Raw genomic sequence first — 57028 nt, 5'->3', positions numbered from 1 at the left:
CTCGCCGGTGAGCGGTACGCAGATGTAACCGGAGGTGTAGCGGATCATGAAGGCCACCAGTTCGGGGGTTGCCTTCTCCGCCGCGAAGATGAGGTCGCCCTCGTTCTCCCGGCCCTCGTCGTCGACGACGACAACGGCCTTACCGGCGGCGATGTCGGCGACTGCGCGCTCGATGGTGTCGAACCTGGTCACGTCTGTTGTGCTCCATCTCGATTAGGTGCCGTACCTACAGTAGGGCAGTGTCCAATTTGCGCCGCCTTCGGCGTCGCGAACTGGCGGTTCAGCCCCTTTGCACGAGTCTCTCCACGTATTTGGCGATGATGTCGACCTCCAGGTTCACCGTCGCTCCGACGGGCGCGGTGCCCAGCGTGGTCAGGGCCAGCGTGGTGGGGATGAGCGAGACCTCGAACCAGTCCTTGCTGCCGTCGGGGGCGGCCTCCTCGGCCAGGCCCAGCCCGGACACGGTGAGCGAGATGCCGTCGACGGTGATGGAGCCCTTCTCCACGACGTAGCGGGCGATGCTGTCCGGCAGCGAGATTCGCACGACCTCCCAGTTCTCCGAGGGGGTGCGCGCGAGGACCGTGCCGGTGCCGTCGACGTGGCCCTGCACGATGTGACCGCCCAGGCGGCTGTTCACCGCGGCAGCGCGCTCGAGATTGACGCGCGAGCCGACCCCGAGGCCGCCGATGCTGGAGCGGTTCAGCGTCTCGGCCATGACGTCGACGGTGAAGACGTCGGATTCGACGGTCTCGTCCACCACGGTCAGGCATACGCCGTTCACCGCGATCGAATCGCCGTGCCCGGCATCGGCGGTGACGAGGGGGCCGCGAATGGTGAGCCGGGCCGCGTCGGCCAGTTGCTCGGAGGCGACGATCTCGCCCAGCTCCTCGACGATGCCTGTGAACATGCCCTGCCTCTCCCTTACGCCTGCGGCCGCGGTGCCGGGCCCGCCGCTCGGGGTAACCGCCCGAGCCGCGGGCGGTATTCCCGGCGCGCCGTTGCCGCCCGGTTCTCCCCCTCAGCCTAACGACGCCGGGTCGTAGGCGACATGCGGCCTAGTTCACTGGAGCGTTCGAGACTTCGAGGCACGGCGAAGCCGACGAACCGGACCAGAGGTGGGCTAATCGAACCGATTGCCGACGTATCCCAATTGAAATTCGGGCATTTCCAGATTTAGCGAATTAGCTAATTCGGGCTAATCGGGCGGGCGTACCCAATTCGCGACTCGCTTACACCAAATTCTTGCGCCACAGCGAAAATGGACGCAAGATTGTTATGCAGCTGATTTCACGGTTCAACTGCCCGGCAGTTCGACATCACCCGCGGTCCGCTCCGCAGCCGACTACCCCGCAGCTCAGCTACTCAGCTGTACAACTTCTCCGCAGTTCTCCGGCGAGACAGCAGTTCAACGAAGAACGGTCTACCCACCCGTGGCCAGTCCCGGTCCGGGTGCTCCTCGCAGCAGTCAAACTCAGGAAGGTTGGGCCCTCGCGGGCCGGATCCAGGTGGAAGACAACACTTTTAGGGGTGCGGTGTGACAACGATGCTTCTCGATTCGACACTCGAGGTTCGTTGCGTTCAGTATCGGCGCGAATTTCATCTGCCGGCATCGATCGATCCGACGTCACGGCACATCCTGCTGGAGATAGGCAGCCGGTACGGCGCCATCACCATGCCCGCCGAACTCGGCGAACGCGTCCAACAGCGGCTCGCCGCAGCCGATCTGGCCGGTCCGGTGGTGCACCACCCCCGGGCCCGGCGCTGGACGTTCATCACCGGCCCGACCCGGCCCGACGGGCTCGGCGCCGCGGTCTCGGCCACGCTGTTCCGCATGTACGCCACGGTCGCCTGCGCGGGCGCGCAGGTGGTGCTCCCGTCCGCCGATGACGAGCGGACGGGTTATCGCACCTGGATTCAGGCTCCCGAGAGCGCCACCGCGGTGCCGCCCCTGGAGTCGGTCGTCTCGGCGCTGCTCGAGCGCTGAGACCGGACCCGCGCGACTAGGAGGCCGACGCGGCCTCGACCGCGATCACCTTCTGCCGCAAGGCTTCCACCGTGGCTGCCGGGTCGGCGGTGCCGTACACCGCCGATCCCGCCACGAAGCAGTCGATGCCCGCCTCGGCGGCCTGTTCGATGGTGTCCATATTGATGCCGCCGTCGATCTCGACCACCAGGCGCAGGTCACCCGCGTCGACCAGCCGGCGCACCTTACGGGCCTTCTCCAGCACCTCGGCGATGAAGGACTGCCCACCGAAACCGGGCTCCACGCTCATCACCAGCAGGGTGTCGAAATCCTTCAGGATCTCCAGGTACGGCTCGATCGGGGTGCCGGGCTTGACCGACAGACCGGCCTTGGCCCCCGCGGCGCGAATATCGCGGGCCACGGCGATCGGGTTGTCGGTGGCCTCGGCGTGGAAGGTCACGTTGTACGCGCCCGCCTCGGCATAGCCGGGCGCCCAGCGCTCGGGATCCTCGATCATGAGGTGGCAGTCCAGCGGAATGTCGGTGGCCTTCAACAGACTCTGCACCACCGGCAGGCCCAGGGTGAGATTCGGCACGAAGTGGTTGTCCATGACATCCACGTGCACCCAGTCGGCGCCCTCGATCGCCTTCACCTCGTCACCGAGACGCGCGAAGTCAGCGGACAGGATGGACGGGGCGATCATCGGCGCGGGCCGCTGAAAGGGCGAGGTAGGAGTGCACACAGGCGGCAGTCTAACGGGCAGGCCGCACCCCGGACCCCGGCACCGTTGCGAGGGCGTCCGGAATCCGCGATCGCTGCCATTGCGCTGATTGCCGGCGGCTGGAATGGGTAGCCTAGTGCAGGTGATCAACATTTCGGCGGAACAAGGGCTGCGTGCCACCCCGGTCGAGATCGGTGTCGCCGCATCCGTCTCCCAGTTGCCCATCGTGCGCGGACTCGCCGAAACACTGGTGCTGCTCAGCGATTTCACCCTCGACGAGGTCGCCGACATTCGCCTGGCCGTCGACGAGGCCGCTTCCACCGTGATCGGGCTGGCCGCGCCCGGCACCACCCTGCAGTGCGTCTTCACCGTCGGTGAGAACGACCTGGTGGTGCGCGTCAGCGGCGTGGCGGCCACCGAGGGGCTGCCCGACCAGCGCAGCTTCGGCTGGCATGTCCTGCGCACCCTGTCCGACGAGATCGACGCCAGCCAGGGCGCCTTCGACGCGACGGTCTCCGGTTACCCGACGACAGTGGAATTCCGGCGGGTCCGGGGGAAGGCGTAGTGCACGACGAGGACATCATGTTCGAAGCTTCCGACTCGCCCCACCCCGAGAAACCCGAAGAACACGACGGCGCCGCCGCGCCCGAGAACGGCTCGGACCCGACGGCCGCCGAACCCGCCGCGACCGCCGAGGCCGACGCGGAGGAACCGGTCGACGCCGAAGAGGCCGAGGAGGTGGTGCGCAGCGTCTCCGGCTACGACGACGTGGCGGGGTTGTTCGAACAGCTCGCCGCCGCCGATCCGGCGTCCGCGCACCGAGCCGTCCTGCGCGCGCAGCTCATTCGGCGCTGCATACCGCTGGCCGACCACATCGCCCGCAAGTTCAGCGGTCGCGGGGAGCCCTTCGACGACCTCACCCAGGTGGCGCGGGTCGGGCTGGTGCACGCGGTGGATCGCTTCGACATCTCGCGCGGCTCCAACTTCCTGTCCTTCGCGGTGCCGACGATCATGGGCGAGGTGCGGCGGTACTTCCGCGACAACACCTGGGCCATGCGAGTTCCGCGGCGGGTCAAGGAAACCCACCTGCGCATCGGCTCGGCCATCGACACGCTGTCGCAGCAGCTGGGCCGCTCGCCGACCGCCAAGGAGATCGCCGCCCAGCTCGGCATCGATCCGGACGAGGTGACCCAGGCGGTCATCGCCGGGAACGCGTACCAGCCCAGTTCCATCGACGCGGTGTCGGTGGGGCGCGATACCGAGGCGTCGCTGCTCGACACGCTCGGCGAGGAGGAATCGCAGTTCGATCGGGTCGAGGAGTACGTGGCGATCCGGCCGCTGCTCGCGGGTCTGCCCGAGCGCGAGCGCCGCATCCTCACCATGCGTTTCTTCGAATCCATGACGCAGACCCAGATCGCGCAGCAGATGGGCATCTCCCAGATGCACGTGTCCCGCATTCTGGCGAAAACCCTTGCGCGACTTAGGGAGCAATCGGCCCGGGAGTGAACGCTCCGAAGCGAGCGAGACCCGCCGTAGAGGGCTTGCCTCGCCCGGTTCGCGGTGCGACGATCGATCTCGTCGGCACGTACCGCATCCTCGGGCGGGACCATGAGGCAACACCGCGATCAACGCATTGTGAACCAGATCGACCAGCTCGTGAACGAGCAGCTGGCCGGCGGGGAACCGTGTACCGGCTACGACTACGGGGATCCGGATTTTCCGCGTTGCCCGCATCCCTGGTGCGACGAGGAGTGGCACGGGCTGCCGATCACCACGCGGATGGCCGAAATGCGCTGGCGGGGCCGGGTCGATCCCGGTTATCGGTATCCCGACGACAGCTCGCCGGTGCTGTGCCCGGGCTCGGACGACGCAGGCACCTATTCCACCGCCGATCAGAGTCGAGCGCTGGCCGAACTGCTGCGGTCCATGGCCGCCCAGCCGGTACGGCGCCGCACGCACGCGCGGCCGCAATGGTGGTGCTGCTTCCACGCGGGTGATCTGGACATCGTGCCCGCGGGCTTCGGCGAGCCGGGGACCCTCCGGCGATTCATCCAGGTCAACGGCGAGACAATCGAACTGGAGCCCGACGAGGACGGCGCGTGCGTCCTCGGCCGCAGCGATCCCGGCGCCGATCGCGACGAGTGGCAGCCGCAGTGGATGGCCATCCACTGCCGCGAGGCCCCGCGCGCGGGGGTGTGGGTCGCGTGGCGGCCCACACCCCCGGGCGAGGACTACTGCGACTGAAGCGGTTTGCGCAGCGCGGCCACGAACATGGCGTCGGTGCCGTGCCGGTGCGGCCACAGCTGCGCGCCCGGGCCCTCGCCCAGATCCGGCACGCCGGGGACGAGTTCGCGGGTGTCGAGCTGTTCGGCGCCGGTGCGGCGGACCATGTCCGAGACCACCGAGACCGTCTCGGGCAGATGCGGCGAGCAGGTCGAGTAGACGACCACGCCGCCGGGGCGCACCAGATCCCATGCGGCGGTGAGCAGTTCACGCTGCAGTGTCACCAGGTCACGCACGTCGGACGGCTGCCGCCGCCAGCGCGCTTCCGGACGGCGGCGCAGCGCGCCCAGACCGGTGCAGGGCGCGTCGACCAGTACGCGGTCGTAGCCGGGGGTGAGCCCGCTGTCGCGGCCGTCGGTGACGTGGATGTCGACCGGCAGGCCGCGCGTGGCCTGGCGGACCAGCTCGGCGCGATGCTCGGCCGGTTCGACGGCGTCGATGTGGAAGCCGTCGATATCGGCGATCGCGCCCAGCAGCGCGGTCTTGCCGCCGGGACCCGCGCACAGGTCGAGCCAGCGGCCGCCATCCGGACCTTCCAGCGGAGCCTTGGTCACCGCGAGCGCGACGAGCTGACTGCCCTCGTCCTGCACCGCGGCCAGGCCCTCGCGCACCGGTTCGAGCTTGCCCGGATCGCCGCCGTCGAGGTACACCGCGTACGGCGACCAGCGACCTTCCTCGCCGCCGGTCACCAGGGCCAGTTCCTCGGCGCTCATTTCGCCGGGGCGGGCCACCAGGTGCACCAGCGGGCGGGCGTCATCGGCTTCGAGGACGTCGCGCAGTTCCCCCGCGTGCGCGCCCAGCGCGTCCGCGAACGCCTGGGCGATCCACACCGGATGCGCGAACTCGAAGGCCATGTGCCCCAGCGGATCCCGCGGCGCGAGCTGTTCGACCCATTCCTCGGCGGACTTCTCCGCCACCCGGCGCAGCACCGCGTTCACGAAACCGGCGCGCCCGATGCCGAATTCGGCGCGCACCAGGGCCACCGAGGTGTCGACCGCCGCGTGCGCCCCGATCCGCGTCCGCAGCAACTGGTAGGTACCCAGCCGCAGCGCGTCCAGCAGCGGGCCGTCGATCTCCTCGATCGTCCGCCCGGCCCCCGCCTCGATCACCGCGTCGAGCAGTCCGAGCGACCGCGCGGTGCCGTAGGTCAGCTCCGTGGCCAGCGCGGCGTCCCGCCCACTGATCCCGCGCTCGCGCAACAGCCCCGGCAACACGAGGTTCGCGTACGCGTCCCGCTCCCGCACGGCCCGCAACACGTCCCGCGCCACGACCCGCACCGGGTCCAGCCCGGCAGTATCGGCAGATCCCCGCTCCCCCACCGGCTTCCGCTTGGCGCCCGCCCCGTCGCCGCCCTTACCGCTCGCCCCGTCGGCACGCTTGCTCCGCGCCGGCGCGGCGCCCTTGCCCGCACCGACGGACTTCTTGTCCCCGCTCGCACGCTTCGGTACGCCACCGTCGCGCGCGGTCGATCGTGTCACGGCGCCGGCGCCCTTCGGCGCACTCCCACCGGTGCTTTCATCACGTGCGTTCGACCGAGCCGCGCCGCTCGCAGGCTTCGATGCGCTCCCTCGCGCGGGTCGAGCGTCATCACCCGCACGAGGGGATGTGCCGCTGCCGTATCCGTCGCGCTCGGACGCACCGGTGCTCGCGGATCGCTTCGGCGCTCCGGCCGATCCTTCCGATCCGTCGGCACCGCGCGCGCCGCCCTGGGCACGCCGCGAATCACCCTGAGCGGCAGCCGATCCGCGCCCGTCCTCGCTGTTCCGCCGGCGATCCTGCCCAGTCGAGCGTGCGCCGCCCGCGGTGAATCCGGCGTCGTCGCGGCGGCCTGGGCCGCCCGCGCGGGAGCCGGTCGATCCGGAGCGCTGCTCCCCCGCCGCCGAGCGCGTGCTACCGGCCGAACGCGAGCCGCCGTCGCTGTAGCGCGCGCCGCCATCGGCCGAGCGCGGGCGGGTCTCATCACCGCGAGCACCGGCCGGCGCGCCGCCGCGAGCGCGGTCACCGACCGGGCTGTAGTCCCATTTGCCGCGCGCGTCCGCACCGCGGCCGCCGCGCAGGGGCGCGCCGGGCGCACTGCTCACGCCGCGCTGATCGCCCTGGGATCGGGTGCGCTTGCCGCCCGCGGTGTTCGGCTTGGCGGGGCGGTCGGCGGAGTTGCCGCCCGCGCGGGAGCCGCGCGGGGCGGACACGCCACGGTCGGTGTCGCCGCTCGGGCGGTCGCGGCCGTCGCCGGCCCCGGTTGTGTTGCGGGACTTGTTGTTCTGCGCGCCGGGCCGCCAGTCACGCTTGGGGGGTTTGGCGCCGCGGCGCGGCTCGCCGGGGGTTTCTCCGCGATCGGAGCGGGTCATTCGACCACCGCGCCGGGCTGGAGGCGGGCGCCGCGCGCCCAGTCGAGGGCAGGCATCATGCGCTTTCCTTGGGGTTGTACCTCGGTGAGGCGGACGGCGGTGGTGGCGGTGCCGATGAAGACGCCCGACTTGCGGACCTCGACAGCGCCCACGGGGAGGGTTTCCTCCACCAGTTCGACGGGGCCGAGTTTGACGCGCTTGCCGTCGACCTCGGTCCAGGCCCCCGGGCTCGGGGTGACCGCCCGGATGCGGCGGGAGACGGCCAGGGCCGGTTCGTCCCAGCGCACGTGGCCGGCTTCGGGCTCCACCTTGGGGGCGTAGGAGACGCCGTCGGTGGGTTGCGGAACCGCTTGCAGAGCACCGGCTTTCACCCCATCGAGGGTGGATTCCAGCAGCTGCGCACCACTTTCGGCCAGGCGCGCCAGCAGCTCACCCGAGGTGTCGGTGACGCGGACCTTTTCGGTGACGGTGCCGAAGACCGGGCCGGTGTCCAGCCCCTTCTCGATGAGGAACGTCGACGCGCCGGTGATCTCGTCACCGGCGAGTACCGCCGACTGCACCGGCGCTGCCCCGCGCCAGGCCGGCAGCAGCGAGAAATGCAGATTGATCCAGCCGTGGCGCGGAATCGCCAGCACCGACTCCGGCAGCAGCGCCCCGTAGGCCACGACCGGGCAGCAATCGGGGGCCAGCTCGGTGAGCCGGTCGATGAATTCGGGCTCGGACGGCTTGCGCGGGGTCAGCACCGGAATGCCGTGCTCGTCGGCGAGCAGTCCGATCGGCGACCGGGTGACCTTGCGCCCGCGCCCGGCCACCGCGTCCGGCCTGGTCACCACCGCGACCACCTCGTGGTTCGCGGATTCGATGAGCCGCCGCAGCGACGGCACCGCCGGCTCGGGGGTTCCGGCAAAGACCAAACGCATCAACGACTCCGTTCCCGGGTGCGACGGCCGCCACCGATTTCCGAGGCCGCCAGCACCGTGATTCCCTGTGTGAACCAAGACGATTCACGCAGTGTGCGCATCGCCTCCTTGCGCGTGGCCGGATCCAGTCGCTGCAGGAACAGCACGCCGTCGAGGTGATCGGTCTCGTGCTGCACCGCGCGCGCCAGCAGCCCTTCGGCCCGGAACTCCACCGGCGCGCCGTCCATGTCGACCCCGCGCGCAATGAGTGTCTGCGCGCGGGTGACGTCCTCGCGCACGCCCGGAATCGACAGGCAGCCCTCGGGGCCGACCTGGGTCTCGTCGCCGATCACCTCGAAAACGGGGTTGATCAGATGCCCCTTGGCCTCGCCGGTGTCGTAGACGAAGACCCGCAGGCCCACGCCGATCTGCGGGGCGGCCATGCCGACCCCGCCGCTCTCGTACATGGTGTCGAGCAGGTCCGCGACCAGCTGCCGCACCTGGGGATCGAACGTGGAGACCTCCGCCGCGCGGGCGCGCAGGATCGGATCGCCGAACAGGCGGACAGGCTGGATGGTCACGTGCAACTCCCGGTCGCGAGCGAATGCGGTCGCCCTATTTTACGGATACGACCGACCCGCCACGCCGCGCACCGTGCGGCAACGGTCACGAATGCGCTGCCAGGACCACTTCCTTGATGCCGGTGCCGAGCGCCACGGGCACGCACACCGGCGTCGCGGCGTGCGCCGGATCGAGCAGGGCGAGCACCAGTTGCTGGACGAACGGGTCGTACACCATATGGAAATGCCCGGTCAGGTCATCGGCGCACATCTGCTGCAGCACGAGATTGGTCGCGCCCGCACCCTGCAGTGCGATATTGGCGTTCGGCTGGATCATTTCATCCACCGTGCTGCCGATGGTGGTGTAGCGCACACCCGGCACGGTGTCGCCGCCCGCGTTGAGCGCGGTGATGAACGGGGATCCGGCCGCCTGCTGAATGGCGGCCTCCGAACTCGCGAGCTCGGCCAGATCGAACAGCACCGGCGCGTTCTGCGCGACCGGCACCAGTCCGTACATGATGCCGCCGTAGCTCGGCGAGGCGAGCCCGATCCACTGACCGACCTTCGGCGCTCCACCGAGCTTGTTGACGTAGTAGCGGGTGACGCTCGCACCCTGGGAGAACCCGACCAGGTCCACCTGCGCGGCCCCGGTCGCGGCGAGCACCTGATCGACGAATTCGCCTATCTGCGCCGAACTTTCGAACACGTCCTCGGTGCCGTAGCTCTCCGCGTCCGGCTTGCCGCCGTAGTTGAGCGCGAAGACGCACAGTCCGGCGCCCGCGAGCTGCGGTGCGATGGCGGACCAGTCGGAGTAGGCCGAGGAATCGGTTCCGTGCGCGAGCACAACCGGCCGCGGATGGTCGGCGGTCGGCTTGCACGCGAAGTCATTGGCCCCCGCGGGAGCGGCATTCGGATGCGCGGCCAGATATCGGGCCGCGCCCAGATGATCGCTCTGCACCGGCCCGGCACCCACCGGGACCAGCGCCGGACGTGTGGCGGGCGCGGCCGAGGCCGTACCCGATTGCAGCGGCGCCCCCGCGCCCGCCAGCACGCCCAGTAGTACTACCCCGACCGGCGCGACGCTGTGCAGCGCTCTGCGCGTCCGGCTCCTCCACATTCCCATATCGAAATGATGACTTGTGAAGTGTCACAACGCGGTGTCGAACGGGGTGTTTCTTACGCACTACTTTTCGGGGGTGTCGTCTTCGGCGAGGATTCGGTACAGCGACCGCCGCGCCTCGGTGAGAACCTCTGCGGCCTTTGCCGCTTGGGCCGGCGTACCGACCGCGGCGACCTGTGCGACCGCACCCATCAGCTGGCCGATGAGCCCGCGCAGATCCAGTGCCTGATCGCCGACGCCGTCCTTGACCTCCTGCCAGGGATCGCCCAGTTCGGCGCGATTGGCCTCGAGGTACTCGGTGCCGGATTCGGTGAGCTTGGCCGTCTTTCGACCCGCCACCTTCTCGATGAGGACCAGACCCTCGTCCTCGAGCTGCGCCAGCGCGGGGTAGATCGATCCCGGGCTCGGGCGCCAAACGTCTTCGCTGCGTTCGCGAATCTGCTGGATCAGCTCGTAGCCGTGCATGGGCCGGTCCTGCAGCAGCAGGAGAATGGCCGCGCGCACATCGCCGCGCCGGCCGCGTCCACCGCGGCCGCGACCGCGACCGAAGTGCGGGCCGCCGCCGGGACCGAAACCACCGGGACCGAAGTCCGGGCCGAAACCACCGCGGCCGTGACCGCCGTGCCGATGCGGGCCGTGCTCACGCGGACCCTGTCCACGCGGGCCGCCGCGACGCATCCGCGGATGTTCGGGGCCCTGCTGCTCTTCCGCGCGCAGTCGCCGCCAGGGGCCGCGGCCCCGTTCTGTGTTGTCCATGTGTTCCATGGTGTGCCTCCTAAGGCTTCAACGTTGTTCTTGACGCTATCGACGATATATCGACAATCTATCCAAGGCAAGTGTGTCGCGGGACACGAACCTGCCGGTTCGGACTTTTCAGGCGGGACGGTCGATCAGGTCGTGTTTGGCGAGCACCTCACGCAGCGCGGTCGGGCGATCCCAGGTCGGCAGCGGCTCCACCAGCTCGAACTCGCAGCCGAGCGCTGTCGCGCCGCCGTCGGCCTCGACGCTGTCGCCGACCATGAGCGCGTTCTCCGGGGCGACGCCGAGGCGCTCCAGCGCGGCGTCGAAGATGCGGCGATCGGGTTTGATGGCGCCCAGCTCGAAGGACAGCGCGAAGTAGCCGATATATCGGTCCCAGCCCCGGCTCGCCAGCGCCGGACGCAGATCGAAGGCGATATTGCTGACCACGGCGACGCGGATGCCGCGCTCGTGCAGCGCCCGCAGCACCTCGCCGGTGTCGGGATACGGCGTCCAGGCCAGCGGATCGAGAATGAGTTCGTAGAGTTGCCGCGCCGGGAACGAGGGCACACCCGAACGCTCGAGCACCTGCAGATAGGCGGCCCGATGCAGGGCGGGATCCAAATCCCGGTTCTCCCAAGCGTGTTGACCCTCCGCGTCGAGCTCGACGAATTGCTCGACCGGCGCGGTCATGGCCCGCACGATGTCGGCGACCTCGTGTGCGCTCAGATCGCGTCCGTCGGCGTGGGTCAGTTCCGCCTCGCGAAAGCGCTCGTCCTCCAATCGGAAGATCGTGCCGGAGAAGTCGAATAACACTGCTTCGATCGCCATCTCGCCACGATACACAGCACACTTTCAGCTAACTTTTTGGCAACGGGCAGTCCTCTACTTGTCTGAGGAGTTTGCTACGGTGGTCCCATGTCCGACTTCCCCATGCTCCGGGTCGACGCCGTCGATTTCGTCCGCGATGGAAACGCGCTTCTGCAGGGTGTTTCACTCACCGTGCGCAGCAGTGAACACTGGGCGCTGCTGGGACCCAACGGGGCCGGGAAGACCACCCTGCTGCGCATGCTCGGCGCCTTCGAACACCCCACCCGGGGCACGGTCGAGGTACTCGGCAACCGGCTCGGCCGCGTCGACATGCGCGAGCTGCGCACCGCGATCGGGCACGTCGACCCGCGCCACACCCCGCGCAGCCCGCTGACCGTGCACGAGGTGGTACTCACCGGGGCGACGAATACCGCCGAGCCGGTGCCGCGTTGGCGGCCCAGCGCCGAACAGCGCGCTCGCGCCGCAGAACTCGTCGATCTGCTCGGCCTGGCACACCGCCGGGACGCGCCCTGGCCCATCCTGTCCCAGGGTGAGCGCGGGCGCGCACTCATCGCGCGGGCGCTCATGCCCAGCCCGCGCCTGCTACTGCTGGACGAACCCGCCACCGGCTTGGATCTCGCGGGCCGCGAACAGTTGCTCGAACGCGTCGACGCCCTGCAGCGCGCACATCCGGATCTGGCGTCCGTGCTGGTGACGCATCACCTGGAGGAGCTGCCGCCGGGGACCACGCACGCGGTCCTGTTGCGCGCGGGGCGGATTCACACGGCCGGGCCGGTGGATGAGGTGATCACCACCGAGCACATCGGCGCGGCGTTCGACCATCCGGTGCGGATCGTGCGCGAGGACGGGCGCTGGAGCGTGCGCGCGGCGCAGGCCGCCCACCGCTGAGTTCGCGCCGCGCACAACCGAGTTCCCGGTTCGGATCCGACCGCGGGCGGAATTCCATGCCCTACCGGGTGTGCGCGGTCGTCAGCCGCACAGGGATGGGATGGCCGACGGCCGCGCCCGGCCGGCACGGTCCAGCGCGCTCGGTCGGCCGATCATCGCTTCTCACACCAGGGAATCGATCCAGCGCTGGAGCCGCTCGCCTTCGGCCGCCATCATGTCCGGGTCGCGAAAGGTATTGGTGAGCAGGGAGATTCCCTGGTAGGAGGAGAACAGGGCGACGGCCAGCTCGCGGGCGTCGGCGCGTCCCATCGCGGTGAACTGTGACTCGATCCAGGTGAGCAGTTCCCGCATCACCGCGGCGAGTTCGCGTTCCAAGCCGTCGGAGCGTTTGTCCAGCTCCGTCGCGAGAGTTCCCGAGGGGCAACCGAATTGGGCCGCCATGTCCCGCTGGTCGACCCAGCCGCGGACCAGGGCCTTGAGGCGTTCCGCGGGCGCGTCGAGCTGCTCGAGCGCCGCGATGACGTCTTTCAGCGTGCGCTCGTGCGCGCCGATCGCGGCCTGGATCAGCTGGTCCTTGGTCTTGAAGTAGTAGTACACGTTGCCCACCGGCACGTCCGCGACCCGGGCGATGTCGGCGATCGTGGTCTTCTCCACGCCGCGCTCGTAGAACACCTGGGCCGCGGCGTCGGCGAGCCGCTCGCGCTTCCCCGCTCGCGGCGCCGGCTTCGCTGTCGCGCCATCCGAGACTGAGTTAGTCATGCGACTGACTATAGACAACGACCGGTCGGACGGTCTATCTTCTGTTTAGTCAGCCAACTAACTCAGGAGTTCGAAGCAATGATCGTGGTAACCGGAGCAACCGGAAACGTCGGCGGCATCGTGGTGAACCTGCTCGCGCAGGGCGGGGAGAAGGTCGTGGCGGTCTCGCGCGGCGAACTGCCGGTGAACCTGCCCGAGGGCGTGGAGCATCGGCGTGGCGACGTGGGCGATACGGCGAGCCTGGCCGCGGCGGTCGCGGGGGCGGACACGCTGTTCCTGCTGATCGCGGGTGAGCAGTTGGTGAGCGGGCCCGATCCCCGTGAAGTGCTCGAAGTCGTTGCCGCACAGGGTGTGCGGCGGGTGGTGCTGCTGTCGTCGCAGGGCGCGGTGACACGGCCGGACAGCCCGGGGTACGCCCGCCTGCTCGCCTTCGAAAAGGCACTCGCCGCATCGGATCTGGAGTGGACGGTAGTGCGCCCCGGCGGTTTCGCCAGCAACTCCTTCGCCTGGATCGAGCCGGTGCGCACGCGGCGCACGGTGCCCGCGCCGTTCGGCGATGTCGGGCTGCCGGTGGTGGCGCCGTTCGACATCGCGGCGGTCGCGGTCGAGGCGTTGCGGGCGGACGGTCATCACGGCCGGGCGTACACGGTGACTGGACCGGCGGTCGTCACGCCGCGCGAGCAGGCCGAGGCGCTGTCCGCCGCACTCGGCGAGCCGGTCCGGTTCGTCGAGCTCACCCCCGAGCAGGCACGGACCGAACTGCTGAAGTTCATGCCCGAATCGGTCGCCGATCACACCCTGTCGATCCTCGGCTCCCCGACCGAGGCCGAACAGCAGGTCAGCCCCGACGTCGAACGGGTCCTGGGCCGCCCGGCCACCGGCTACGCCGACTGGGCGAAATACGTGGCCGACGCGTTCCGCTGAGAGCCCTCATCCGGGCGGATGTCAGATGCCGGCCATCTACCGAGAGGTCGGCAGGCACTGTCTCCGGCACCGGTGCCGGGCGAGTGTTGTTGCCCAGAAACTGATCATCGGGCACGACCGCTGCGACGGCCGACGGCGCAGCGGTGATAGACGCCGGGGCCGGCCCCCGGCGACTTGCTGGGCTGCCGTGAGGTCGCGGTCTGCGGTGCCGCGCCAACGCCGGACGATGTGACGGCCGTGGCGGGCACGGGCCCGTCAGCCGATGTCGATCGGGTCGATCTGAACGCGCAGGGGGTCGTCTGATTTGTGGGTGCTGCGGACCGCCTGGGCGGCGGTGAGGGCGCGGGACAGGGCCGCGGCGCCCGCGCGGTCCACACGCAGGATCATGCGCTCGACCTCGGCCGGGGAATCGCCGGAGGAGAACGGTTTGCGGGCGCCGGGCGGGAGCGGAACCGGGCCCAGTACCTCGACCTGGTCGGGAAGCTTTGCCTGGGTGAGCAATTCGGCGATGGAATCGGCGGTGCCGTCGATGGCGGCCAGGCGCACCGCCGGCGGGAACCGCACCTCGGTGCGCTCGTCGAGTTCGAATCGGGCGTGCCCCACCGGATCCCAGCGCACCAGCGCCGCGACGGTGGGCAACCCCGCGTCCGCCATGACGAACGCCTGCCCGCCCGGCCGCACCAGCGCGGCGGCGGACATCCACCGCCGCAACGCATCCTCGGCGGCTCGCAGGTCGGCTCGCCCCAGCAGCGCCCACCCGTCCAGCAGCATGGCCACCCCGTAGCCTCCGGGCACCGTGGGCTCGGCCCCGATGGTGGACACCACGACCTGCGCCCCCGCGGGCACCGTGTTCAGCACCGAAGCGCCGCCGGACCCCCGCACCGGCACCCCGGGAAAGGCCCGCCCCAGCTCCTCGGCGGTGCGGGCGGCGCCGATCACCACGGCCCGCAGCGCCCGCGAACCGCAAGCGCCACACCGGAACGCGGCCTCGGTGATGCCGCACCACCGGCAAGCCGGACTGTGCGCCCCCGCCACCCCGTCCCGCGACGAGGTCAACCCGGACCCGCGCTCGTACGCCGGGTCGGAGAGGTGTGCGGGCTGTCGCGCGGCGGAGCGTGAACCCGGTCGGCCTTCGGACTGGGCGGCGGCGCGGCGGACCGCGCGATTCGGCTGTGACGCTGGGGAATTGTCGGGCAGGGCCAGGGGGCCGTTGCAGTGGCGGCAGCGGGCGGGGGTGCGGCATTTCGAGCAGGAGAGGGCGGGGATGTAGCCGCGGCGGGGCACCTGGACGAGCACCGCTTCACCGGCGGCGAGGGCCTTGCGGGCGGCGAGGAAGGCCGCGCCGGGAATGCGGATCGCCTTGGCCATGGGATCGCGTTCCAGGGCGGCATCGCTGTCACCGGGAGCGATGATGCGCGGCATGACGTGGCGCAGGAGTGCGCGCTCCGCCAACAGGTCGTGCGCCCAGCCGGATTCGACGATCGCCTGCACCTCGGCCGTACGCGCGAAGCCGCCGGCCACGAACGCGGCCCCGGTCTCGTGCGCCCGCAGCATGGCAACCTCCCGCGCGTGCGGGTACGGCGACCGCGGCTCGGCATAGGTGTCGTCCCCGTCGTCCCACAGCGCGATCAGCCCGAGATCTTTGACCGGCGCGAACACCGAACTCCGGGTCCCCACCACCACCCGCGCGGTCCCCCGCAACGCCGCCAGCCACCGCCGGTACCGCGCCGAAGGCCCCAGCCCGGCCGCCAGCCCCACCGCCGACTCCCCCACCAGCGCAACACATTCCGCCAGCACCCGCTCCAGATCCCGCTGGTCCGGCACCATCAGGATCGCGCTGCGCCCACTCCCCACCGTCGTGGCCGCCAACTCCGCCAGCCGCGTGGCCCACTCCTCCCCCGGCAACGCCTGCCACCCCGCCCGCGGCCCCCGCCCCGCCGCCAACGCCCCGAGGAACGAATGCCCGTGCACGTACCGCCCCCACCCCGGATACAGCGCGGCGACATCCACCCCCGGTTCCCCCACCGCCACACTCTCTCCCCCGCCGGCGCTGTCCTCCCCGACCACCTCACCATCGGCCGCGGCGGCTTCCGCTCGCACCCGCTGATCACCGGATGTCTCGACACTCACACGCGCCGACTCACCCTTGGACGCACCAGCATCTACACGCGCCGACTCACTACCCAACGCACCGGCATCCAGACGTGCCGACTCACCACCGGACGCACCAGCATCCGTACGGACCGACTCACCACCGGGTGCGTCGACTTCCACATCGGATACCGCACCATCGGCTGGCTCGTCTACGACGGTCGGGGACGCGCCGCCTCGCACTCCCTCCGACGGGACCGAATCCTCCGCGTCTGAAAATTGTTCTGTCTCAGCCGCTTCCACAGATTGCGCCAGGCCCTCACCAGCCCCCACCCGCGAGGAGTCCACACCCGCGGCGCTCCCACCGACCGCACGCGACGGCGTCGAGCCAACATGCGACATAGCTTCAGGATTCTCCCCGCCGCTGCCCGCGGGCCCATCCGCAGCGGACGGAGCACCGCCGACGGCTTCGGCGATGCCCGCTCCGGACGCGCCGCCGGCCAGCACTCGCCCAGACCGTGCCGATCGTCCGCCGACGTCTGAAAATTGTTCCGTCTCAGCCAATTCGGGCTTCTGCCCCAAGTCCCGAGCGGCATCCGCCAGAGAAACATCGCTGCCCGCCGCGTCGCCGCCGGCATCGATCGCATCCACGCCCGGCGTCGACGAGCCGACACCCGCCACGACGTCCGGATTCGCGGCGCCGTCGTGTCCGGGCTCGTGCGCGGCGGAGGGAGGGCCAACGACAGCCTGCCCACCGGGTCGAGCGACGCCGGGATCGGCCGATCCGTGGCCCGCCGATCGTTCGATGTCCGACACGGCATCCGCCCGCCGGTCGGTCTCAGCCGAAACCGGTTTCAGACCTGCGTCTTCGGATCGCCGCTGGGAGCCTTCGCCGGCAACCGTCCGCGAACCCGCATCCTCGTCCACGCCAGCGTTCGCGGCCTCGGCTCCGCTCATGCCCGGCCCCCGCGAAGCATGCGCGGATCCCGGCTCTCGATGCCCGCGCGGCGGCACAACGCCGGATGCGGTGGCGCCGGACCCGACCGACGCCGCATTCGAGACCGGTTGCGCCGCTACGTTTCCGAGCGCGGAACCGCTCGCGCCGGTGGGGGCCGAGGCGGGCGCGAGGGGAGAGTCCGCGCCCCCGGATGGGATGGAGGCCGGCGGACCTTCCGTGCCGGCGGAGGCCGGCGAACCTTCTGCGGCGGCGGCAGCGGGCGGGTGAGCACCGCTCTGCGCAGCGGATGTGCCTTGTGCCGTTGGTGTTTCGTCGCCGGGGGTCTCGAACTCCTCGTCCAGCAGGACCGGTTCGGGGTCGCCCTGGAAGTGCGCGCGGGCCGACGGCGCGCGTTTCGCGGCGGACTTGCGGGCCTTGGTGACCTTCGTCGAGCCTTCGGGCCCTTCGGATTCCACCTTCGCGTGGCGGGGCGGGATGGCCAGGCGCAGGACGTCCGCCCGGGTTCCGGCGTAGCGGGCGGCTACCGCGGTGACCAGGGTCAGGATCTCGGGGGTGAGGACGCGTTCGCTCGAGACCACGCGGTCCAGGCGGACCAGACGGCCGGTGTGATCGGTCTTTTCGAGGCGTTCGAGGATGTAGCCGTCGATGACGCGGCCGGAGAATCGGACTCGAACGCGAACGCCTGGTTGGGCGATCTCATCCATCTCCGCGGGGACCAGGTAGTCGAAGTCCCGATCGAGATGGGCCGGTTCCAGCAGCGGGAGCACCCGCGCGATGGGGCGTCCCGCCGCCGGTCCGGTGTCGGTCAATTACAGACCGGCGGCAGCGCGCAACTTCTCCGCGCGGTCGGTGCGCTCCCACGGCAGATCCACGTCGGTGCGGCCGAAGTGGCCGTACGCGGCGGTCGGCGCGTAGATCGGGCGCAGCAGGTCCAGATCGCGAATGATCGCACCCGGGCGCAGGTCGAAGACCTCGGCGATGGCCGCGGAGATCTTGGACGGATCGACCCGCTCGGTGCCGAAGGTCTCCACGAACAGACCCACGGGCGCGGCCTTGCCGATGGCGTAGGCGACCTGCACCTCGACACGCTCGGCCAGCTCGGCCGCGACGACGTTCTTGGCGACCCAGCGCATGGCGTAGGCGGCCGAGCGGTCGACCTTCGACGGATCCTTGCCGGAGAACGCGCCGCCACCGTGACGGGCCATGCCGCCGTAGGTGTCGACGATGATCTTGCGACCGGTCAGGCCGGCGTCACCCATCGGGCCGCCCAGCACGAACTTGCCGGTCGGGTTGACCAGCAGGCGCACGTTGGACACGTCCAGCGGGTTCGGCAGCTGCAGCTCGGACAGCACCGAGTCGACGACCTTCTCCCGGATGTCCGGGGTCAGCAGGTTGTCGAGGTCGATGTCGGCCGCGTGCTGGGTGGAGATGACCACGGTGTCCAGGCGCTTGGGGATGTCGCCCTCGTACTCGATGGTGACCTGGGTCTTGCCGTCGGGACGCAGGTACGGCAGCACGCCGGACTTGCGAACCTCGGTCAGGCGACGCGAAAGCTTGTGCGCCAGCGAGATCGGCAGCGGCATCAGCTCGGGGGTCTCGATGGTGGCGTAGCCGAACATCAGGCCCTGATCGCCCGCGCCCTGACGCGCGATGGCGTCGTCCTCGCCGCCGACGCGGGCCTCGTGCGAGGTGTCCACGCCCTGCGCGATATCGGGCGACTGCGCGCCGATGGCGACGTTCACGCCGCAGGAGGCGCCGTCGAAACCCTTTGCGGAGGAGTCGTATCCGATCTCCAGGACCTTCTCGCGAACGATGGTCGGGATGTCGGCGTATGCCGAGGTGGTGACCTCACCGGCCACGTGCACCTGGCCGGTGGTCACCAGGGTCTCCACCGCGACCCGGCTGCGCGGATCGGCCGCGAGCAAGGCGTCGAGGATGGAATCGCTGATGGCATCACAGATCTTGTCCGGATGACCCTCGGTCACGGACTCACTCGTGAATAGGCGGCTGCCAGTCGTGCGCACAGTTATTCCCTCTCCCTCAACGGGTTTCTCGTATCGGCCTGTGACGGTGACGGCTTCGCGTCACCGCACAACCCCTTGTTTCAGACTATTACCAAACCATCGGTCACAGGGCGAGCACGCCCAGATGCCCCAAGGATTGTGGCTCAGACAGTAGACCGTCGGCGTCGACGGCCTGCCCGTTCGGTGTGTCGCGGTCTCCGTCTCAGCGCAGCAGCGGGCCGAGCGCGTCGAGCACCCGGCTCGCCAGCAGCGCCTTGGAGCCGTGATCGAGCGCGATCTCGGTGCCGTCGGCGCCGAGCAGCCAGCCGTCGTTGTGGTCGACCTCGAAGGCTTTGCCCTCGCCGACCGCGTTGACCACCAGCAGGTCACACCCCTTGCGCGCCAGTTTGGCCCGCGCGTGAGTGAGCACGTCGGCGTGCTCGTCACCGGTCTCGGCCGCGAAGCCGACGATGGCGGTGCCCGCCAGCTGCCCCTCGCGCCGGGACTGCACGAGCCCCGCGAGGATGTCCGGCGTCTTGGCCAGCTCGATCGAATTGGGCTCGTTCGCGCCCTTTTTGATCTTCGCCGCGGCCACGTTCACCGGCCGGAAGTCGGCCACCGCCGCGGCCATGATGACCGCGTCGGCGCCGATCGAATGCTTGTCGACCGCGACCTTCAACTGCTCGGCGGTGGTCACGTTCACGACCTCGACGGCAGCGGGCACGGCCAGCCCCGCGGTGTTGCCGGCGATGAGCGTGACCTGCGCGCCGCGTTGAGCGGCGAGCCGCGCGATGGCGTAGCCCTGTTTGCCGGAACTGCGGTTGCCGAGGAATCGCACCGGATCCAGCGGTTCGCGGGTGCCGCCCGCCGAGACGACGACGCGTTTGCCCACGAGATCACGCGGGATGGCGTCGGTGCGCTCGAGCAGCAGGGTCGCGAAACCGAAGATCTCCTCCGGCTCGGGCAGGCGCCCGGCGCCGGTGTCGGCGCCGGTGAGCCGCCCGTGCGCGGGCTCGAGCACGATGGCCCCGTGCGCGCGCAAGGTCGCCACGTTCGCCTGCGTCGCGGGATGCTCCCACATTTCGGTGTGCATCGCGGGCGCGAACAGGATCGGACATCGGGCGGTCAGAAGTGTGGCGGTGAGCAGATCGTCCGCGCGGCCGGATGCGGCGCGCGCCATGAGATCGGCTGTCGCGGGGGCGATGACCACCAGGTCGGCCTCCTGGCCGAGTCGCACGTGCGGGACCTCCGGCACATCGGCGAAAACGCCGGTGTGCACGGGATGTCCGGACAGCGCCTCGAACGTGGCCTTGCCGACGAAGTTCAGCGCCGACTCGGTGGGAATGACGCGCACCTCGTGCCCGGTTTCGGTGAACCGGCGCACGAGGGCGCAACTCTTGTACGCGGCGATACCGCCGCCGACACCGACGATGACCCGGGTCATCGCATGCCCCGGGTGGATTGTGTCGTCACTACGCCTCCAGCGCCGTAGAGAATTGCCTTGCCTTTGCTCGCACCGAGGGCTTATTCGCCTTCGGAGTGCTCCAGCAGGTCGGCGTGGATCTCGCGCATGGCCACCGAGAGCGGCTTCTCCTGCAGACCCGGCTCGACCAGCGGGCCGACGTATTCGAGAATGCCGTCGCCGAGCTGGTTGTAGTAATCGTTGATCTGCCGGGCCCGCTTGGCCGCGTAGATGACCAGCGCGTACTTGGACGAGGTCCGCTCCAGCAGTTCATCGATCGGCGGGTTGGTCAGGCCGATCGGAGTGTCGTAGATGGCCGCGGTCTTCAAATCCGTACTCACTAGGAAGGCTCCTGCGGGGTTGTTCGGAAGGTGGCTGGTGTTCGAACCGAACGGCTCACTTCGAAGATGAGCCGTGGTTCTTCGAGTACTACCTCGAAATTGTGCTAACGAACAAGGATACCAACTGCTCACAGGCAGTCGTCACCTCGTCGTTCACTATGACGATGTCGAACTCGTCACAGGCCGCCAATTCGGTCTTGGCGGTGAGCAGCCTGCGCTCGATGACCTCGGGCGATTCGGTGCCTCGCGAGGTCAGCCGGGATACCAGTTCTTCCCAGCTGGGCGGGGCCAGGAAGACCAGTTGGGCTTCCGGCATGGCCTTGCGGATCGAGCGGGCGCCTTCGAGGTCCACCTCGATCAGGACCGGGTGACCGGTCGCGAGCGCTTCGCGCACAGGTGCGGCGGGGGTTCCCGACCGCTGTAGTCCACCGTGGATATCGGCCCATTCGAGCAGCTCGTCCGCCACGATCATGGCGTCGAACTCCTCGCGGGTGACGAATCGGTAGTCGCGACCGTCCACCTCTCCGGGCCGGGGGGCCCGGGTGGTGGCCGACACACTGAATACCAATTCGGGCAGTCGTTCGCGCACGCAGCGCACGACGGTGGACTTGCCGACGGCCGAGGGACCGACCAGGACTACCAGTCGACCCTTCCGAGTGTGTTCGACCACCCTCGGATTATTCGGCGCTGAAGTCGAACCGGGCAAGCAGCGCCTTGCGCTGCCGGTCACCGAGTCCGCGCAGGCGGCGAGTGGGAGCGATTTCCAGTTCGCTCATGATTTCGGCAGCTTTGACCTTGCCTACCTTCGGCAGAGCCTCGAGCAGAGCCGACACCTTCATCTTGCCGAGAACTTCGTCCTTCTCGGCATCAGCAAGGACCGTCTTCAGGTCGGTACCGCCACGCTTCAGGCGCTCCTTGAGCTCCGCCCGGATGCGCCGGGCGGCTGCCGCCTTCTCCAAAGCAGCAGCGCGCTGCTCGTCGGTCAGCTGGGGAAGGGCCACGGTTCCTCCGTCTCATCGTTCATTGCATGTTCTCCCGCCGGGACTAACCCGGCGGTCTCAGCGACCGTACCCACGACGCTTGGCGATTGCGAACCCACCCCCCAGGTCAGCGCGTGATTCCGGGCACGACCGGGTTCGATGCACACCCTCGGCGGTGCGCTCACACCGGCCGTCGGCCTCCCTCGCGCGTAGCCACGAAAGTCGTTGTGGCCAGCGGTTTTTCAGCTTTCAAGGGGTGGATGGAAGCGGCTACGCGATGTCCGATTCAGAACGTGACCGACCTGTAATCATCCGACCTGGAACTTTCTGGATTTTCTCGGCGTGTCGCGCGATTAAGCACCGCGTGTCGCGCATCACCCCCGACATTCGAACACGATTCGAACACTCGGCGACGCCGCAGGTCGGACCGGCCATCGCCCGCCCACGGGCCTGTTTTGCGGCCCGAGGCAGCCGCAGACGGGTGAAACCTCGCGGACACGACTTCCCGGGCGTTTCACCCGTCACGATGGCTGAGACAGCCGCTCAGGCGCCGCCGCACGGCCCCCGGCTGTTCGCGGAGAGCAGAGTTCGCGCTGGACCCGGGCTCGTTCGGGTGCGCGGATCAGCGGTTCGGCCAGACGGCCTTCAGCCGGGGCGCGGCCTCCACGGCCTGGCGATGACCCGCCGCGAAGGCCGGCTCCAGGGCGGTGAAGCTGAACATGTCCATGCCGAACGCGGCGATGGCCGCCGCATCGGGAACGATGGCAATGGTTGTGGCGCTACCGATTTCGCTGTCGGACGGCGCGTGCGGGAAAAGGTGCGCGAGCGGTTCGACGATCACGATCACGTCGGCGTCGGCCGCCAGATCCGCGTTGATGGGCGAGCGCAATCCGCCATCCATATAGATGCGACCGGCGATGGGAATCGGCGGGAAGACACCGGGAACCGAGGTGCTCGACGCCAGGGCTTCGGCCAGCGTGGCTTCGCCGTCGCGGGTCCAGGCGCGCAGGTCACCGGATTCCAGGTCGATCGCGGTGATGATCAGATCGGCGTCCGGCCACTCCTGTGCACCGGCCAGCCCGCCGATACGAGCGATGTGGTCCGCCGGCTCACCGACGGGCATCTCCAGCGCACGGACGCCGACCAGCTTCCGGATGTCCCGCGCACCGAGTCCCGGCGTCGCCAGGATCGTCAGAATTTCACCGAACCCCGCCGGATTGATCGGTGTCGCACGCGTTTCCGCGGACGGCGGCGTGATCAACCGCTGCAGATCGCCATGGGTGGTCAGTACGGCTCCCACGACCGCACCCGCGGAGGTACCCACGACCCGGTCCGCCAGCGCGAGGTCGATTCCGGCCTCGCGCAAGCCGATAGCGAGACCCGCCATCCAGCAGATGCCGATCGCGCCACCCCCGCCCAGGACGAGAGCGTTGCCAATTCCCTTGGGCGACAGCGTGTCGGACATGAAACAACTCTACCCAACCGGCAGCCGATTTCCCCGCCGAACTCCCAATGCCGTACCGGGAGTACGGTTTGGTGTCGAATCGAATTGATCACGGCTGTTCAGTGTCATTACTGTCGGTGCCGCAGAGGTCCGGAATTCATGAACGACGACGAGTGGGCGGGTGCGCGCGCCACCGCCATCGACGATGCGATCTCGCTCATCCGAGAACGCGCGGAGGCCACGTCGGCCGGCGACGGCGACACCGCTCGAAGCGAGCGAGGTCGACGACACCTACAGCCCTCCGCGGATCAATTTCTCGATCTGACGATCCCGGCAGTCCGAAGTACTTCTACCAGTGGAATGTGAGCCGCACAGTCATGGTCGGATACGAGATCGAGAAGATGAACGCCCTCGCGAACTACATGCGAGAGCGCGGCGCGGCTATCCAGAGCAAAGTTCCGCTCGGCTGGCCCGGCCGGGTGGATGCCCGCAAGAGCATGGAAGCCTGCATGGTGGCAAAGACGCTCGACGAGACGCTCTGCAACCTGGATACGGTGCTCGAGTATCACGCTGGACGCATGCACAAGATGGCCGAAGCCACCGAGGCAGGTGCGGCCACCGGGCTGGCGATGGATGTCGCGAACGCGACCGCCGTTCAGCAGGCACCGACTCGATGACGGATAAATCGGCCAACATCACGATCCCCGTCGTCCTGAGCTGGATTCTGAACCACCTCGACGATGCAGTGCGGCAACTGAGAGCCGCGATACCGCTGATCGAAGCAGAGTTCACGGCCGCGGACAGCGAGTACGCCAGGTCCGGAGAGTTCTTCAAGGGCCCGGCCGGCAATGCTGCGCGCGAACGAAGCGGCACCGAGAAGTCCGACGGGCTCGCGACCGTGGACGTCATCGAGCTCCTGCCGGACATGGTCTCCGAGATCAACGAGACGTTCCGCAGCGAAATATCGAAGATCCGCAGCGTGCTCGAGGATGTCAGCTCCTCGAAATGGGACCTGTTCTCCGATTCCAACGGCAATGTGCAGTCCCGGAAGTCCAATTGGGAGACATCCAAAGAACACTGGTGGAACCCAGGGCGGGCCGCTAACCGCTTGGAACACACTCACCGAGTTCAAAGCGATCAGGCAGCAGGCCGAAGGTGCGGGCAAAGCGGGCGACTTCCAGCTGTCGGAGTTCGACGGACAGGGTGACGCACTCCGCCACGCCTACTGGAACGCCTTGATGACGGACAAGTACGGCGAAAATTTTGCCAAGAATTTCGCGACGGCACATGAAGGAATCGGTGGTCCAGCAAACCGCGAAGCGATGGATCTGTACAACAACAACATCGGCAGGCAGATAGCTCTGGAGAACCCCGGAGCCGCGGCCGATGACCTCAAATCCAAAGTAGTGGCCGCCATCGCGGACGGACAACTGATCGTGGTCAGCAAGGAGGATCCGAATGCGCCCGTCATCAAGTGGAGCGACCAGGTGAATCCCGGCCGGACCGGGCTGCCCGATGGCAAGGGAATTCCACTGCCGGCGAACACCGAATAGCGAGAGCGGAAAAGAAACAACGATAGGTCGCCGTAGTTATCGCGTTGCTGGTTCCGGCACTGAGCGCATGCACCTCGTCGCCTCGCGAAGAGCCCAGCGCTCGAGACGCGTGCACGCAAGGCACCGACTTGAAGGCAGATCTACAGAAGTTGGGTTCGAACCCCGCGGTGATCGAGCAGTTCCGACGTTTCGCAGCGGGCAACTCGCCCGTCAAGTTCGTCGAGGTGACTCGAGCCGCCGGTCTGAGCGACGATTGGGAACTCCTGGCCGAGGCCACTCCCGGCATGACCAGCGCCGAACTCAGCAAGAACGCGGGAACTATCGGGTGCTGGAAAAACATCCCGGAGGCCGAGGAAGATAGCGGCCACGGCTACTACGTCTTCACCAAAGGTACGAAAGTCGTACAGGTAGTCCCGTGGCAGGGGAACAGGCCCCTGGAGTTACAGAACCGGCGGGCTTTGACCGCCGAATCCGTCGTTTTCCCTGAGCATTTCGGCGCGATCAACCGGCTCGTTCCCGAGCCCTAGTGGCGTGATCGGCAGGAAATAACACCGTGCGAGACGGCCCGCCGGACATCGAGGTCGATGTGCCGGCGGGCCGTGCCGCTGGTAGTTCAGCGCTGCAGGAAGGCGAAGTCCTGTGCGAGCGTGCCGACCTGGTCGATCAGGGCCTGAACCGAGGGGCCGTGCTTGAGCACCTCGCGGGACACGTTGGGCAGCACCGCGCCCAGATCGGACTCGGGAACCAGGGCTCGGATCGACTCCGCTCCCCCGCCCTGCGCGCCGACGCCCGGCATCAGGATGGGGCCGTTGAGCTTGCCCAGGTCGGGGGCGGCGGTCAGCGTCGCGCCGATAACCACACCGACGGAACCGAACTCGGCTCCGGCGTTGGCGGCCGCGGCGTCGTCGACCATCCGCTGGGCGATCGTGCGGCCGTCGGGGCCGGTGATCGTCTGCAGTTCCGCCGCCTCCGGATTGGAGGTGGCGGACAGCACGAACACGCCGCGGTCGTTCGCCCGGGCCAGGTCCAGAGCCGGTGCCAGGGAACCGAATCCGAGGTAGGGCGAGACCGTCACGGCATCGCTGCCGAGCGGGCCGTCGCCGAGCCAGGCGTGGGCGTAGGCGTCCATCGTGGAACCGATGTCACCGCGTTTGGCGTCGGCGAGCACCAGGGTGCCCGCCGCCCGCAGCACCGAGATCGTGTTCTCCAGCACCGCGATTCCGGCCGAACCGTAGGTTTCGAAGAACGCCACCTGCGGCTTGACCAGCGCCACCCGGCCCACGAACGCCTCGACGCAGATCTCGGCGAACGTCTCGAGCCCGGCGGCATCCTCGGTCAGGCCCCAGGACCGCAGCAGGGGCGGATGCGGGTCGATGCCCACGCACACGGGTCCGTGCGCGCGCATCGCGTCCCGCAGCCGCACACCGAAACTCGGCACGCGATCAGCCCCGGAGGGTGGCGTGGAGTTCCTGCAGGGACCGCACGCCGATGCCGCCGTTGATGGTGGCCTCGATGCCCTGCACGGCCGCGGCCGCGCCCTGGACCGTGGTGATGCACGGGATGTTCGCGCTCACCGCGGCGGTGCGGATCTCGTAGCCGTCCACGCGGGGACCGTTGTTGCCGTACGGGGTGTTGAACACGATGTCGACCTCCCCGTCCTTGATCATGTCGACGATGCTCGCCTGCTCCTCGGACGCGGCGTCCGAGTGCTTGCGCACCACCTCGCACGGAATACCGTTGCGCCGCAGCATCTCCGCGGTGCCCTCGGTCGCCAGGATCCGGAAGCCCAGATCGTGCAGCCGCTTGACCGGGAACACCATAGCGCGCTTGTCGCGGTTGGCGATCGAGACGAAGGCCGAGCCCTCGGTCGGCAGCGAACCGTAGGACGCGGTCTGGCTCTTGGCGAAGGCGGTGCCGAAGTCGGCGTCGATGCCCATGACCTCACCGGTGGATTTCATCTCCGGCGAGAGCAGCGAATCGATGCCGGTGCCGTCGGGCCGCTTGAAGCGGTGGAACGGCAGCACGGCTTCCTTGACCGCGACCGGGGCGTCGATCGGGGTGTGCCCGCCGTCGCCCTCGGCCGGGAGCAGGCCCTCCTTGCGGAGTTCGGCGATGGTGGCGCCCAGCGCGATTCGCGCCGCGGCCTTGGCGAGCGGCACCGCGGTGGCCTTGGACACGAACGGCACGGTGCGGCTGGCGCGCGGGTTGGCCTCGAGGACGTAGAGCACGTCGTCCTTGAGCGCGTACTGCACGTTCAGCAGACCCTTGACGCCGATGCCCTTGGCCAGCGCGACGGTCGAACGGCGCACGGCCTCGATATCGCTGCGGCCCAAAGTGATCGGGGGCAGGGCGCACGCGGAGTCACCGGAGTGGATGCCGGCCTCCTCGATGTGCTCCATGACCCCGCCCAGGTACACCTCGTCGCCGTCGCACAGGGCGTCGACGTCGATCTCGATGGCGTCTTCCAGGAACCGGTCGATGAGCACCGGGCGGTTCTGGGAGATCTCGGTCGCGCGGGAGATGTAGCCCTCGAGGGTGGCCTCGTCGTAGACGATCTCCATGCCGCGTCCGCCGAGCACGTAGGAGGGACGCACCAGGACCGGGTAGCCGATCTCGGCGGCGATCTTCTTCGCCTGCGGGAAGGTGGTGGCGGTGCCGTACTTGGGAGCCGGAAGGCCCGCCGCGACAAGGACATCGCCGAACTCGGCGCGGTCCTCGGCCAGGTCGATGGCGGCGGCGGAGGTGCCGACCACGGGCACGCCCGCTTCGGTCAGCTTCTGCGCCAGGCCCAGCGGGGTCTGCCCGCCCAGCTGGCAGATGACGCCCGCGACGGTGCCGGACTCGGTTTCGGCGTGGTAGACCTCGAGGACGTCCTCGAAGGTCAGCGGCTCGAAGTAGAGGCGGTCGGCGGTGTCGTAGTCCGTGGAGACGGTCTCGGGGTTGCAGTTGACCATGACGGTTTCGAAGCCGGCGGCCGAGAGCGTCTGTGCCGCATGCACACACGAGTAGTCGAACTCGATGCCCTGGCCGATGCGGTTCGGGCCCGAACCCAGGATCAGCACCTTCTCGCGCTCACGCTGCGGCGCGACCTCGGACTCCGCCGCGGGATCGAGCTCGTAGGCCGAGTAGTGGTACGGGGTCTTGGCCTCGAACTCGGCGGCGCAGGTGTCGACGGTCTTGAAGACCGGGCGGATGTGCAGGCGGTGCCGCAGCGCGCGCACGCCGTCCTCACCCGCGAGTTCCGGTCGCAGCGAAGCGATCTGGCGATCGGAGAGGCCGTAGTGCTTGGCGGTGCGCAGCAGCGGCTCGTCCAGCACGGCGGCGTCCAGGATCTCCTGGCGCAGCTCGACCAGGGCGGCGACCTCGGCCACGAACCACGGGTCGATGCCCGAGGCCTTGGCGGTGTCCTCGATGCTCGCGCCCAGGCGCAGCGCCCGCTCCACCTGGTAGATGCGGCCCTCGGTGGGGGTGCGCAGATCCTCGAGGATGGCCTCGACGTCGGTCCACTCGCCATCGGGCTGGGTCCAGAAGCCCACGGCCTTGGTCTCGAGCGAGCGCAGCACCTTGCCCAGGGCCTCGGAGAAGTTGCGGCCCATGGACATCGCCTCGCCGACCGACTTCATGGTGGTGGTCAGCGTCGGGTCGGCGCCCGGGAACTTCTCGAACGCGAAGCGCGGGGCCTTGACCACGACGTAGTCGAGCGTGGGCTCGAAGCAGGCCGGGGTCTCCTTGGTGATGTCGTTGACGATCTCGTCCAGGGTGTAGCCGATGGCCAGCTTGGCGGCGATCTTGGCGATCGGGAATCCCGTTGCCTTGGAAGCCAATGCGGACGAGCGCGAGACGCGCGGGTTCATCTCGATGACGATCAGGCGGCCGTCGGCGGGGTCCACCGCGAACTGGATGTTGCAGCCGCCGGTGTCGACGCCGACCTCGCGCAGGATGTCGATGCCCAGGTCGCGCATCTTCTGGTACTCGCGGTCGGTGAGGGTCATGGCCGGGGCGACGGTGACCGAGTCACCGGTGTGCACGCCCATCGGGTCCACGTTCTCGATCGAGCAGACGATGACCACGTTGTCGTTGCGGTCACGCATGAGCTCGAGCTCGAATTCCTTCCAGCCCAGGATGGATTCCTCGATGAGCACGTTCGCGGTCGGGGAAGCCGCCAGGCCGCCGCCGGCGATGCGATCGAGATCCTCGTGGTTGTAGGCCATACCCGAGCCGAGGCCGCCCATGGTGAAGGACGGGCGCACGACGACCGGGAAGCCCAGTTCCTCGACGGTCTCGCGGACTTCGGCCATGGTGTAGCAGACCTTGGAGCGCGCGCTCTCGCCGCCGACCTTGGCGACGATGTCCTTGAACTTCTGGCGATCCTCGCCGCGCTGGATGGCTTCGAAGTCCGCGCCGATCAGCTCGACGTTGTACTTCTCCAGAATGCCGTTGTCGTGCAGGTCGACCGCGCAGTTGAGCGCGGTCTGACCGCCCAGGGTCGCCAGGATCGCGTCGGGGCGCTCCTTGGCGATGACCTTCTCCACGTACTGCCAGGTGATCGGCTCGACGTAGGTGGCGTCGGCGAACTCCGGGTCGGTCATGATGGTGGCCGGGTTGGAGTTGACCAGCGAGACGCGCAGGCCCTCCGACCGCAGGACGCGACAGGCCTGGGTTCCCGAATAGTCGAACTCACACGCCTGGCCGATGACGATCGGGCCCGAGCCGATCACCAGGATGTGATTGAGGTCGGTCCGGCGTGGCATCAGGCACCTTCCATCAGGCTGGAGAAACGATCGAACAGGTAGGCGGCGTCGTGCGGTCCGGCGGCGGCCTCGGGGTGGTACTGCACCGAGAAGGCGCGGCCGCTGACCAGCTGAACACCTTCCACGACACCGTCATTGGCGCACACGTGGGAGACCTCGGCCTTACCGAACGGGGTGTCGAACACCTCGCCGCGCTCGCCCTCGAGGGCGAAGCCGTGGTTCTGGGCGGTGATCGAGATGCGCCCGGTGTGGTGCTCGATGACCGGGATGTTGATGCCGCGGTGACCGAACTTCATCTTGTAGGTCTTGCGACCCAGGGCGCGGCCCAGGATCTGGTTGCCGAAGCAGATGCCGAACAGCGGGATGTCGGCCTGCAGCACCTGCTGGGTCAGCGCGACCGCGCCGTCGGCGGTGGCCGGGTCGCCGGGACCGTTCGACAGGAACACCCCGTTGGGGTTCAGTTCCTTGATCTGGTCGAAGGTGACGTTCGAGGGCACCACGTGCACCCGCATGCCGCGTTCGGCGAACATGCGCGGGGTGTTGGACTTGATGCCGAGGTCGACCGCGACGACCGTGAAGCGGTGTTCGCCGACCGGCTCGATGGTGTACATCTCGTCGGTGGAGACCTCACCGGCCAGGTCCGCGCCCAGCATGGAGGGCTGGTTGTTGACCCGGGCGAGCAGCTCCTCGTAGTCGGCCAGGGCCGCACCGGAGAAGACGCCGGCCTTCATGGAACCGCGGGTGCGCAGGTGCCGCACCAGGGCTCGGGTGTCGATGCCCGCGATGCCGACGATGTTCTGGTTCTCCAGCTCTTCCTGGAGGGTGCGCTTGGAGCGCCAGTTGGAGGCGCGGCGCGCGGGGTCACGCACGGCGTACCCGGCGACCCAGATCCTGCTCGACTCGTCGTCCTCGTCGTTCCAGCCGGTATTGCCGATCTGCGGGGCGGTGGCCACCACGATCTGCTTGGCGTAGCTGGGGTCGGTCAGGGTCTCCTGGTAGCCGGTCATCGCGGTGCAGAACACCGCCTCTCCCAGAGTCTGTCCGGCCGCGCCGAAGGTCGTCCCGCGGAATACGCGACCATCCTCGAGCACCATCACCGCGGTATCGCCGCTGCTCATGCCTCGTCTCCCGTCTTCGTAGATGTCTTCGCCCCGGTCCACGCCGGGTACACAGTCTTGTCATCGCCCCGGAAACCGGTATCCACCTCGGTCCCGGTCGGCAGCTTCCAGCGAATCACCAGCACTCCGCCTTCCGTCATCACCTTGCCCGCGTGCCCGCGCTCGGTGCGCACCGCGGTGATGGACTCCTCGGGAATCCAGATGGTTCCCGCGCCCGATCGCTCGAGCAGGATGCCGCGCTCGAACCTGGTCATTTCCGCTGTGGCCCGGAATCCCAGGTCGCCCACCGTGATTCGCTGAATCCAGCTCGGCGAGAGGGTGCTGCCCAGGTACAGCCCGGTGGTCGGCTCCAGCAGCTGCGCGCCGCAGTCCGCGGGCACGGCCGGCAGTTCGCCGATCGAGGCCGCCTGCTTCTTGGCCCTACCGGTCCAGGCCCAGTACATGAGCCCGATCCCGGCGACGAAGGCCACCACCAGCAACACGACCTGCACGGTTCGATCCATTACGGTTCTCCTCGGTTCCCCACCCGCCGGTCTCCACCGGCGAAGACCACATCGGCGCCGCGCGCGGCGCTCGCGACCCCGTCCCGCGAGGTGATCCGGCCGCGCAGGAAGGTGGCGGTCACCTTCGCGGGCAGGGTCATCTCGTCGAAGGGGGTGTTGTGGGCGATGCTGGCGAGTTCCTTCGCGCGCACCGTCCACTCGGTATTCGGGTCGATCAGCGTCAGGTTCGCCGGTTCGCCGACCGCGATCGGGCGGCCCTGATCGTCCAGGCCCACGATGCGAGCCGGGTTCTCGCTCATCACGCGGGCGACGCCGCGCCAGTCGAGCAGGCCGGTCTCGACCATGGTGCGCACGATGATCGACAGCGCGGTCTCGAGGCCGAGCATGCCGGGGCGGGCGGCCGCGAACTCGCAGCACTTGTCCTGTTCGGCGTGCGGGGCGTGGTCGGTGGCGACGCAGTCGATGACGCCCTCGGCCAGCGCCTGGCGCAGGGCGGCCACGTCGGAGGTCTCGCGCAGCGGCGGGTTGACCCGGTTCACCGCGTCGTAGGTCTCCAGGCGCGAGTCGTCCAGCAGCAGGTGGTGCGGGGTGACCTCGGCGGTGATCGAAATGCCCTGGGACTTGGCCCATTTCAGCAGTTCGACGGTGCCCGCGGTGGAGGCGTGGCAGATGTGCACGCGAGCGCCGGCGTCGCGGGCCAGCAGCGCGTCGCGGGCCACGATGGACTCCTCGGCGGCGCGGGGCCAGCCGGCCAGACCCAGGCGGGCGGCGTTCGGGCCCTCGTGCGCGACCGCGCCCTTGGTCAGGCGGGGCTCTTCGGCGTGCTGGGCGATGAGCACGCCCAGGGAGTTGGAGTACTCCAGCGCGCGGCGCATGATCAGCGGGTCGTAGACGCAGTGGCCGTCGTCGGAGAACATGCGCACGTTGCCGATTCCGGCGGCCATGGTGCCCATCTCGGCGAGCTGCTTGCCCTCGAGACCGACGGTGACCGCGCCGACCGGGTGCACGTCGACCAGGCCGACCTCCTGGCCGCGCCGCCACACGTGGTCGGTGATGACCGAGGAGTCCGCGACCGGGCTGGTGTTGGCCATGGCGAACACCGCGGTGTAACCGCCGATCGCCGCTGCGGCGGAACCGGTTTCGATGGTCTCGGTGTCCTCGCGGCCCGGCTCGCGCAGATGCGTGTGCAGGTCGATGAAGCCCGGGAGCAGGAATTGCCCGGCGCCGTCGATGATCTCGGCGTCGTCGGCGCTCAGGCCCGGGCCGATCTCGCGAATCTCACCGTCGGCGAGCAGCACGTCGACCGCGTCGCCTTCGCCGTAGAGAAGGACGTTCTTGATCAGGACGCTCATGCCACCACCTCGTCGGTTCCGACCAGCAGGCGGAACAGCACCGCCATGCGCATATGGACTCCGTTGTTGACCTGTTGCAGCACAGCCGCTTTGGAAGAATCGGCGACGGCCGACGCGATTTCCATGCCGCGCAGCATGGGACCCGGGTGCAGCACCACGGCGTGCTCGTCGAGCAGGCCGAGGCGGCGCTCGCTGAGGCCGTAGTTGATCGAGTACTCGCGCGCCGACGGGAAGAAGCCGCCGTTCATGCGCTCGGCCTGCACGCGCAGCATCATGACCGCGTCCGCGCCGGGCAGTTCCGCGTCCAGCGAGTGCGCGACGCGCACCGGCCAGGCCTCCACGCCGACCGGCAGCAGCGTGCGCGGGGCGACCAGCACCACCTCGGCGCCGAGAGTGGCCAGCAGGAAGGCGTTCGAGCGCGCGACCCGGCTGTGCAGGATGTCCCCGACCAGCACGACCCGCTTGCCTTCCAGGTCGCCGAGGCGCTGGCGCAGGGTCAGCGCGTCGAGCAGCGCCTGGGTGGGGTGCTCGTGGGTGCCGTCGCCGGCGTTGATGATGGCCGGTCCGGGTCCGGCGAAACCCGCACTGCCGTCCTGCATCTGGGCGAACCAGCGCGCAATCTGATGCGCGGCGCCCGAGGCCGGATGGCGCACGATGAGCGCGTCCGCGCCCGCCGCGTGCAGGGTCAGCGCGGTGTCGCGCAGCGACTCGCCCTTGGAATTCGAGGAGGAGCTGGAGCTGACGTTGATGACGTCCGCGCTCATCCACTTGCCCGCGACCTCGAAGGAAACCCTGGTGCGCGTGGAGTTCTCGAAGAACACGGTCATAACCGTGCGCCCGCGCAGGGTCGGCAGCTTCTTGACCTCGCGGCCCAGCAGGGCCTGTTCGAAGCGTTCGGCGTCATCGAGCAGCGCGGTGGCGTTCGCGCGGTCCAGATCGGTGACCGAGAGCAGATGCTTCACTTGTCCCCCTCCTGATGACGCAGGTACACGCCGTCGCGGCCGTCGTGCTCGCGCAGCAGCACCGAGATGTCCTCCGAGCGGGAGGTGGGCACGTTCTTGCCGACGTAGTCGGCGCGGATGGGCAGTTCGCGGTGGCCGCGGTCGATGAGCACAGCGAGCTGCACGGCGCGGGGGCGGCCCAGATCGCGCAGGCCGTCCAGCGCCGAACGCACGGTGCGGCCGGAGAAGAGCACGTCGTCGACCAGGACGACCAGCGCGTCCTCGACCCCGCCCTCGGGCACCGAGGTGCGTTCGAGCGGACGGTGCGGGCGTGAGCGCAGGTCGTCGCGGTAGAGGGTGATGTCCAGGGAGCCGACCGCGGGGCGCACACCGGAGAACTCTTCGATGCGATTGGCCAGGCGGGTGGCGAGAGTGGTTCCGCGCGTGGGGATTCCGACCAGCACGACGCGGGCGTGCCGCTCGTCTCCGGAATCCAGGGCGGTCTTCTCGATGATCTGGTGCGCCATCCGGGCGATGGTGCGGCCGACATCGGAATCGGAAAGCAGTTCGCGACCGGCGTCGACCTGTTCGGGATCGTGCCGCTGCGAGTGTTGCTGCTCAGCGCTCGACTTGGGCGCCCGGTCTTCGGGCACGGCCATGCCGACCTCCTTCTCCGCCTCACCGGACGGTCCGTTAAAGGATGTCTTTTCGGGTTTGGAGCCTAGCAGCGGCGGCGAACACGGCGGGCACCGCACCCCTGTGGCAACCGGGGGTTCGCGGCGGCGGTTCGGAGCGGTCCGGGTGGCATTGCCGCAGAGTCGCCGGTTCGGCGCGAATGAGCAGTACAGGCCCGGCACCTGCGGATTCGCCGTCGACAATCCTCGCAATTCGGGAGGGCGAATAGCAATCTCGTAGCAATGATCAAGACCGGAAGGTTTGCGGCGGCCGCCCTCCTGCCGCCGGGGGCTGGGAGGAAGGTCACAGCGAATACGGCGCTGATCTGGGGGTCTTGCCGGGGCGGCCGAGATCACACACGGGCCGGCCGCAAGATCGCCGACGCGCCGCGGACCACCCCCGCGACACGGGCATTCCCGGCTACTGACCGGTCTTCATACACCGTAAACCACACGTGTGCGATGCTCGGGGTGTGAGCAACGAAGCTGATTTCACCGAGCCGGCCCGCGTCACCTTCCGCGGCCACGGCGGCATCACCCTCGCGGGCGACTCCTGGGGACCCCAGGATGGACCGCTCGTGGTGTTCCTGCACGGGGGCGGGCAGACCCGGCATTCCTGGAAGGATTCCGGGCTGGCGCTGGCCAAGGCCGGTATGCACGCGGTCCTGCTGGACGCGCGCGGACACGGTGACAGCGAGTGGGCGCCCGAGGGCGACTACCGCCGCGACGCGATGGTCCAGGACCTGATGGCGGTGCTGGAGCAGCTCGGCAAGCCGGCGTTCGTGGTGGGCGCGAGCATGGGCGGGCTCACCGGCCTGCTGGCCACCGTGCATCCCCGCCACGAACTGATCACCGGCCTGGTCCTGGTGGATGTGGTCCCGCGCCCCGAGCGCAAGGGCGTGGAACGCGTCCTGAACTTCCTCAGCGGCAACCCCGAAGGTTTCGCCACCCTCGACGAGGCCGCCGACGCGGTCGCCGCCTACCTCCCCCACCGCCGCCGCCCCCGCAGCCCCGAGGGCCTGCTGCGCAACCTGCGTCAGCGCGCGGACGGCCGCTGGTACTGGCACTGGGATCCGGCGATGATGTCCGGCAGCGGCGAGGACATCGACCTGCATTCGGAGGTCCTCGAGGACGCGGCCCGCCGCCTGACGATCCCGGTCCTGCTGGTCCGCGGCGCCCTCTCAGACGTGGTGAGCGAGACCGGCGTGGCCGCGTTCCGCGCCCTGGTCCCCGCCGCCGAGTACACCGAGATAGGCGCCGCCGCCCACACCGCCGCCAGCGATGCGAACGACGAGTTCACCGACGCGGTGGTGGATTTCGTCCGCGCGAAGACCCTGGAGAAGTAACCCGGCTCGGAGCCGCCGGACTCGACCGAGTCCGGCGCACCCGGTTGTGGCGCAACCGCGCATCGCCCGGACCTGCGCCGGACGCACCGGTCGTCGATGCCCCGCTGGATCAGGACAGCAGGAACGTCAGAACCGGCAGAATCACCGCCGTGAACCCCGCGAAAACGAGCGCGCCCGTACGCACTTTCGGGATCGCCGGGAACCGCGTGGTGACGTACAGGTAGGTGCCGAGGGCAATGAACAGGGTGCCCCAGACCACGAGCGCTCGACTACCGATGTCGCCGAGCCGGTTCGCGAACGCCACCGCCAGGATCGCGATGGTGGCACCGGATGGCGCGCCGATCGCGAGCACCGCGGCCCCGGCGTAGCTGTTCATCACCATCGAGCGTCCCCGGATCGCCAGCAGCTCCTGCGGATCATCCGGACTCGTACCCTCGTCACGGCAGATCAGGTCGAAAACCTTTGCCGGGTTCACTCTTTCGTTCAGCGTGACCCGAATTCCTCCCATGGCGGCGAGCGCCTGCACGGTGGCATAGGTCGTCACGAACCCCTCCCTGGAGGTCCGGAAGCCCCCTCGGGTCGACAGTGCGGGTTCGGTGTCCTGGAGGTCGAGGAGGTCTTTCAGCGCCCCGCGGAATGCCGGATCGAAAATCGTGCCGCCACCCGCGCACGCCAACGCCGTTACCGCCCAGTGCAGCGAGACGTGCCGCCAGGAGTCCGCGACGTCACCGCGCCGGACGGTTTCCTCTTCGACCCGCGCGCCGCCATCGCGCAAAGTTTCCAGAACGTGGGCAAGGGCCAATTCCCGGGCTCGTTCGAGTCGTTTGCCACCGAACGACGCGATCTCGGGCAGCAGCAGAACAATAGCGGCCTGTGCGGACGCGAACAGCGGCCGGAACTGGACGTCGTCGTCGAGCAGTGCCGACACCACGAAACGGATACCACGCGTGACCGACTCGGTGATCGGATCCGCGGGATTGTTCGCGGGCGCGACCCCCACCAGGGCGCGCAGGGCCTCGGTGGTCGCCGTCACCGATACCGCCCCGGTTCGGCTGCTCATGCGCCAGCCGCCGGTCACCGGGTCCTGCTCCGCGAGTAGTTCTGCCACACAGCCGGTTACGTGCCGGTCCGCCGGCCCGAAACCGAGGGCCAGCAGCGCCCGCAACCGCCAGGCCATATCGATCGGAGCGCGGAAAACGCGGGCCCCGCGCGGATCCCCGAGCACCGAATCGCGCTGGAGCAGGCGCACCACCTCGGCTTTGTTCGGCACCTCGCCACCGATCCCGATGAGCGCGCACACCACCTCGGCGGTGTCCTGCGGGTTCGGTGGAACGTCGGGCACCCACCCCCAACCCGCACCCCCGGTGGTGTCGGTCCGCTGGTTCTGCACCAGCCAGTCCACGGCCAGCCCAATTCTCTCGTCCACGTTGGACATCGGCGGTCCCCCACGAATAGCGTTCCGCCCACACTATGCGAACCGACCGGCACGGTCAGCGCAATCGTGCTGAAACCTGTTGCACGATAAGAGTGTTCGCATCCGTCACCTGGCCGCGGCAATCACACGACCTTCCAGCTCCCCCGAATCAGAGCCGGGGCCGCACTCGAAGTGATGCACTCCGAGCAGCGGCGCATCGGAACCCCTCCCTGCGGGCGCGGCAGCCCCCACTGACCGGCGAGTCCGACGCCATCCCACCCCTCTTCGGTTCCGCCGACCCCGTGCGGCGGTCCGGTATCTCGTCAGCTCGGCGGCGGCCGGCGCTTTCCTGTTCGCAGCGATCTCGATATGCGCTCCCACCCGCCGTCGATCGCCGGCGCGAACCTGTTCTGCACCGCCACCGCCCCCAGGACCAGCGCTCCGCCCGCCAGCGCGGCGGGAGTGAGCCGGGTGCCGGCCAGCACCGCCCCGAGCAAGGAGGCGACCACCGCTTCGTTGAGACCGATGATCCCCGCCGTCGTCGCGTCGGCCGTACGCAGAGCCCACCAGTAGCAGGCGAATCCGGGGCCGAGCAGAAGCGCGCCGGTGGCCAGTAGCGCGAGCACCGCCGTGTTCGGGGGTGGAGCGGCGACAGCCAGGGGCGCGGCGAACACCGCCGCGACCCCCAGTTGCGATCCCGCCGCGGAAACCGTCGGCTGCGCGGCGGAATTCGCGGCGACCAGCACTATCAGGCCCGCGACACAGGCCGCGCTGCCCACCGCCAGCAGGCACCCGATCAGCGCCGCGCTCGGCGCGGATCCGCCGGTGCGAGCCGCCCCGACCAGGACGATGCCGGCTCCGACAAGCGCCAGTTCGAGGAACACGGACAGCGTTATCGGCAAGCGTCCCCGCACGATCCGGGCAAGGATGATCAACACGGGCGCTGTCAGATGCAACGCGACGACCACCGGTAGCGGACCGAGCCGCAACGCCGCCAGATACAGCCCCAGGTTGGCTGCCTCGAGCACACCCAACAGCAGATAGAAGCGCCGATCGGCCGCGAAGACCCGCCACGGCCGATCACCGCACACCGCGGCCAGGCCGATCAACACCACCGCACCGCCCGCCGCGACCGGTGCGGTCGCGCCGACACCCGCCCCTATCAATGCCAATACCGCGCTCGAGGCCCCCCACAGAGTCGTTGCCAGGCAGAGCAAGCCGATCGAGCGCCATCCCGCTGCCACAACCGAACTCTAGGCACGGAATCGATCTCGCGCCTCCACTACCCGCACACCGCGCGCTCCCGACGCGGCCGTCGTCCGGGCGGCGGAGGGCTCCGAATGTCCGGTGGTTCCGGCGGGCGGACTCATTCCGGCAACGGGAAAGCAGCGATTCTCACGGTGCCATCGTTCGCCGCCGAGGTGACCATCGGCATCGAACCCCTTGGCGAAGACCGGCTTTCGACGCCGATTCTGCTTCGTCTTGCCGACATGCGAAGCCGCGCACGACCGGTCGGCGGCGACCCGATCACCCACCCTGCCCGATGATCCGTGCCGACAACGCTGCGATGTCGACGGGACCGGTGGTGTCGACCTCGAGCACCGGGGTCAGGGACAGGGGCTCGGCCTCGCGGGACCATCGGGGCCAGTCGGTGAGCAAGCGGTCGGCATCCCGGTGTAGCGGCGGCCGGACCCGGGTGGCGTATCGGGTCCTCGCCACCTCGGGTGGGACGGCGCACCAGAGTTCGAGGGTGTGGGGCGCGGCGACTCGGGCTATGCCTGCCGCCGCGTGGGCGCGGTCGCGGGGGGCGAACCACCAGGAGTCAGCCACGACATGCCGCGGGGTGGAGGCGGCCAGCGACCAGAGGGTGTCCATCGCTATTCCGCCGAGGGCGGGGAACATCGCCTCGTCGTCGACGCAGGACGCCAGTGCCTCCTTGATGGCGTCCTTGGACAGCAGTTCCGCGTGCAACCGCGCCGCCAGCGCCCGGGACAGCGTCGACTTGCCCGAGCCGGGCAGGCCGTTCACCAGGACCAGAAGTTTGTCCACCGGAGCATTTTCTACGGGCACGTGGGCATTCTGACCGAGCGTGCCCGGTAGCGGATCAGATCCGGGGCAGGGTCGCGTTCAGGGTCTCCAGGTACAGGCGGGATCGGGTCGCTTGGATTTTCAGTTCGTAGATCTGCTGGTTGTTCAGGTGGGTGCGGATGTAGTCGGCCAGTTCGGTGTTCTCGGGGGCGAAGGGGTTCGCGGGGCGCAGGTCCAGGGCGCTTTCGAGGCCGCGGGGAGTGTCGTCGAGGCCGGGGGCGCGCGGGAGGAGGCGGAGCTCGTCGGTCGTGTAGAGGCGCACGGGGTAGGTGCGATTCGAGGGGGAGGTCAGGGTCACGGCGTGTTCGGTTTGGGCCCAGTCGAAGTGGTCGAGGGTCAGGGTCCAGCCGGCGGGCAGGGAGCCCGCGAAGGAGAGGTCCACCTCGGGGGCCAGGGTCAGGGCGGATTGGTCGACGCGGGGGTCGGCGGGGAGCAACGCTTGCTGGAGGGGCTGACCCGTGGCGGTGAACTGCCAGGAGTCGGCGTAGAGGGGCTTGGACCAGAACCCGGTGTTGCCCCCGGATCGGCCCTCCACCACCAGGACCCGGTCTTCCACCGCGGGACCGCTGTCTTGGATGGACAGCCGGGAGGTGATCTCGCCGGGCACCTTCGGCTGATGCCGCCAGTCGGCGGCGGGCAGGGAGATCGCGGCGAACCGAGGATCGAGGCGTTCGGCCAGCTGGTTCGGCGCGGAAGGCTTGTCGCCCTGCGGTTGCCAGGTGTAGCGGCCCGGAATGTGGTTCGCCCCGGCCAGATCCAGATCGTATTCGCGGGAGTAGATGTCGCCGTAGCGATTCATGACCACCGTGACCGATCCGGAGACCGACAGCGATTCGCCGATGAAACGCCCGCCCACGGGTCCGCCGATCTCGTAGCTGAGATCGGCCGGGAGCCAGGGATCCTGATAGGTGATCCGCGAACCGTCGCCGGTCAGACTGACGATCTGCACCAGCCCCGCGGTGAGCGGGTGCCTGTACCCCGCGGCGTCGACGAAACTGCCGGACATCCGATGACTCAGCGCCCACCGGTTCGATGAGATCGAATCCGATTCCGAGCCGGGGATTTTCATCCCCGGCCACAGCCAGATCGGCCCGCCGTAGGAGTGCGTCCAATTCCACAGCAGCGGCCCGGACAGCAGGTTGTCCAGCGAGTAGATCCACCCCCGCGCGTCGATCGCGACGAGCATGTTGCCGTTCACCGAGATCGCCTCGATCCCGCCGTCGAGGCAACCGGGCGTTGTCACCTTGCGCCACGGGTCGTTCGAGGCCCGGGGCCGCACGTACAGCGCGCCGTCGCGCAGCACCACGTCGACATAGTCGTTGAATCCCTGCGTGTAGTCCCGGAATTCGATGGCGGGCGGGAAGCTCATCCCGGCCGGGGCGAGTGCGAGCGTGTCGAACTCCGCGAGCCCGCCGGGCGTGGGCAGCGGCAGGAACAGCCCCGGCAGCGGCGGCAGGATCTGCAGCGTCCCGATCGCGGGCACGCAGCTCAACGGCTCGTCCGCCGACGCCGCCGGAACACCGGACACCCCGGCCGCGGCACAGGCGACGGCGATCAGCAGCGACGTGCGCACCGAGTGACCCATCATGAAACTCCCGACTCCGATCGAATGTCCGCGTCCGGCCCCGGCACGCCCGCCGGAGCCTATCCCCGCCGGCACCGCGATTCGGTTCAGCGACACAGCAGCGAACCCGAGCGACACGGCAGCGAACCCATCTCGAACAGTTGTTCGATCTCTGCTACGTTGATGGCATGTCGCTGCCGCTGCAGGGTTCCCTGCTCGATGGATTCGGGGAGATGGGCGTCGGCCCGCTGACCGGCGTGCGCCGCACCGAACTGACCGCCGGGGCCTGGGTGGACGTGCTGCCCGGCTGGCTCACCGGCGCCGATCAGCTCTTCGAACAGCTCGCCGCCGCGGTGCCCTGGCGCACCGACCGGCGCACCATGTACGACCGCGTGGTCGACGTCCCCCGCCTGCTGTTCTCGTACCGCGAGGGCGATCCGCTCCCGGACCCGGTGCTGGTCGAGGCCCGGCAGGCCCTGAGCACGCACTATCGCGACGAACTGGGCGAGCCCTTCGTCTCGGCCGGTCTCTGCTACTACCGCGACGGCAACGACAGCGTGGCCTGGCACGGCGACACCTTCGGGCGTGGCGCCACCGAGGACACGATGGTGGCGATCGTGTCGGTGGGCGCGGCCCGCGCGCTGGCGCTGCGCCCGCGCGGCGGCGGGGAGAGTCTGCGATTCGCCCTGGGCCACGGCGATCTGGTGGTCATGGGCGGCTCCTGCCAGCGCACCTGGGAGCACGCGATCCCGAAAACCCGCCGCCCCGTAGGACCCCGGATCAGCATCCAGTTCCGCGCCCGCGGCGTGTGGTGACCGCACCGCCCGCCCGCCCGCCGGCCGGCGCGCACCCGGGAATGAATGCCACGGCCCCGCAGTTCCCCCGAATCGCGACAGTCGATACGCGGTGCGTGAGGAGTGATGGGCAATGGCTTCAACTTTCGAGCTCGGTGGCGATCTTCCCGTAGGCCGGATCGGTTACGGCACCATGCGATTGGCGGCGGCTCCCGAACCCGGTTTCGACGCGGGCGCGGGACACATCTGGCGGGCCCCGCGCGATCGGGACGCGGCGATCGCGGTGCTGCGGCGCGCGGCGGAGCTGGGAATCACCCTGTTCGACACGGCCGACTCGTACGCGCTCGGTGAGAACGAGGCCCTGGTGGCCGAGGCCCTGCACCCCTACCGCGACGACGTGGTGATCGCGACCAAGGTGGGCGTGGCCCGCCCGTCGCCGACCGAATGGGTCCCGATCGGGCATCCCGCGTATCTGCGCCAGCAGGCCGAACTGAGCCTGCGGCGACTGCGGGTGGACCGCATCGACCTGCTGCAGCTGCATCGCGTCGATCCCGCTGTGCCACTGGCCGATCAGATCGGCGCACTGCGGCAACTGGTCGAGGAGGGCAAGGTCCGGCACATCGGCCTGTCCGAGGTCTCGGTCGGGCAGTTGCGCGAAGCGGCGGAGATCACCCCGATCGCCGCCGTGCAGAATCTCTACAATCTCGGCGCGCGTCAGCACGAAGACGTCGTGGATTACGCTGCGGCCCAAGGCATCGCGTTCATACCGTTCTTCCCGGTGGCCGGTGGTTCGCACGCCGCCGCGGACAGCCCGCTGGCGGAGGTGGCGGCCGAGATCGGCGCGACCCCGGCGCAGACCGCCCTGGCCTGGCTGCTGCACCGCTCCCCCGTCATCCTGCCGATTCCGGGCACCACCTCGATCGAGCATCTGGCCGAGAACACGGCCGCGGCGCAGGTTCGGCTCTCCGCCGAGCAGTTCGACCGCCTGTCCGCGGTGGGCGCGGCGGCGGTTCCCGCCTGAGCGGCGCAGTCCATGTCGCGCACCGCCCCGGGGTTCAGGGGCGGCGCGCGAATTCCGGAGCGTGCTCGGGCAGCACCCCGCGCGCCACCAGGAACGGCGGCAGGCTCCGCAGAATCGGAATCCGGCGGAACACGCGCAGCGCCAGATTCGCGCGCTCGGCGTTGGAGACATTGAGTTCGCCGCGCACCGCCGGGCCGATGATCCGGGCGTGCGCGGTGCGCTGCATGGTCTGGGTCAGGACCGTCGGCAGCGTCCGGCGGCGCTGCACCCGGGCCAGATCGGCGGGCCGCACCCGGCGGGCCAGCAGTTGCGGCGCGAGAATGCGCGCCGCAGCCACCGCGTCCTGGACCGCGAGGTTGATCCCGACTCCGCCGACCGGCGACATGGCATGTGCCGCATCGCCTATGCAGAGCAGGCCGTCGGTGTACCAGCGGTCGAGGCGATCCAATTGCACGTCGAGTAGTTTCACCTCGTCCCAGTCCCGCACGGCGTCGACCCGGTCCAGCAGCCACGGCACGACCGCGGCCATATCGCGCAGGACCTCCCCCACCGGCCGTTCCCGCAGTGTCGCGTCGGCGTTCTTGGCCAGCAGCACCGCGCACTGCCAGTAGTCGCCGCGGTCGAGCATGATCGCGACGCGATCGGCGGTCAGCACCGGTACCGCACCCGCCGGATCGGTGCCGTTGCGCGGGATCGCGAACCACCACACGTCGAACGGCGTGGCCCAGCGCCGGGTACCCAGACCGGCCGCCGCGCGCAGGATCGAGCCGCGGCCGTCGCACGCGACCACCAGGTCGGCTCGAGTCTCGCCGGTGGCACCGTCTTTCGTGCGGTAGTGCACGCCCGCGATGCGGCCGTTCTCCCGCAGGGGCGCGGTGACCTCGGTGTTCATTCGAAGCCGGAAGGTGGGTTCGAGATCGCCCGCACGGGCGAGCAGATCCAGCAGATCCCACTGCGGCACCATGGCGATGTACTTGCGCCGCCCGGGGATGCGGTCGAAGGTGGCCAGGGTCTGCATCTTTCCGCCGATGGGCAGCTGCACCGAATTCATGCGCCGCTGAGGCAGTTTGGCGAATTCGTCCATGAGACCGAGTTCGTCGAGCAGGTCGAGCGTGGTGGGATGCACGGTGTCGCCCCGGAAGTCCCGCAGGAAGTCGCCGTGTTTCTCCAGCACGGTGACCTCGACCCCGGCGCGGGCCAGCAGCAGCCCCAGGATCATCCCCGCCGGACCCCCACCGGCGACGAGACAGGTCGTTTCTTCCATCGGGCAACCTCCCGCGCGACTATCGGGCTTCGACCACTGTCGATGGTAGGCCGAATCCCCCCGGCGCCGAGCCGGTTCGGGGGCGGCGCACGCCGGTCGCCGAGCACGGCGCGAGCCGATGAATCGGATCCGTCCTGGACGATCATGGCCTAGACCCTCCGGATCGGGAACGACGCGGGGAACAGCTCGTCGGCGCTGCGGCGCAGGTAGTCCCGTTCCGAGTAGGCCGCCCGCATTCGCTCGAACAGCCGCTGGGCCCGCCGGGTCATGGCGGGCAGATCGATTCCCGGAATCACGCCGTCCCGCATGACGACCCGGCCGGCGATCATCGAGAACCGGGCCGCGCGGGCGGTGCTGTTCATACACAGGGTGCGGATCGGGTCGTCGTGGACGCCGTCGAGCGGGTCGCCGAGCTCGAAGGCGACCAGGTCGGCGGTGGCTCCGGGCTCGATTCGGCCCAGGTCGGCGCGGCCCAGGGCCGCCGCACCGCCCAGCGTCGCGGCCGAGAAGTAGTCGCCGTAGGTGGCGGCGTCCGGGCGGTGCGCCAGGATTTTGGCCACGGTGACGCCGATGTCCATGCCGCGCACCAGATCCGGCGGGAACGAGTCGGTGCCCAGCGCCAGGGCGACGCCCGCCGCCAGGTATCGCCCGAAACTGTCCAGGGCCGAACCGTGCCTGGCCAGGGTGAGGGGACAGTGGATGACGGTCGCCCCGGACGCGGCCAGCGCCGCCACGTCTTCGTCGAGGTCGGAGTCGACGTGCGGGTTCGAATCGACGTAGATCCCGTGCGGTATCAGCAGGTTGGGCCCCAGCAGCCCGGTGTCGCGTAGCACCCGCAGCGGCGGCGCGCCGAACCGCTCGAGCACCAGCGCACGCTCGTGCAACCCCTGCAGCGCGTGCAGTCGCACGAGCACCCCGGATTCGGCGGCCAGGGCCGCGGTCTTGCGCAGGAGATCCTCGCTCAGGGTCTCGATGCGGCACGGCAGCAGCGCCCCGTGCACGAGATCCGATTCCCGATCTGCGGCCCAGCCGAGAAACTTTGCGGCGCCGTCGAATCCGTCGATTCCCAGCGCCTCGTCCCAATAGACGGTCCGAGCGCCGTCGGCGTCCACGACGTTGACCCCGGACCGGTAACTCGGCCCCAGGTACACCCGAATCCCGAGCCGCTCGGCCGCTTCCGCCATGGCGACCGCGTCCTCGAAGGTCTCGGCCCAGTCGCTGTGCACCTCCGAGGCGATGGGCATGGCGGTGGTCACCCCGTGCAGCAGCAGTTGCACGAACCCGTACTCGCGGATGAAGGCGCGCTCCTCGGCGTCGAAGACCGCGCGCCGCCGGTGTGCGGCGTAGTCGCGCGACCACTGCAGTCCCAGACCGAGTTCCGGGGACTGCCAGGAATCGAGAATCGTGTGGTCGATGTCGGTCAGCGCGTCGAGATCGACGAGTCCGGGTACGAGCACGGCCGCGCCGAGGTCGATGATCTCGTCGGCTCCGGCCGCGCCGGGCGGACCCACCGACACGATGCGCGTCCCCTCGACGACCACCTCCGCGTCCCGGAGCAGCACGTGCCCGCCCGCCTCGTGGCCGAGCACGTGCCGTGCGCGAATAGCCCGTCGCACAGTCACTTCAACCCCCATCTGCCCGGAATCTCGAACCCGTCCAGCGCCGTGTCGACCGACACGATCGCGCCCCGGTGGATCACCGTGCGCTCGCGCGGGCGATCCATGACCGCGGCGGTGGGACTGATCGAATCCATGAGCACGAACTCGGCGGGATCGCCCGGCTCGAAACCGGGATGCGCGCCGAGCCCGTCGAGGGCGCGCAGCCCGCGGTCGATGACGCCGGCGCCGCCCCAGGTGGCCACGGCGAGTGCGTGTTCCACCTCCCGGTCGGCGGCGTAGCCCTGGACGAACGCCAATTGCCAGGCGCGGTCGAGCATGTCGCCGTTGCCGTACGGCGACCAGTAGTCCCGTTGCCCGTCCATGCCGACCCCGACCCGCACCCCGGCCGCCGCCAGGTCCAGCAGCGGCAACTCCCAGCCCTTCGAGCCCGCCGCATGGGTGATCGCCACCTCGTTCGCGGCGAGCCGGGCGATCGCGGCGGGCACCGCGGGCAGTCCGCTCGCCAGGCAGCGGGCGTGCGAAATGGTCACCTGCCCCTGCATTCCCAGCGCCTCGACCCGTTCCAGGATGAGCGACAGGGTGAACAAACCGAGTTCACCGGCTTCGTGGAGATGAATATCGACCCCGGCCCGATGCCGTTCGGCGAGCGCGAACACCGCGTCCAGGTGCCGCACCGGATCGCGGTCGATTTCGCACGGGTCGATGCCGCCGATGAGATCCGCCCCCGAGCGCAGCGCGGCGTCCAGCAGATCCACCACACCGGGTTCCAGCAGAATCCCGACCTGCGGGAAGGCCACGATCTGCACGTCGGCGACATCGGCGTACCGCTCCCGCGCCGCCAGCACGCCCTCGAACTTCTCGAGCCCGGAATCGGCGTCGATCTGCGCGTGCGAGCGAATTCGGGTGGCCCCGTTGGCAATCGCCGTCGCCAGGGTGAAGGTGGCGCGCTCGGCGACCGAACGATCGGCCGAACGCCAGTTCTCGCGATCGTTCATGATCCGGCCCCAGCGTCCCGGCTCGCCGGTGGCGGCCCGGAACGGGAGACCGAGACAGCTGGAGTCCAGATGCAGGTGCGCGTCCGAGAGCGCGGGCAGTATCAGTCGCCCGTCGCCCGCGAGCCGATCGTCCAGGGCGTCGGCCGCGCCGAAGGGTTCCATCGCGGAAACCTTGACGACCACGCCGTTCTCGACGAGGACGTCCACCGCGTCCCCGCCCCAGGGCCGCACATTGGCGATGCGCAGGGTGCTCACCGTCAGTCCTTTCCGAAGGTCGCTGCGTCCACGGTGATCATGCCGTCGGCCCGCGGCGTCCAGTTCAGCTCGGGATCGACCGCGTAACTGGTGTCCGGGGTGTACAGCCCGATCAGCAGCGCCTGGGCGTCGTTCATCGCGAAAAGTTCGCTGTAGGCGTCGATTCGGGCCTGACCGCCCACGGTGCGGGTCTTGGCGACGAGCGCCTTGGTGGCCGGCAGCATGGCGTAGTCGTTCTGCTGACCGCCGAACATGGAGGACACGGGTGCGTCGCCGTCCATGGTGGAGGGGGCGTAGGTGTTCAGATACAGTCCGGCGGCGGATTTGGTGCCGTAGATGATCTGAGAGAAGCTGCCCTGGTCGGTGCCGTTGAGCGTGACGGTGATGCCCACTTTCGCGAGGTCGCCCTGAATCGCCTGCGCGATTTCGGAACTGAGCGGAATGCGGCCGTTGTTCGCGTACTGGAAGGAAATCGGCTGACCGGTGTACCCGGATTCGGCGAGCAGCTGTTTGGCTCTGGCCGGATCGTGGACCGCCTGCGGATAGGCCGGGTTGTAGCCGCCGACGTTCTCGGCGACCAGTTGATTGTCGACCTTGGCCTTGCCGGCGAGCACGTTCTGCACCAGGCTGCCGCGATCGATCGCCAGCGCGATCGCCTGGCGCACCTTCGGATTCGCCAGCGGCCCGGCGCTCGAGTTCATGCCCAGGAAGGTGACCCCGTTCGACACCCCGGACTGCACGGAGACATTCGACGCGCCCGACACCGCCGCCACCTGATTCGGCGCGATGAGTGCCACGTCCAGGCTGCCCGACTGCACGCCGTTGAGGCGGGCGTCGGCGTCGCCCACGGTCTTGAAGGTCACCTTGTCCACGGTCGCTGGGGTGCCCCAGTAGTTCGGATTGCGCGTGACCACGTATTCGACGCCGCGCGTGTAATGGTCGAACATGAACGGCCCGGATCCGACCGGCGCCGCCGCGAAGCCGGCGGAACCCAGTGCGGTGTAGACGCTTTCGGGCACGATCGAGACGCCGGTGACGATGGTCGGCCACGCGGAGTAGGCGGCATTGAGGGTGAACTCGACGGTGTTCCCCGGCCCGACGGCGGCCTTCTCGAACATCTCCATGTAGGAGGCCGGGTCACCGGTCGGCGTCGCCTTGATGGTGTTGTAGGTGAAGGCCACGTCCGAGGCTCGCACCGGTTCGCCGTTCTGGAACTTCGCGTCGTCGCGAATGGTGAAGGTCCACCGCGTGAAATCGGCGTTGGCCTCCCACTTCGTGGCCAGCAGCGGGGTGATCCGGCCGGCCGCGTCGAACCGGGCGAGTTGGTCGAAGGTGGCGAAGTAGTAGTTGTAGCCCGCGAGTGAGCCGTCCACGATCGGGTCCGGCACCTTCTCGGGCTCGGCGACTGCGCCGACGACGATGGCATTGGCCGAGTCGCCCTCCAGACCGGCGGGCGAACACCCGCTCAGTACGAAAGTCGCTGCGGTGAGCGCGGTTACGCCCGCTATGACGGTGGATCTGGTGACTCTCATTGATTTCCTTCGGATGGGGGCTTACCGGTGTCAGAGGGGAAAGTGGCAGGCCACCGTGTGCTCGGCGGCCCCGACGGGAGTGAGCGGCGGCGCGGCGTGCGCGCAGTGCGGCCGGGCCAGGGGGCAGCGGGTGCGGAACGAACAGCCGCTCGGCGGATTCGCCGCATCGGGCATCTCACCGCGTACCAGGACCGAGGTCCGTTCGCGCACATGCGGATCGGGCACCGGAGCCGAGGCGATGAGTGCGCGCGTGTAGGGATGCCGGGGCGTGGTGAAGACGTCCTCGGTCGCCCCGATCTCCACCAGCTTGCCCAGGTGCATGACCGCGACCCGGTCGGCCAGATGCCGCACCACCGACAGGTCGTGTGCGATGAAGAGGTAGGACAGGCCCAGCCGCTCCTGCAGGTCCTGGAGCAGATTGATCACCTGCGCCTGGACCGAGGCGTCGAGCGCGGAGACCGGTTCGTCGAGCACCAGCACCTCCGGCTCCAGCGCCAGCGCCCGGGCGATTCCGAGCCGCTGGCGCTGGCCGCCGGAGAACTCGGCCGGGCGGCGGGTCAGCGCGTCCGCGGTGAGGCCGACCTGATCCAGCAGCTCGAGGACCCGCGCCGGGGTGTAACCGCCGGCGATGCGCAGCGGTTCGGCGACGATGTCGTGCGCGGTCATGCGCGGATCGAGGGCCGAATACGGGTCCTGGAACACCAGCTGCACCCGGTTCCGCAGGGCGCGGCGATCTCGCGCCCGCAGCGTCCCCAGGTCCTGCCCCAGAATCCGGATTCGTCCGGCGTCGGGTGTGTTGATGCCGAAGAGCGTGCGTACCAGCGTGGACTTTCCGCCGCCGGATTCGCCTACGAGACCGAAGGTTTCGCCGCGCCGCACCCCGAAGGTGATGCCGTCGAGTGCGCGCAGTGTGCGCTTGGCCCGCAGTCCCCGGCGGCTGGTGAAGGTCACCGCCAGGTCTTCGACCTGGATCACCTCGTCATAGGCGGTGGCGGTCATGCCGGTACGTCCTGTCCGGTCAGGCTCGCCGCGACCGCGGGCGGGCAGGCCAGCGAGCGGTTCGCCCCGAACGGCACGAGGGCCGGGGGCGCCGCGGCGCACGCGTGCTCCTTGCCGGAGAACTCGCAGCGCGGCGCGAAGCCGCAGCCCGCGGGCCGGGCGGTCGGCGGCGGGGGCGATCCGGGAATGGCGTAGGCGCGCGCGCCGGGCTCGGTCGCGTGCTGTCCCAGCAGGCCGCGCTGTAGTCCGCGCGTGTACGGGTGCGCGGCGTCATCGAATATCTGCCGGACCGTGCCGGTTTCGACCACGCGGCCCGCGTACATGATGGCGACGCGATCCGCGTGCTGGGCGACGAGACCCAGATCGTGCGTGATCAGCACCATGGCGGCCCCGCTGCGTTCGCGCGCGGCAGCGAGCACCTCCATCAGCTGGGCCTGGATGGTGACATCGAGCGCGGTGGTCGGTTCGTCGGCGATCAGGACATCCGGATCGTTGGCCATCGCCATGGCGATCATCGCGCGCTGGCGCATCCCGCCGGACCATTCGTGCGGGTACGCCCGGGAGCGCTCCTGCGGCTGGGGAATCCCCACCGCCGCAAGCAGTTCGATCACCTTGCGCCGGCGCGAGCGCGCGTCCATGCGCTGATGGACCGCCAGCGCCCGCTCGATCTGGACGCCGACCCGGCGCACCGGGTTGAGGGAGGTCATCGGGTCCTGGAAGATCATGCCCAGCTCCGACCCGCGCAGCCGCCGCAGGCTCTCGTCATCCGCGCCCACGAGTTCTCGCCCGCGATAGCGCACGCTGCCGGAGAACACCGTCAGCGGCGGCGCGAGCAGGCCCAGCACCGCGAGCATGGTCACGGACTTGCCGGACCCGGATTCGCCTACCAGGCAGAGGACTTCGCCCGGGTCCACACGCAGGCTGACCGAGTCCACCAGGACCACCCGATTCCCGTCCGCGCCGGTATAGCCGACGGTGAGGTCGGTGATCTCGAGTAGCGGCGCGGTCTTCTCGACCGGTGTCGACAACCTCACGCCGCCACCGCCTTCGCGCGCGGGGTCGTCCGCCGGGCTCGCGGTGCGCGCGTGGTGCGGCGCAGTCCCGGCTCCTGTGCGGTGAAACGCTGGCTGATCAGCAGGGTTCCGGCGATCACCAGCAGCAGGGCGACGGCGGGGACGATCGTCAGATACGGCGCCTGCCGCACGTACTTCTGGCCGTCGGTGATCATGAGTCCCCAACTGGGCGTTGGTGGTTGGACCCCGAGACCCAGATAGTCGAAGGACGAGATCATGATCATCACGTTGCCCAGGTCGGCCGTCGCCAGAATTCCGGCGGGCACCAGCGCGTGCGGCAGGATGTGCTTGCGCATCACCCACCCCGGCCGCGCGCCGAGCAGCCGCGGCGCGATGACGAAGTCCCGCGCGGCCAGGCCGAGGGCCACCGATCGACTCACCCGGGCGTATCCCACCCAGAAGGTCACCCCGAGGATCGTGGCCATGAGCAGGACGCTCGGACCGCGAATCGCCGAGAGCGCCATGATGATCAGGCTGATCGGCACCGCGAGCTGCACATCGGCGATGCCCATGAGCAGGTTGTCCAGCGGCCCGCGGAAGTAGCCCGAAACGGTGCCGATGAGAACGCCGATCACCGCGTTCACCAGCACGATCACCACGACCAGGCCGAGGGTGATACGCCCGGCGAGCGCCAGCCTGCTGGCCAGATCACGGCCGAGCGAATCGGTGCCGAGGGGGTAGTGCGCGGTGACGAAGGGTCTTGTGAAGGCGTCCGAAAGCTCTTGGGCGTAGGGGTCGTACCCGGGCGTGAGCGGATACAGCAGCGCGAACAGTACGACCGACAGCAGCATCACGCCGCCGATGCCCGCGGTGATGGTGCGCCCCGAGCGCAGGCGCCCGACTCGGGCGGACGTGGGGATCATCGAACTCTCGCTCTCGGATCGAGGAAGCCGTACAGGATGTCGACGCAGAGGTTGACGACGACGAAGATGGTCGCGATGACGATCAGCCCGGACTGCACCACCGGGAAGTCGCGGCTGAACACCGAACCGAGCATCAGTTGCCCGAGACCCGGCCAGGCAAAGACGGTTTCGACGATCACCAATCCGCCCAGCAGGGTGCCGAAGTTGATGCCGGAGACCGTGAGCACGGGCAGCAGCGCGTTGGGCAGCACTTCGCGGAGAATGACCGTCGAGCGGCGTTCGCCGCGCGCGTAGGCGGTGCGGACGTAGTCCTGCGAGCTCTCGGTGGTCAGCGAATTGTCCAGCAGCCGTGCGTAAACCACGAACTGCGCGGTCGCGATGGTCACCGCCGGCATGACGATCGAAAGCGGATTCGGCCCCGCCAGCGACGGCAGCCAGCCCAGCGACACCGAGAACACCAGCACCAGCAGCAGCCCGAACAGGAAGTCCGGCACCGCGAGCCGGGCCGCGCCCAGGCCGAGCAGCACGCCGCGCAGCGACCAGAATCCGCTCAGGTGCACCGCCAGCACCGCGCAGAAGGCCAGTGCGATGCCGAGCACGAACCCGGCCACGCCCAGTTGCAGCGAGGCGGGCAGCCGTTGCAGGACCAGCGCCATCGAAGAGGTGCCCTCCTGCCGGTAGGAGTCACCGAATCCGCCGGTGAACACCCCGCGCAGGTAGTCCAGGTACTGGGTCAGCGGGGGTTTGTCGAAGCCGAGTTTCGCGTCGAGCGCGGCGATGTCGGCCTGGCTCGCGGTCTCGGGCAGGAGCGACGCGGCCGGGCTGCCCGTGAGCCGTCCGAGCACGAAAGCCAGTGAAACGACGACGTAGACGGTGATCACCGCCTGGATCAGGCGGCGCGTTAGGTAGACGGCCAAGCTCGACTCTCCTCAAATCTGCGATTCGGTATACAGAATTGGTTCGAGCCGTATCCGGACCATGATCCGGGTGTTTCGGAACGGTGAACGATCGCGGGGCGTGAACTATCGAAAGAGTGTTGGCCAAATAACGTTTGGATAGAAACCGCGCCCGCGTGCGCGCGTTAGCGAGTGGTCGGCCACCCTGTCAATACCGTGGATTCGAGCCGAAGAATATATCTTTCGGCATACCGAATGCGATCGACGCTAGGCTGGACCCGTGCACCGTGATCTGAACCCCGTACCGCCGGTCGCCGACGACACGACCCAGACCCGGCGGATCTACGAGGATCTGCGCCGCGGCATCATCACCGGCGCGTACGGCGAGGGGCAGAAATTGCCCGAGGCGCGGCTGGCCGAAAACCTCGGCGCGTCACGGCTTCCGGTGCGCGAGGCGCTGGCCCTGCTGGAATTCGACGGTATGGTCAGCACGCGGCCGCGGCGCAGCGCCGTCGTGCACTCGTGGGACAGGACCGCGGTCGAGGAACTCTTCGACGTCCGGATCGGGCTGGAACCGCTGGCCGCCCGGCTCGCCGCCGCTCGGATCCGGCAGGGGCACGACCGGACACCGCTGCTGGCCGCGCTGCGCGAATCCGAAGCGGCGGGCGCGGCCGGCGACCGGCTGCGCATCGCCGAAACCAATGTCGACCTGCACCGCGCGATCGTGGAGGTGGCGGGCAGCACCCTGCTGACCCAGCTCATGCGGACCATTCTCGCCCGTATGACCTGGCTCTTCTACATCACCGCGCAGCGCACGGACGACGGCGCCCAGTTCGACGAGCACCGGCACCTCATCGAGGCGATCTGCTCCGGCGAGGAGCGCATGGCGGAGTACGCCATGCTCACCCATACCGAAGGAGGTCGCGCGCCCTCGCTGGCTATCGTCACCGCGCTGCGGCACCCCGGGGCGGAATCACCCGGGGCGTAAAGCTTTCCGAGCTAGTCGCGGTAGAGCACGAAGAAGTAGGGATCGCGCATCCCGCGCATGTCCATGACGCCCAGCAGGGTGTCGGCATCGATCTTGCGGAAGATGTCGATGATCGGCAGGTGGTCGTAGATCATCGCCGCACTCGACTTTCCACGGAACTCCAGATCGCGCAGCCGGGCGCGCGGGGTGCGAGTGGCCAGCAACGGGCGCAGGACGTTCAGGGACTTGCGCACCGGGCGCAGCGCGGCGAGCGGGACCTTGCCCGCCAGGAACAGCGGCGCCTTACGCGGATCGACCGGGAAGATCCGGCCGTCCGGCCCCGCGAACAACAGCGGCTGCACGCTATCGGCGTCATCGAATTGCTTACCGTACCAGCCGGATTCGACCAATACCCCGGCCCACGGATGCCCGGTGTCGAGCTCGTCGCCGCGCCAGCGCCCGGTGGTCACCTCCGACACCCGCGCCGCGGGCAGACTGTCGAAGAGCTGCCAAGCCTGCTCGGGCGTACACCCGCCCCGCAACTCCCGCAACCGCGCGGCGCCCTTCGACTCCACTTCACCCGCGACCATACAAGCCTCCCAGCCGAGTCGATGACACAATTTCCCAGACAATATCTCAGTGCCGGAATACGGCATACCCCCTACGCTGACCCGATGCTCACCGCCCTGTCCGCCCACGTCCACGGCTCCAACCGCCTCACCGCCCGCTGGTGCGCCGCGGCGGGCACGGATGACTTCACGGTGTCGGGATGCGCCGTCTGGCCGCTGCTGGCCGTGCTCGCCGCGGCCGCCAACGAGCCCGCACGCTCCGAATTGGCCGGAGCCGTAGGCATTCCCGCCGCGGACGCACACGCGGCCGCGCTGCGCATGCTTCGCGATCTGGATTCCACCGAAACCGTCTCGTCCGCGGTGGGCGCGTGGTTCCGGGGAGATCTTCCGCTGCATCAGGATTGGCTGCACAGCCTGCCCGCGGGCACCGCGGGCCCGCTCCCCGACCAGGCGGCCCTGGACACCTGGGCAAAAGAGCGAACCCACGGCGCCATCGACACGTTCCCGCTGCGGATCGAGCCCACCACCGTCATGCTGCTCGCCACGACGCTGCTCGCCGAGACGACGTGGCAGCAGTCCTTCCGGCCGGACGGCATGCTGGTCACGGACGGTCCCTGGCGCGGTCACAACGGTCCGGCGCTGCGACGCACGAGCACCGACACCTCGGTGGTCGGCGTGCTCGCGGGCACGAACCCGGTCACACGCGTGATCGTCAACGGAACCCGGGACATGGACGTGCACCTGCTGCTGAGCGAAGGCTCGCCCGGCGACGCACTGGCGACCGGAATCGCCGCACTCGAAGGCACGATTCGGATCCTCTCGAACCCGCAGCCCGACCAGGGCCCCGGGCTCGCGGTGTTCGAGAGGCGGAGCTGGTCCCCCGGCGACATGCTGGATATTTGGCTGCCTCCCTTCGAGATTCATGCCACGCACGACCTGATCGACCACACCGGCGTCTTCGGGCTGCGAACCGCGACGAACTGGGACCGCGGCCACTTTCCCGGCATCTCACCGGAGCCCATCCACCTGTCCCGGGCCGCACAGGACGTCCGCGTCCGGTTCGACGCCAGGGGATTCGAAGCGGCCGCCGTCAGCGTTCTGGAGGGAGCGCTCGCGACAGGCCAGCCGGAGGTGCCACCCCACCGCAGCCGCGTCACCACCGCGATCTTCGATCGCCCGTTCGGGTTCCTGGCGGTACATCGCCCGACCGGGCTCGTGGTCGTGGCGGGATGGGTGGCACAGCCCCCGACCACCAGGAAATACCTGGTCAGCAGATTCCTCCGGGCGCTGTACACCCACTACGTGAACCGAGCCGAGCACGAGGATTCGTAGCCATCCCGCAGCGGGGCCGGAAGCGGGGCTGTCGACCACGACGGTGGATCCGGTTCCGCAACGCCCTTGTCGGCCACCGGATTCGAGTGCTTCCGGCGGCCGATCGCGGTCTCCGGCGAGGCGGCACCGCCGTGCACAGCACGCCACGGCGACAACCACCGGCCACTTCACCTGCCGAGCATGATCGCCCACCTCCGACACAGGCGTTTTAGTCCGATAGACAATTAATTGTCGAAATCGATGGCGCTTCTAGTTTTAGTCATCTAGCCTAAAACGTATGACGACGGTTCGGGACACAGCGGAGACGATTCGGGCGGCGCGGCGGCCCGAAGACCTCTTCGGCAGTGCCGCAACCGATTCCGCGGGGCGGCAGGCCGGGCGGCGGCGGTATCACCGGCTGGCGGCGGCCGTGCATCCGGACCGGGCGGGCGCGGGTGAGGCCGCCGTCGCCGGGGACGCGTTCATCCGGCTCGTGCAGCTGTATCGGCAGTGGCTGGCGGTGGCTCCGGCGACGATCGAGCTCGCCGGGAAGTACGGCAGCTACGCGGTCGGGGAACTGCACGCGCGCGGGTCGGTCGCCGATCTGTACCGCAGCGGAACCGATTCGATCGTGAAGATTCCGCGCCGCACGCAGGCCAATCGCCTACTCGCTGGTGAGCGAAATGCCCTGCGGGACATCGCCGCCGTGGCAGCCGAGCACGCGTGGCTGCGGCCGTACTTCCCCGAACTGATCGACACCGTCGACCATCGCGACGCCGCGACCGGTGAGCACCGGGCCATCAACGTACTCGGCGCGCACACCACGGGCTTCGTGACCCTGGAACAGGTTCGCGCCGCCTACCCGAACGGGCTCGACCCGCGCGACTACGCCTGGATGCATCGGCGGCTGCTGCGCTGCCTGGCGGGCGCGGCGCTGGCCGGCTGGGTGCACACCGCCATCAGCCCGGCGAACGTGCTCATCCATCCCCGGCAGCACGGGGTGGTGCTGGCCGGCTGGTCCTTCGCCACCCGGCCCGGCGCACCCGCCGCCGCCACGCTCGGCGCGCTCGACTATCCCCCGGAGATCCGCGACGCGGTCTCCCCCGCCACCGACGTGCACCTCGCGCACGGGCTGCTGCTCACCATGCTCGGTGACCGCGCGCCCGCGCCCATGCGTACCTTCGCCGCCGGGTGCCGCGGGTCCGATCCGCGATTGCGCCCCGACGCCGCCGACCTGCTCGGCGAATTCGACGACCTGCTCGACCGGCTCTACGGACAGCGCCGCTTCCGGCCCTTCGAGCTACCGAAAGGACAGTGATCACCATGGGTTACGGCAGTTGGGACGACAGCGCGTACGACGCGGCCCGCACCTTCCGCGCCGCGCGCGGCATCGACGACTTCGGCTACACCGCCGACATGGCCTCGGTGCCGTGGGACAAGTGGAAGGCGCACCCGGACCTGGATCCCAAGGGGGTGACGGTGCGCGAGTGCCGCGACTCCGACGATCACGGGAACTCGCTGCCCATCGCGGTGCTGTTCGACGTGACCGGCTCGATGGGCCTGGTACCGCGCATCATGCAGGAGAAGCTCGGCAAGCTGCACGGGCTGTTGCAGCGCAAGGGCTATGCCGAGGATCCGCAGATCCTGTTCGGCGGCATCGGCGACGCCGACACCGACCGGGTTCCGTTGCAGGTCGGGCAGTTCGAGTCCGACAACCGCATGGACGAGCAGCTGCGGCTGATCCTGCTCGAGGGCGGTGGCGGCGGGCAGAAGTCCGAAAGCTACGAGCTGGCGGCGTATTTCATCGCCCGGCACACCGCCACCGACGCCTGGGACAAGCGCGGGCAGAAGGGTTACCTGTTCATCGTCGGCGACGAGCTGAACAAGCCGCGCCTGGCGAGCAAGCACATTCGGAAGGTCATCGGGGACAGGGTGAACCAGGACATCTCCGTCGAGTCCGTCTATCGCGAGCTCACCGACCGCTGGCACGTGCACTACATCCTGCCCAATCAGTCCAGCTACTACAACGATCCCGAGATCGGCGAGCACTGGCAGCGGCTGCTCGGTGAGCGCTTCCTGCGACTGGACGATCCGGCGGCCGTGTGCGAGCTCATCGCGCTGACCATCGGCATCGGCGAGGATCGCGTCGATCTCGGTGCGGGACTGGCGGATCTGCGCGACATCGGATCCGGGACCGCGGCGGACGCCGTCGGCAGGGCACTGGCCCCGGTCGGCGCGGCGCGGCGCCCGCGC

The 57028-nt window shown here is 69.2% G+C and carries 53 protein-coding genes and 3 pseudogenes (1 of these 56 cut by a window edge); 19 read left to right on the top strand and 37 right to left on the bottom strand.

What is annotated here, in order from left to right; genetic code table 11:
• Positions 1 to 192, bottom strand: the beginning of a protein-coding gene (locus ABZ319_RS12045; RefSeq protein WP_354986385.1) for a bifunctional 3,4-dihydroxy-2-butanone-4-phosphate synthase/GTP cyclohydrolase II. The gene continues 1068 nt to the left of window position 1, outside the view; the window shows 192 of its 1260 coding nt (coding positions 1-192); it begins with the start codon at positions 190 to 192; its stop codon lies off the left edge, out of view.
• A gap of 88 nt (positions 193 to 280) precedes the next feature.
• The gene (locus tag ABZ319_RS12040; protein ID WP_354986384.1) at positions 281 to 907 is read right to left on the bottom strand and encodes a riboflavin synthase; all 627 of its coding nucleotides are present in this window, start codon (positions 905 to 907) and stop codon (positions 281 to 283) included.
• A gap of 636 nt (positions 908 to 1543) precedes the next feature.
• On the opposite strand from ABZ319_RS12040, the gene ABZ319_RS12035 reads away from it, so the two are divergent.
• Entirely contained in the window at positions 1544 to 1984 is a 441-nt protein-coding gene (locus ABZ319_RS12035) for a hypothetical protein (protein ID WP_354986432.1), read from the top strand.
• Between the two features lie 16 nt (positions 1985 to 2000).
• Here ABZ319_RS12035 and rpe read toward each other — a convergent pair whose 3' ends face one another.
• Entirely contained in the window at positions 2001 to 2666 is a 666-nt protein-coding gene (gene rpe, locus ABZ319_RS12030; protein WP_354986431.1) for a ribulose-phosphate 3-epimerase, read from the bottom strand.
• Between the two features lie 160 nt (positions 2667 to 2826).
• Between rpe and ABZ319_RS12025 the strand changes: the two genes are divergently transcribed.
• The 3 genes from ABZ319_RS12025 (at position 2827) to ABZ319_RS12015 (ending at position 4928) form a co-directional block, all read left to right on the top strand.
• A complete protein-coding gene (locus tag ABZ319_RS12025) occupies positions 2827 to 3249 on the top strand; it encodes an anti-sigma factor (RefSeq protein ID WP_354986383.1) in 423 nt (140 codons plus the stop codon).
• A gap of 17 nt (positions 3250 to 3266) precedes the next feature.
• Positions 3267 to 4190 (top strand): RNA polymerase sigma factor SigF, encoded by a 924-nt coding sequence (locus tag ABZ319_RS12020; RefSeq protein ID WP_354986382.1) that lies wholly within the window; start codon positions 3267 to 3269, stop codon positions 4188 to 4190.
• A 129-nt stretch (positions 4191 to 4319) separates the two neighbouring features.
• Positions 4320 to 4928 (top strand): hypothetical protein, encoded by a 609-nt coding sequence (locus tag ABZ319_RS12015; protein ID WP_354986381.1) that lies wholly within the window; start codon positions 4320 to 4322, stop codon positions 4926 to 4928.
• On the opposite strand, the gene ABZ319_RS12010 is transcribed toward ABZ319_RS12015, so the two are convergent.
• From ABZ319_RS12010 to ABZ319_RS11985, 6 genes are all read right to left on the bottom strand, one after another.
• Positions 4916 to 6286 carry a transcription antitermination factor NusB gene (locus tag ABZ319_RS12010; protein WP_354986430.1) on the bottom strand — a complete coding sequence of 457 codons (1371 nt, stop codon included), beginning with the start codon at positions 6284 to 6286 and terminating at the stop codon, positions 4916 to 4918. The genes ABZ319_RS12015 and ABZ319_RS12010 overlap by 13 nt on opposite strands.
• 1025 nt (positions 6287 to 7311) lie before the next feature.
• The gene (gene fmt / locus ABZ319_RS12005) at positions 7312 to 8235 is read right to left on the bottom strand and encodes a methionyl-tRNA formyltransferase (protein WP_354986380.1); all 924 of its coding nucleotides are present in this window, start codon (positions 8233 to 8235) and stop codon (positions 7312 to 7314) included.
• The gene (def, locus tag ABZ319_RS12000) at positions 8235 to 8795 is read right to left on the bottom strand and encodes a peptide deformylase (RefSeq protein WP_354986379.1); all 561 of its coding nucleotides are present in this window, start codon (positions 8793 to 8795) and stop codon (positions 8235 to 8237) included. Before def ends, fmt begins: the two co-directional genes overlap by 1 nt.
• A gap of 85 nt (positions 8796 to 8880) precedes the next feature.
• Complete coding sequence (locus ABZ319_RS11995) at positions 8881 to 9897, bottom strand: alpha/beta fold hydrolase (RefSeq protein ID WP_354986378.1); 1017 nt, start codon at positions 9895 to 9897, stop codon at positions 8881 to 8883.
• A 60-nt stretch (positions 9898 to 9957) separates the two neighbouring features.
• Positions 9958 to 10572, bottom strand: coding sequence for a PadR family transcriptional regulator (locus ABZ319_RS11990; RefSeq protein ID WP_354986429.1), 615 nt, complete (start codon positions 10570 to 10572; stop codon positions 9958 to 9960).
• A 195-nt stretch (positions 10573 to 10767) separates the two neighbouring features.
• Positions 10768 to 11463 (bottom strand): HAD-IA family hydrolase, encoded by a 696-nt coding sequence (locus tag ABZ319_RS11985; RefSeq protein ID WP_354986377.1) that lies wholly within the window; start codon positions 11461 to 11463, stop codon positions 10768 to 10770.
• A gap of 87 nt (positions 11464 to 11550) precedes the next feature.
• Between ABZ319_RS11985 and ABZ319_RS11980 the strand changes: the two genes are divergently transcribed.
• Positions 11551 to 12351, top strand: coding sequence for an ATP-binding cassette domain-containing protein (locus ABZ319_RS11980; RefSeq protein ID WP_354986376.1), 801 nt, complete (start codon positions 11551 to 11553; stop codon positions 12349 to 12351).
• Positions 12352 to 12513: 162 nt separating this feature from the next.
• On the opposite strand, the gene ABZ319_RS11975 is transcribed toward ABZ319_RS11980, so the two are convergent.
• The gene (locus ABZ319_RS11975; protein WP_354986375.1) at positions 12514 to 13110 is read right to left on the bottom strand and encodes a TetR/AcrR family transcriptional regulator; all 597 of its coding nucleotides are present in this window, start codon (positions 13108 to 13110) and stop codon (positions 12514 to 12516) included.
• A 78-nt stretch (positions 13111 to 13188) separates the two neighbouring features.
• Here ABZ319_RS11975 and ABZ319_RS11970 point away from each other — a divergent pair, with 78 nt between their 5' ends.
• The gene (locus ABZ319_RS11970; protein ID WP_354986374.1) at positions 13189 to 14034 is read left to right on the top strand and encodes an NAD(P)H-binding protein; all 846 of its coding nucleotides are present in this window, start codon (positions 13189 to 13191) and stop codon (positions 14032 to 14034) included.
• A gap of 255 nt (positions 14035 to 14289) precedes the next feature.
• On the opposite strand, the pseudogene ABZ319_RS11965 reads toward ABZ319_RS11970, so the two are convergent.
• The 8 genes and pseudogenes from ABZ319_RS11965 to ABZ319_RS11930 form a co-directional block, all read right to left on the bottom strand.
• Positions 14290 to 15999 (bottom strand): annotated as a pseudogene (locus ABZ319_RS11965) (primosomal protein N'); the annotation flags it as partial.
• 1527 nt (positions 16000 to 17526) lie between these two features.
• A pseudogene (locus ABZ319_RS11960) lies at positions 17527 to 17859 on the bottom strand (primosomal protein N'); the annotation flags it as partial.
• Between the two features lie 33 nt (positions 17860 to 17892).
• Positions 17893 to 19107, bottom strand: coding sequence for a methionine adenosyltransferase (metK, locus tag ABZ319_RS11955; protein WP_354986373.1), 1215 nt, complete (start codon positions 19105 to 19107; stop codon positions 17893 to 17895).
• Between the two features lie 202 nt (positions 19108 to 19309).
• Positions 19310 to 20530 carry a bifunctional phosphopantothenoylcysteine decarboxylase/phosphopantothenate--cysteine ligase CoaBC gene (gene coaBC, locus ABZ319_RS11950; protein ID WP_354986372.1) on the bottom strand — a complete coding sequence of 407 codons (1221 nt, stop codon included), beginning with the start codon at positions 20528 to 20530 and terminating at the stop codon, positions 19310 to 19312.
• 80 nt (positions 20531 to 20610) lie between these two features.
• Positions 20611 to 20889 (bottom strand): DNA-directed RNA polymerase subunit omega, encoded by a 279-nt coding sequence (gene rpoZ, locus ABZ319_RS11945; RefSeq protein ID WP_354986371.1) that lies wholly within the window; start codon positions 20887 to 20889, stop codon positions 20611 to 20613.
• Between the two features lie 88 nt (positions 20890 to 20977).
• Positions 20978 to 21559, bottom strand: coding sequence for a guanylate kinase (gene gmk / locus ABZ319_RS11940; protein WP_354986370.1), 582 nt, complete (start codon positions 21557 to 21559; stop codon positions 20978 to 20980).
• A 7-nt stretch (positions 21560 to 21566) separates the two neighbouring features.
• Positions 21567 to 21890: an integration host factor, actinobacterial type gene (gene mihF, locus ABZ319_RS11935; protein WP_067521651.1), complete on the bottom strand. Its 324-nt coding sequence runs from the start codon at positions 21888 to 21890 to the stop codon at positions 21567 to 21569.
• A 601-nt stretch (positions 21891 to 22491) separates the two neighbouring features.
• Positions 22492 to 23334, bottom strand: coding sequence for a patatin-like phospholipase family protein (locus tag ABZ319_RS11930; protein WP_354986369.1), 843 nt, complete (start codon positions 23332 to 23334; stop codon positions 22492 to 22494).
• Positions 23335 to 23472: 138 nt separating this feature from the next.
• On the opposite strand from ABZ319_RS11930, the gene ABZ319_RS11925 reads away from it, so the two are divergent.
• The 5 genes from ABZ319_RS11925 to ABZ319_RS11905 all read left to right on the top strand — a co-directional run bounded on the left by ABZ319_RS11925 (position 23473) and on the right by ABZ319_RS11905 (position 25393).
• The gene (locus tag ABZ319_RS11925; RefSeq protein WP_354986368.1) at positions 23473 to 23679 is read left to right on the top strand and encodes a hypothetical protein; all 207 of its coding nucleotides are present in this window, start codon (positions 23473 to 23475) and stop codon (positions 23677 to 23679) included.
• A complete protein-coding gene (locus ABZ319_RS11920) occupies positions 23676 to 23990 on the top strand; it encodes a hypothetical protein (RefSeq protein ID WP_354986367.1) in 315 nt (104 codons plus the stop codon). The genes ABZ319_RS11925 and ABZ319_RS11920 overlap by 4 nt, the downstream gene beginning before the upstream one ends.
• Positions 23987 to 24520: a hypothetical protein gene (locus tag ABZ319_RS11915; protein ID WP_354986366.1), complete on the top strand. Its 534-nt coding sequence runs from the start codon at positions 23987 to 23989 to the stop codon at positions 24518 to 24520. The genes ABZ319_RS11920 and ABZ319_RS11915 overlap by 4 nt, the downstream gene beginning before the upstream one ends.
• 31 nt (positions 24521 to 24551) lie before the next feature.
• The gene (locus ABZ319_RS11910) at positions 24552 to 24866 is read left to right on the top strand and encodes a hypothetical protein (RefSeq protein ID WP_354986365.1); all 315 of its coding nucleotides are present in this window, start codon (positions 24552 to 24554) and stop codon (positions 24864 to 24866) included.
• 167 nt (positions 24867 to 25033) lie between these two features.
• Entirely contained in the window at positions 25034 to 25393 is a 360-nt protein-coding gene (locus ABZ319_RS11905) for a hypothetical protein (protein ID WP_354986364.1), read from the top strand.
• An 86-nt stretch (positions 25394 to 25479) separates the two neighbouring features.
• Here the strand turns inward: ABZ319_RS11905 and pyrF are convergent, their stop codons facing one another.
• The 7 genes from pyrF to pyrR are packed head-to-tail and all read right to left on the bottom strand — an operon-like array spanning position 25480 to position 34190.
• A complete protein-coding gene (pyrF, locus tag ABZ319_RS11900) occupies positions 25480 to 26304 on the bottom strand; it encodes an orotidine-5'-phosphate decarboxylase (protein ID WP_354986363.1) in 825 nt (274 codons plus the stop codon).
• A gap of 4 nt (positions 26305 to 26308) precedes the next feature.
• Positions 26309 to 29617, bottom strand: a complete 3309-nt coding sequence (carB, locus tag ABZ319_RS11895) for a carbamoyl-phosphate synthase large subunit (RefSeq protein WP_354986362.1) — start codon at positions 29615 to 29617, stop codon at positions 26309 to 26311.
• A complete protein-coding gene (gene carA, locus ABZ319_RS11890; RefSeq protein WP_354986361.1) occupies positions 29617 to 30735 on the bottom strand; it encodes a glutamine-hydrolyzing carbamoyl-phosphate synthase small subunit in 1119 nt (372 codons plus the stop codon). The genes carB and carA overlap by 1 nt, the downstream gene beginning before the upstream one ends.
• Positions 30732 to 31238 carry a transporter gene (locus ABZ319_RS11885; protein WP_354986360.1) on the bottom strand — a complete coding sequence of 169 codons (507 nt, stop codon included), beginning with the start codon at positions 31236 to 31238 and terminating at the stop codon, positions 30732 to 30734. The genes carA and ABZ319_RS11885 overlap by 4 nt, the downstream gene beginning before the upstream one ends.
• The gene (locus ABZ319_RS11880) at positions 31238 to 32590 is read right to left on the bottom strand and encodes a dihydroorotase (protein ID WP_354986359.1); all 1353 of its coding nucleotides are present in this window, start codon (positions 32588 to 32590) and stop codon (positions 31238 to 31240) included. The genes ABZ319_RS11885 and ABZ319_RS11880 overlap by 1 nt, the downstream gene beginning before the upstream one ends.
• Positions 32587 to 33552: an aspartate carbamoyltransferase catalytic subunit gene (locus ABZ319_RS11875; protein ID WP_354986358.1), complete on the bottom strand. Its 966-nt coding sequence runs from the start codon at positions 33550 to 33552 to the stop codon at positions 32587 to 32589. The genes ABZ319_RS11880 and ABZ319_RS11875 overlap by 4 nt, the downstream gene beginning before the upstream one ends.
• The gene (gene pyrR, locus ABZ319_RS11870; RefSeq protein ID WP_354986357.1) at positions 33549 to 34190 is read right to left on the bottom strand and encodes a bifunctional pyr operon transcriptional regulator/uracil phosphoribosyltransferase PyrR; all 642 of its coding nucleotides are present in this window, start codon (positions 34188 to 34190) and stop codon (positions 33549 to 33551) included. Before pyrR ends, ABZ319_RS11875 begins: the two co-directional genes overlap by 4 nt.
• 488 nt (positions 34191 to 34678) lie before the next feature.
• On the opposite strand from pyrR, the gene ABZ319_RS11865 reads away from it, so the two are divergent.
• Complete coding sequence (locus tag ABZ319_RS11865) at positions 34679 to 35551, top strand: alpha/beta hydrolase (RefSeq protein WP_354986356.1); 873 nt, start codon at positions 34679 to 34681, stop codon at positions 35549 to 35551.
• Positions 35552 to 35660: 109 nt separating this feature from the next.
• On the opposite strand, the gene ABZ319_RS11860 is transcribed toward ABZ319_RS11865, so the two are convergent.
• Both ABZ319_RS11860 and ABZ319_RS11855 read right to left on the bottom strand, forming a co-directional pair.
• On the bottom strand, positions 35661 to 36977 hold the full coding sequence (locus ABZ319_RS11860) for a hypothetical protein (RefSeq protein ID WP_354986355.1): 1317 nt from the start codon (positions 36975 to 36977) through the stop codon (positions 35661 to 35663).
• A 311-nt stretch (positions 36978 to 37288) separates the two neighbouring features.
• On the bottom strand, positions 37289 to 38209 hold the full coding sequence (locus ABZ319_RS11855; RefSeq protein WP_354986354.1) for a DMT family transporter: 921 nt from the start codon (positions 38207 to 38209) through the stop codon (positions 37289 to 37291).
• A 96-nt stretch (positions 38210 to 38305) separates the two neighbouring features.
• Between ABZ319_RS11855 and ABZ319_RS11850 the strand changes: the two genes are divergently transcribed.
• Positions 38306 to 38512, top strand: a complete 207-nt coding sequence (locus tag ABZ319_RS11850; protein ID WP_354986353.1) for a hypothetical protein — start codon at positions 38306 to 38308, stop codon at positions 38510 to 38512.
• On the opposite strand, the gene ABZ319_RS11845 is transcribed toward ABZ319_RS11850, so the two are convergent.
• Complete coding sequence (locus ABZ319_RS11845; protein WP_354986352.1) at positions 38493 to 39014, bottom strand: AAA family ATPase; 522 nt, start codon at positions 39012 to 39014, stop codon at positions 38493 to 38495. The genes ABZ319_RS11850 and ABZ319_RS11845 overlap by 20 nt on opposite strands.
• 55 nt (positions 39015 to 39069) lie before the next feature.
• Entirely contained in the window at positions 39070 to 40641 is a 1572-nt protein-coding gene (locus tag ABZ319_RS11840) for a hypothetical protein (protein ID WP_354986351.1), read from the bottom strand.
• Between the two features lie 164 nt (positions 40642 to 40805).
• Between ABZ319_RS11840 and ABZ319_RS11835 the strand changes: the two genes are divergently transcribed.
• Together ABZ319_RS11835 and ABZ319_RS11830 are read left to right on the top strand one after the other, a co-directional pair.
• A complete protein-coding gene (locus tag ABZ319_RS11835; protein WP_354986350.1) occupies positions 40806 to 41432 on the top strand; it encodes an alpha-ketoglutarate-dependent dioxygenase AlkB in 627 nt (208 codons plus the stop codon).
• A gap of 112 nt (positions 41433 to 41544) precedes the next feature.
• Positions 41545 to 42432: an aldo/keto reductase gene (locus tag ABZ319_RS11830; RefSeq protein WP_354986349.1), complete on the top strand. Its 888-nt coding sequence runs from the start codon at positions 41545 to 41547 to the stop codon at positions 42430 to 42432.
• Between the two features lie 34 nt (positions 42433 to 42466).
• Here the strand turns inward: ABZ319_RS11830 and ABZ319_RS11825 are convergent, their stop codons facing one another.
• From ABZ319_RS11825 to ABZ319_RS11795, 7 genes and pseudogenes are all read right to left on the bottom strand, one after another.
• Positions 42467 to 43696, bottom strand: coding sequence for an FAD-dependent oxidoreductase (locus tag ABZ319_RS11825; protein ID WP_354986348.1), 1230 nt, complete (start codon positions 43694 to 43696; stop codon positions 42467 to 42469).
• A gap of 149 nt (positions 43697 to 43845) precedes the next feature.
• On the bottom strand, positions 43846 to 45318 hold the full coding sequence (locus ABZ319_RS11820) for a chlorohydrolase family protein (protein WP_354986347.1): 1473 nt from the start codon (positions 45316 to 45318) through the stop codon (positions 43846 to 43848).
• A complete protein-coding gene (locus tag ABZ319_RS11815) occupies positions 45315 to 46565 on the bottom strand; it encodes an amidohydrolase family protein (protein ID WP_354986346.1) in 1251 nt (416 codons plus the stop codon). Before ABZ319_RS11815 ends, ABZ319_RS11820 begins: the two co-directional genes overlap by 4 nt.
• A 2-nt stretch (positions 46566 to 46567) precedes the next feature.
• Positions 46568 to 48097, bottom strand: a complete 1530-nt coding sequence (locus ABZ319_RS11810) for an ABC transporter substrate-binding protein (RefSeq protein WP_354986345.1) — start codon at positions 48095 to 48097, stop codon at positions 46568 to 46570.
• A gap of 30 nt (positions 48098 to 48127) precedes the next feature.
• Positions 48128 to 50130: pseudogene (locus tag ABZ319_RS11805) on the bottom strand (ABC transporter ATP-binding protein).
• Entirely contained in the window at positions 50127 to 51032 is a 906-nt protein-coding gene (locus tag ABZ319_RS11800; protein ID WP_354986344.1) for an ABC transporter permease, read from the bottom strand. The pseudogene ABZ319_RS11805 and the gene ABZ319_RS11800 overlap by 4 nt, the downstream one beginning before the upstream one ends.
• Positions 51029 to 51949: an ABC transporter permease gene (locus ABZ319_RS11795; protein WP_354986343.1), complete on the bottom strand. Its 921-nt coding sequence runs from the start codon at positions 51947 to 51949 to the stop codon at positions 51029 to 51031. Before ABZ319_RS11795 ends, ABZ319_RS11800 begins: the two co-directional genes overlap by 4 nt.
• Before the next feature lie 259 nt (positions 51950 to 52208).
• Between ABZ319_RS11795 and ABZ319_RS11790 the strand changes: the two genes are divergently transcribed.
• Positions 52209 to 52916 carry a GntR family transcriptional regulator gene (locus ABZ319_RS11790; protein WP_354986342.1) on the top strand — a complete coding sequence of 236 codons (708 nt, stop codon included), beginning with the start codon at positions 52209 to 52211 and terminating at the stop codon, positions 52914 to 52916.
• Positions 52917 to 52927: 11 nt separating this feature from the next.
• On the opposite strand, the gene ABZ319_RS11785 is transcribed toward ABZ319_RS11790, so the two are convergent.
• Positions 52928 to 53485: a DUF4334 domain-containing protein gene (locus ABZ319_RS11785; protein ID WP_354986341.1), complete on the bottom strand. Its 558-nt coding sequence runs from the start codon at positions 53483 to 53485 to the stop codon at positions 52928 to 52930.
• An 84-nt stretch (positions 53486 to 53569) separates the two neighbouring features.
• On the opposite strand from ABZ319_RS11785, the gene ABZ319_RS11780 reads away from it, so the two are divergent.
• From ABZ319_RS11780 to ABZ319_RS11770, 3 genes are all read left to right on the top strand, one after another.
• Positions 53570 to 54796 carry a serpin family protein gene (locus ABZ319_RS11780; RefSeq protein WP_354986340.1) on the top strand — a complete coding sequence of 409 codons (1227 nt, stop codon included), beginning with the start codon at positions 53570 to 53572 and terminating at the stop codon, positions 54794 to 54796.
• 277 nt (positions 54797 to 55073) lie between these two features.
• Positions 55074 to 56093, top strand: a complete 1020-nt coding sequence (locus ABZ319_RS11775) for a hypothetical protein (RefSeq protein WP_354986339.1) — start codon at positions 55074 to 55076, stop codon at positions 56091 to 56093.
• Positions 56094 to 56098: 5 nt separating this feature from the next.
• The coding region (locus ABZ319_RS11770) for a hypothetical protein (RefSeq protein WP_354986428.1) at positions 56099 to 57028 on the top strand (930 nt) is incomplete at its 3' end.

Origin of the sequence: Nocardia sp. NPDC005978 (genome assembly GCF_040614455.1) — a bacterium.
Taxonomy (GTDB): Bacteria; Actinomycetota; Actinomycetes; order Mycobacteriales; family Mycobacteriaceae; genus Nocardia.
Note: the sequence above shows the minus strand (reverse complement) of the source record. Positions and strands in the feature narration are given on the sequence as shown.

What these genes read in the sequence shown, in the direction of transcription:
- ABZ319_RS12040 (WP_354986384.1), bottom strand. Translation starts at nt 907, where the DNA reads ATGTTCACAGGCATCGTCGAGGAGCTGGGCGAGATCGTCGCCTCCGAG.
- ABZ319_RS12035 (WP_354986432.1), top strand. Translation starts at nt 1,544, where the DNA reads ATGCTTCTCGATTCGACACTCGAGGTTCGTTGCGTTCAGTATCGGCGC.
- rpe (WP_354986431.1), bottom strand. Translation starts at nt 2,666, where the DNA reads ATGATCGCCCCGTCCATCCTGTCCGCTGACTTCGCGCGTCTCGGTGAC.
- ABZ319_RS12020 (WP_354986382.1), top strand. Translation starts at nt 3,267, where the DNA reads ATGTTCGAAGCTTCCGACTCGCCCCACCCCGAGAAACCCGAAGAACAC.
- fmt (WP_354986380.1), bottom strand. Translation starts at nt 8,235, where the DNA reads ATGCGTTTGGTCTTTGCCGGAACCCCCGAGCCGGCGGTGCCGTCGCTG.
- ABZ319_RS11995 (WP_354986378.1), bottom strand. Translation starts at nt 9,897, where the DNA reads ATGGGAATGTGGAGGAGCCGGACGCGCAGAGCGCTGCACAGCGTCGCG.
- ABZ319_RS11990 (WP_354986429.1), bottom strand. Translation starts at nt 10,572, where the DNA reads ATGCGTCGCGGCGGCCCGCGTGGACAGGGTCCGCGTGAGCACGGCCCG.
- ABZ319_RS11985 (WP_354986377.1), bottom strand. Translation starts at nt 11,463, where the DNA reads ATGGCGATCGAAGCAGTGTTATTCGACTTCTCCGGCACGATCTTCCGA.
- ABZ319_RS11980 (WP_354986376.1), top strand. Translation starts at nt 11,551, where the DNA reads ATGTCCGACTTCCCCATGCTCCGGGTCGACGCCGTCGATTTCGTCCGC.
- ABZ319_RS11975 (WP_354986375.1), bottom strand. Translation starts at nt 13,110, where the DNA reads ATGACTAACTCAGTCTCGGATGGCGCGACAGCGAAGCCGGCGCCGCGA.
- ABZ319_RS11970 (WP_354986374.1), top strand. Translation starts at nt 13,189, where the DNA reads ATGATCGTGGTAACCGGAGCAACCGGAAACGTCGGCGGCATCGTGGTG.
- coaBC (WP_354986372.1), bottom strand. Translation starts at nt 20,530, where the DNA reads ATGACCCGGGTCATCGTCGGTGTCGGCGGCGGTATCGCCGCGTACAAG.
- ABZ319_RS11930 (WP_354986369.1), bottom strand. Translation starts at nt 23,334, where the DNA reads ATGTCCGACACGCTGTCGCCCAAGGGAATTGGCAACGCTCTCGTCCTG.
- ABZ319_RS11925 (WP_354986368.1), top strand. Translation starts at nt 23,473, where the DNA reads ATGAACGACGACGAGTGGGCGGGTGCGCGCGCCACCGCCATCGACGAT.
- ABZ319_RS11915 (WP_354986366.1), top strand. Translation starts at nt 23,987, where the DNA reads ATGACGGATAAATCGGCCAACATCACGATCCCCGTCGTCCTGAGCTGG.
- ABZ319_RS11910 (WP_354986365.1), top strand. Translation starts at nt 24,552, where the DNA reads ATGACGGACAAGTACGGCGAAAATTTTGCCAAGAATTTCGCGACGGCA.
- carB (WP_354986362.1), bottom strand. Translation starts at nt 29,617, where the DNA reads ATGCCACGCCGGACCGACCTCAATCACATCCTGGTGATCGGCTCGGGC.
- carA (WP_354986361.1), bottom strand. Translation starts at nt 30,735, where the DNA reads ATGAGCAGCGGCGATACCGCGGTGATGGTGCTCGAGGATGGTCGCGTA.
- ABZ319_RS11885 (WP_354986360.1), bottom strand. Translation starts at nt 31,238, where the DNA reads ATGGATCGAACCGTGCAGGTCGTGTTGCTGGTGGTGGCCTTCGTCGCC.
- ABZ319_RS11880 (WP_354986359.1), bottom strand. Translation starts at nt 32,590, where the DNA reads ATGAGCGTCCTGATCAAGAACGTCCTTCTCTACGGCGAAGGCGACGCG.
- pyrR (WP_354986357.1), bottom strand. Translation starts at nt 34,190, where the DNA reads ATGGCCGTGCCCGAAGACCGGGCGCCCAAGTCGAGCGCTGAGCAGCAA.
- ABZ319_RS11850 (WP_354986353.1), top strand. Translation starts at nt 38,306, where the DNA reads ATGTCCGGTGGTTCCGGCGGGCGGACTCATTCCGGCAACGGGAAAGCA.
- ABZ319_RS11840 (WP_354986351.1), bottom strand. Translation starts at nt 40,641, where the DNA reads ATGATGGGTCACTCGGTGCGCACGTCGCTGCTGATCGCCGTCGCCTGT.
- ABZ319_RS11835 (WP_354986350.1), top strand. Translation starts at nt 40,806, where the DNA reads ATGTCGCTGCCGCTGCAGGGTTCCCTGCTCGATGGATTCGGGGAGATG.
- ABZ319_RS11830 (WP_354986349.1), top strand. Translation starts at nt 41,545, where the DNA reads ATGGCTTCAACTTTCGAGCTCGGTGGCGATCTTCCCGTAGGCCGGATC.
- ABZ319_RS11825 (WP_354986348.1), bottom strand. Translation starts at nt 43,696, where the DNA reads ATGGAAGAAACGACCTGTCTCGTCGCCGGTGGGGGTCCGGCGGGGATG.
- ABZ319_RS11810 (WP_354986345.1), bottom strand. Translation starts at nt 48,097, where the DNA reads ATGAGAGTCACCAGATCCACCGTCATAGCGGGCGTAACCGCGCTCACC.
- ABZ319_RS11800 (WP_354986344.1), bottom strand. Translation starts at nt 51,032, where the DNA reads ATGATCCCCACGTCCGCCCGAGTCGGGCGCCTGCGCTCGGGGCGCACC.
- ABZ319_RS11785 (WP_354986341.1), bottom strand. Translation starts at nt 53,485, where the DNA reads ATGGTCGCGGGTGAAGTGGAGTCGAAGGGCGCCGCGCGGTTGCGGGAG.
- ABZ319_RS11780 (WP_354986340.1), top strand. Translation starts at nt 53,570, where the DNA reads ATGCTCACCGCCCTGTCCGCCCACGTCCACGGCTCCAACCGCCTCACC.
- ABZ319_RS11775 (WP_354986339.1), top strand. Translation starts at nt 55,074, where the DNA reads ATGACGACGGTTCGGGACACAGCGGAGACGATTCGGGCGGCGCGGCGG.